We start from the raw sequence: 57,496 nt of genomic DNA, 5'->3' as shown, positions 1-57,496 counted from the left end.
GGAGATGGCAACTGTCAAAGTGTGATATACAACCTTGAACTGCTCAAAAGAGATATATCAAAAAACAAAGTGAGTCATAAACTTAACAATCCTACAGGAGGCACTGGTCAGGTAAAAGTAGGAGAAGTATGTATAGACAATCTGCAGATCAGATTTTATGGAGATAACCCCGAAATAAACCCCTTAAGCAAACAGAAAACCCAGGAAGGAATAGATTTTAGTGCTACCAATTCCGGCAATATAGTATTGAATGTAAATGTATTGGATAAAGCAGAGAAGGACAAGAAAATAGAGGCTGTTTGGGGGTATTTGGGGGATGGAAGAGTAACTATTTCAAATAAATATGTTTCTCCTGTTGGAGCCGTTGATGTGAAAAACTTACAATTTAGTGAAATGGGAATTAAATTTCTCCAAAAGCAAGAGGCTGTAATAACCCATGTCTATAATGATGCCAAAGGAGCTAATTCAAAATATTGTGATGAACACAAGACTCATAAAAATGAGATATGGTTTTGCACAGAATCGAATCATTATGTAGATGATTTGCAAGGTAAGCCAACGATAGGACTTGGACATTTAATAAAGGATCAAAAAGAGCTGGATAAATATTGTACGCAAACAATGACAATGGATGATTGTATGAAACTTTTTGAAGAGGAGGATTTACCGAAATACGAAACACCATTAAAAAATGCCATTGATGTAGAACTATCTCAATATCAATATGATGCTCTATTGAGCTTTGTATTTAATACAGGAACGAATAGATTGAGAGATAGAGAAATATTCAAAAAGTACATTAATAAGAAAGATTTGGATCCAGATAAGATAAAATATGCACTTGATAAATGGCACACGCCTTCTATTGTTATACCAAGGAGGGATGATGAAATTAATTTATTTAATAATGGGATATATACATTTAGGGGTACTGAAATCAAATAATTTTATGAAAAAACATTTGTCGTGTTATATAATACTATTTGGATTAAATAATCTTATAGCCTGTAATGGTCAAGCTAGTAAAAATCCTTTAATTGGCTCTTGGGAGGTTGTTACAAGGGATTATATTTTTCAAAAGAATCCATTAAAATATACTTTTACTGAACCAGAATCCAACGCTTATAAAGGCCAAAAAATAGTCTTTAAGGAAGATACTTTGTTAGCATTTACAACTTTTCTCTCAGAAATGTTAACCACACCTATTTTATGGGAACAAAGAAAAATAAATGTGAGCGATTTAGATGAGGAAGGAAATTTAAAAACTCTATTAAAAAAGAAAGGCACTTCTTTTTTTGAATTTACTATAAGTGAAAAAAAGACAACAAAAGATAAGTACTTTGAAAATTTTAAAGTACTCTATTTTCTTGATGGAACTATTGGTATCATTAATGATTTTTCACTTTTTTATTTAAAAAGATCCCTTCCTTTAGATCAAAAATCTATTTTAAATACCTTTTTAGAACAAGGAATTATAAAGGGGAATTATTCTGAATCTATATCAATACCAATTCTCAAAAATAAAAATTTTGTTTTTATATCCTACAAACCAAATAAGAAGGGTGAGAATTATTTTCATGTAGAATTAGATTCGGGGACTTATGCTCCCAATTGGCTAACTATATACAAAATTAAATCAGATAATAGTGACTCAACTCTCTCTCGATTCTTTAAGATTAATAAGGAATGGGTAAAAATCAGGATCTTTATTGGTGGTTCTAATGATCCGTTGAACGATGAGTGGGAGATTAGGTATAAATTTATTGATAAAGTCGCGAGTGTAAAAATATTGAAATCGACCATTTGGTCAACTCCTAATCACCCTACTAAACAATACCTCCTCAAAGGTGATGAAGTAGAGATTTTAGAAACCCAAGATGATTGGCTAAAAATCCGGTACTACGGCAGCAAAACCATCGAAGGCTGGATAAAGAAAACAGATGTAGAATAGCTTGAATAAAGCAGGTCGGAAGGCTTGCTTTTGTGTCCGCATAAATGAGTAAAGCGCAAGCAACATCGAAAATATCTTCCGGGAATAATAAACTGATAAGGGTTTGCCTGGCTTGAGCTAAATTGATTCTTGTTATTTGGTTTACAACTACAAATGAATCTTTTTCATCCGCCCAAATTTTCAGTTTGTGCCGAAATCAGGTCGTAAAAAATCCCGGAAAAACGATTCCGGGATTTTCGTTTATAATCATACAACATTCAATTCAGATTTTATTTCCTCAAATTCTGATTTACCTGCCTCACAGACCGGACAACAATAAGACTCCGGTAAATCCGCAAATCTGACCCCTGCCGGAATTTGATTTACGATATCGCCAAAACGTTCGTCATAAATGGTATAACATCTTTTACATTGATGAACCATGGGCGTATCAATAGTTTCTATACTTTTCCGGGACTGCTCCAAACGGGCTCCTTCTAACTCGACAGTCGTCTTAGCGTAGTATTTTTTGGCCAGTCTCTGCAATATCTCCGCTACATGTGCCCTGTTTATGCCTTTTTCAAAAAGAACATATTCCCGTGTATTCGGATTAAAATCCTTGGAATGATACACATCAAACACATTCACCAAAGAACCGATGATATCTCTTTTCTTGACAATTACAGAACCAAACACCTCTGATTTAGGACGGGTCTGAATAGCAAAACTCAAACCGAAAGTTCTTACATCATATTCATCAAACTCCCTGATGATAGTTTTTTTGAGATTCAGGCCTTCGTCAGTCAGATCTTCCACCTGCCAGTTTAATTCATTGGCAGCATGTCTTACATTTATGCCATGTTTTCCCAATAATCCATCCCATGTCTGGCGATCACTGTTCTCAATTCCTTTTATTACGAGTGATTTCCAGGGAGTCACACAAATCTGACCGATTTTCGTCTGCAAACAGACTTCACAAAGGTCTTGCAAAAAATCTATGGAAAAACGCTCATTTCTCCGATAAATCCCCAGCCATGTTTTTTCACCGTAACGGTTAAATCCTTCATAGTAGGGAAGCATAAATTTTGGCAGGGTAAGTTCATCTCTTAATGACTGAGAAATTATCTCACCTTTATCAATAACCGCCTGGTAAAATGCTTCTTCACTCATTTCCCCATTGCTTAGAATAATCTCCTCCATCCGCTGACAAAGTCTGGCAATTTCAAGACTATAAACGAGTACCGGAAATCTGATTATTTTATTACTTTGTTTAAAACGCACATATAAATACCAGAAATTCAGAAGGTTAGAAGCGATAAAGTTCAAGTTTCCGGTAAAAAAAGGGGTAAATGACTGATTTGAATCTGAGATATTAATTTTCAGCCTGGGTTTGAAATCAAACAGATCAAATATATCCTTATAAATTCCTTCAGACAACCAGGCTCCGGTTGGAAAAACTTCCTCCGCACAATAAGAACTGATGATATTCGGATTTTCATCAGCATTAATTTCAAATTCAATATTAGCCGCTTTTAATTTCTTCTGTAAATCAGGTAATCCGCTATTTCTTTCTGTTTCAGACTTTACCCACATCAATAATTGCTGACGGGAGCCAAAACTTACTTCCCGCACCTGCGATTGTCTTGCAGCTTCTACAATACTGCGCAAGGTTCCCGGAGAGACAATTCCCCCGGTCAGATTTATTTTTAAAGAAGCGTTTTGCATATTAGTAACATTCTGATTTCAATTTCTTAACAATTACACATCATTTATCTACTGACTTTATAGATTTTAGTCAAAAACACACAACAAATATAATTTTTCCAATATTTTACAATAATACAAAACTAATATACAGTGTTTTTCCAAGCAAAAAAATAACAAATTAGGGATAATTACTCAGATCATTTAAAAATTTGGGAGAAATCAAAATCAAAGTCAAACATTTTGAAAAATTTCCTGAAAAATCTAATTTTAGACTTAAAATTGAATTTATTTAAGAACAAAAATATAACTTTTCTAATACAAAGTCCATATTTTTTAAAGAACTTTCACTAAAACATGAAAAAAACTTAGGTAAGTGTTGCAATGAATCCACTTTTGTCCATTAAGTTTGGATCATCATTCGAGTGATAACGATCCCGTCCGAAGAACTTGTACAATTCTAAGGACACATTTTCAACAAAAACTATAATGATAATGAAAAACACTCAAATTTTAAGCGCAGGACGCAAGGCGTTCGTAGCTGGTTTAGCTCTTTCAACTGTTCTTTCTTTCAGTTCTTTAAATACATTCGCTTCTACTACTGAACCACAAACAGAGCCAGTTCAGGCGAAAATCGTTCAAGTTGGTAAGTCTTTGAACTTCAATGTTGTTGTTGACAAAGTTGCTAACCAAAAATTGACAATCCTTATTAAAGACAGCGAAAACAACGAAGTACACCGCGACTATGTGAAAGTTAGTACTGCGAAATTTGGCAGAACTTATGACCTTTCTATGTTAAGTGACGGAACTTACACTTTTGAAGTTGTTCGCAATGGTAAAGATGTAGAAACTAAGACTTTCGAAATCAAAACTAAAGTTGAAACAGTTCGCGATGTTACAGTAGCAAGTCGTCAATAGTTTAAACCCTGTTGATATAAAATGACGAATTTGTTTAACCTCCGATTTGAAGCAGTCTTTGCAATTTAAGTACAAGACTGCTTCTTATTAAAGATGAAAACTTTCTGTTTTACCTCAATTTAACTATTCTGTCTAAGGAAATCTATTTCCCGGGATTAGTCTGAAGCCTGTCAGATTTCTTTTAAGCTGTCTCTTTTACCGCTTTCTTCGATTCTTCTAAAATCGCCCTTACTTCAGGGCGGCAACTGCCACAGCCTGTTCCGGCTCCTGTCTGGTTACACAAAGCAGTAAACTCTTTACATCCTGCCTGTATTGCATTTTTCAGATTCCCCACACCCACATTGTTACAGGAACAAACCAGTTTCCCGATTACAGGTTCTGCTTTCTTGCCGCTTCTCAATAACTCAAGGCGTTTATCTGAAAGTTCTATTCCACCGGAAATCAATCCTTTAAACTCCAGAAACTCAGACTTATCACCAATCAGAATAGCACCGACCAATCTGTCTTCATGAATAATACATTTTTTATAATATCTTTTTGCTTTATCAATAAAAATGACCTCCTCATAAGCTGAGTCATTTTTAGGCACTTCAACCATTCCAAGCGAACAAAGATCCAATCCTTCCATTTTAAGAATATTCATCGAAAGACTTCCCTTATAAAAACTTGCCCAATCGCCTGCCAGGTATTTTGCTGCCACTTCAGCCTGTTGCTCAGCCGCTGCTGTAATCCCCCACATTTGCCCTCTCCATTCAGCAATTTCTCCCATGGCAAAAATATCCGGGTCAGAGGTCTGCATATAATCGTTTACAGCCACTCCCCTGTTTACTTCAAGTCCGCAGGATTTCGCCAGTTCAACATTCGGTGAGGTTCCTATGGCGAAAACAGCGATATCACAAGGTATTTTCCGGCCAGACTTCAAGCGGATTGCTTCAATCTTTTCCGTTCCGTAAAAATTCTGTACTTCATCATTGTAAAACACATCTATTCCACGGTCAACAATTTCCTGATGAAGTAAGTCGGAACCAAGCTGATCCAGCTGCCTGTTCATAAAACGGCTGATCCTTTGCACTACAGTCACTTTTACATCCAGTTCACGAAGTGAAGCCGCCAGTTCCAAACCCAACACGCCTCCTCCGACAATTAATGCCTGAGGGTTCTCTTTCTTTAAAAAAGGCATCAGGGCATCTGCATCCAGTCTGGAGCGCATGTTAAAAATTCCTGATATTTTCGGGACATAGGACGGCATAAAAGCCCTGCTCCCCATCCCTAAAATCAACCTGTCGTAAGTATGTTCTATGCCCTCAGAATCAACAACAACCTTATTTTTCCGGTCAATATTCCGTATTTCAAGACCTTTGTGAACAATGATATTGGCTTCAGAAAACTGATCTTCACGAAGTTTCACGAGTTGTTCCCAGTTCTGATGACCTGAAATATAATCCGGCAACATTACACGGTTATAAAAAGGGTATATTTCCTTCGAAAAAACATGGATTTCATCCTCCTGATTCATTTTCCGGTAAGAATTAATAAACCCTAATCCGGCTGATCCGGCTCCGACGATGATTATTTTCTCTTTAGGTTTCTCATGGGCTTTTACTTCCACAGCTGAGAATTTAAAATCCGGTTCTTTTGAACGAGGATCTACCAGGCTGTTAGTCAGGTTATTGGTTCTGCCAAAATCGCTTCCGAGAATCTTCCCGAAGTGCATAGGCATAAAACAGACACCTTGCTTGATATCAGTGGTAATCTTTGCTTTAACCCGGGCTTCCCCTCTTCTTGTAATTACGTCAACAACCTGCCCTTCAGAAATTTTCCGGGAATCTGCATCTTTGGGATGTATTTCCAGATATGGCTGATCGATATGCTGATTAAGTTTATTGACTTTCCCGGTTTTAGTCATGGTATGCCACTGATCCCGGATTCTTCCGGTAGTCAGAATCAATGGAAAGTCGGCATCCAGTTCTTCAGAATGATTGCTATCCGGAATAGCATGGATTTTGGCTCTTTTATCAGCTGTAAAAAATTGATTATCTTCAAAAAGCCTTTTAGTCCCGAAATCAGCATTATTCCTCTTAAAAGGCCATTGAACAGAGCGTTTTTCCTTTAAGATCTCATAATTAAGTGCCGTGATATCAATATTCGTTCCTTTCGTACTTTTCGAATGTTCGTCATAGACCTCTGAAGATGAATTATAATTAAAAAATTCCCCAAACCCCATTTTCTCAGCAAATCTGTTTATGATTTCTGTATCGGGCAAAGCCTCTCCCGGAGCATCAAGCATTTTGGGCAAATAAGTAATTCTTCTTTCAGAATTAGTCATTGTTCCCTCCTTTTCCAGCCATCCGGCAGCTGGTAGTACTACGTCAGCATAAGCTAAAGTATCTGAGCGCCTGGAAATATCCTGAACAACTACAAATCTGGCATTTTCCAGTCCTTTTTCTACTCTTTTTATATCAGGAAGACTAACAAGAGGATTTGTACAAACGATCCAGATTGCTTTCATACGACCATCTGCAAGGGCATCAAACATTTCTGTTGCTGTAAAACCGGATTTGTCTGAAATTTTAGTACCTCCCCAGAAAACTTCTACTTCATTACGATGTTCCGGATTTAGCAAATCTCTGTGAGCAGGAAGCATATTGGCTAATCCCCCGACTTCTCTGCCGCCCATCGCATTTGGCTGGCCGGTCAGTGAAAAAGGGCCATTCCCCTCTTTACCAATTTTTCCGGTAATTAAATGCAAATCAATCAGAGCAATGTTTTTATTCACCCCTACCACAGACTGATTTAATCCCATTGTCCACATAGAAAGAAATCCCTTCGACCAGCGAATGTATTCTGCGGCCCAGCGAATATCTGTTTCTCTTACTCCGCAAATTCTGGCTGCTTCTCTTACACTTCTTTGAAACACAATTTCTTTATAGGCTTCAAAACCGTTTGTATGATTCTCGATAAATTCATTATCAATCCATTCCCTTTCAATCAAAATCCTCCCGATTGCATTATAAAGTGTTATATCAGTTCCGGGATTAATCTGTAAATGCAGATCAGCCTGTGAGGCAGTCTGTGTTTTTCTGGGATCAACCACAATTATTTTGACATCAGGATTTGCCTGTTTATGGGCCTCAACCCTTCTCCAGATGATCGGATGGCACCAGGCAGGGTTTGCCCCCGTAACAAAAAAACAATCTGCCAGTTCAATATCATCATAACAAACCGGAACAGAATCTTCTCCCAGCGTGAGTTTATAACCAACCACGGCTGATGACATGCACAACCTCGAATTTGTATCTATATTATTAGAACCAATAAAACCTTTAATGAGCTTATTAATTACGTAATATTCTTCAGTAAGACATTGCCCGGAAACATAAAAACCAACCGAATCCGGTCCGTATTTTTCAATAAAAGTTTTAAAAATCGCTGCTGTTCTTTCCAGAGCATTATCCCAGCTTACTCTTTGAAGAGGCATCCCACGGTTGAATCTCATTTCAGGATACATCAGACGGTCTGACTTATCCATTACCGTATAATGGAGGTTCATTCCTTTGGAACAAAGCATTCCTTTACTGGACGGATGGTCCTTATCTCCCTCAAGGGCAAGTTTTCCATCCCCCAGGTCAGTTACAACCACTCCGCAACCTACTCCGCAATATGAACAGGTTGACTTAACTGAGTTGTTAGAATGACGCTTATTTTGAGAAACATTTACCATAATACCTTTTCAAATTGTGAATAAACTCTCCTTTTCTGATAAATAACAGCTCTGTTATTCTTCCTCAAACAGGGCAGATTTCTTATTAATCGCTCAGAAACTTAATATTGCGTAATACATCAAATATTGATAACAGCGGAAAAACTTATACATTCAACTAATAGTTGTATTTTTTCACAAAAAATTCCAATTTAATTTGGAAATAATTACAAGAAAACCTATATTTGATTAAGCTTATGCGTAAAAACATGTACAATTAAAATTCGAATCCAAAGATGCCGCCACATATTTTGGTATTTTAAGCCCAGGGAACCGCTATTCTCTGGGCGTTTTTTTGTAATCAGCTTCTGAAAGTTGGGTTCTCGATATTGCTGTAATAAGCGTTCCTTTTACCAAAGAAGTACAACATCTCGAACCCATCTGCCAGTCTTAATCCTCTATAGACAGCTTTTCAAATAATAAGCTCAGTAACCGGTCATGCACTCTGATATATTCAGGATCATGAGCAATTTCCTTTTTGTTACGGGGTCTTGGCAGATTAATGTCAACAATTTCTCTGATCGTTGCTTCAGGACCGTTGTTCATCACAACCACTCTGTCTGATAAGAAAATTGCCTCCTCAATATCGTGTGTCACCATTACGATGGTTTTATTACGATTATCGAGGTTCCACAACTTTAACAATTCAATATGCATCGAACCTTTGGTAAGCGCATCTAAAGCCCCGAAAGGTTCATCCAGTAAAAGAATACTTGGATTGATGGCAAAAGCTCTGGCAATTGCTACTCTTTGTTTCATTCCACCGGAAAGCTGGCCGGGCAATTTATCTTTGTGAGGCATCAGGTTTACCATCGACAAATTATTCTCTACAATATCATGCTTTTCTGCCTTGGTTTTATCTTTCAAAACAGAATCAACAGCCTCAAAAATATTCTTATATACTGATAACCAAGGCAGTAAAGAATAGTTCTGAAAAACAATTCCGCGGTCTGGACCTGGTCCTTTCACCAGGTTTTCATTGGCAATTACTTCGCCTTTAGAAGGTGAAACCATTCCTGAGATAGTATTCATCAAGGTAGATTTCCCACAACCTGAATGGCCGATCAGGGAAACTATTTCACCTTTCTTGATTTCAAGGTTAATATCTTTTATGGCGGTAAATTCCCCCTTTTTACCCTTAAATGAAACTGTTACATCATTGATTAAAATTGATGTATTTCTGGTTAATTTATGAAAATCGTTTGCCGAATCAGCAAACTGAATTGGTTTATCGATATTCTTCATATTGTTTCAAATTTGTTGTCGCTTATTTTCAAAATGAGTTTTTCAATTTCACACTTCCATCAGATTATTTGCTTTCCCATGAAAAAACCGTTTGAAGCGCATTAAAACATTTATCTAAAAGTAAACCGACGGTTCCGATGATAAGGATTGCCACAAGGATTCTTTCCAATGAAAGTCCGTTCCAGCTATCCCATACAAAAAAACCGATTCCCACGCCACCCGAAAGCATCTCTCCGGCAACAATAACCATCCAGGCCACTCCGATAGAAAGTCTCAATCCGGTGATAATGTGCGGAATAGAATAAGGCAACATAATTTTGACAACATATTTCCATTTTGAAAAGCCAAAGGCTTTTCCTACATTTTTATGATCCTGCGGAATACTTGCTACTCCGAAAGCCGTATTAATCAAAGTCGGCCACAGAGAAGTAATCGCAATGATAAAAACCGTCGCCCCCTCTGCTGCTTTAAATGCCAGCAGTCCTAATGGAAACCATGCCAGCGGTGAAACAGGACGAAGAATCTGAACAATCGGATTCAATAATCTCATTCCTATCTTCGAAGAACCCATCAGCAAACCCATCGGAATAGCAATGATACTGCCCAGGCCAAATCCAGAAAAAACTCTGCTCAAAGAGCTGAATAACTGATTTCCAATACCTTTATCATTTGGCCCTCTGTCGTAAAAAGGTTCAGAGGCTAATTCTTTAAAAATTGTCCAGGTTGATAAAGGTCCCGGAATTTCATTTTTAGTAATGATTGAAATCAAAGTCCAGAGACCTGTCAGTATAGCCATACTCGCGATAAAGTAGAGCGCGCTTACTGCTGTATTTTTTATTGATAATGATTTCATGATGTCTGATTTAAAATGTTAGAAATCAGCAGTTACCAATCAACCGGAGTAATTATTTTCAAAAGACTCCTGTTCCTGATAACTGCTTACCAAACCTACTTTTTCGTTGCTTTCAAATAGTCATCGATGTTATTCGGATCAAACGGAACATCATATGTTGTTTTGAAGGCCTTCATATCAGGCTGTATCGGAACATTCATCTCTTTTGCTACTTCTGCAAAAAGATCATCCAGAATCAGTTTTTCAGCAATTGCTTTATAGTTAGGCTCAGATTTTAAGTATCCGAATCTTACATATTGTGCCAGAAACCACATAGCATGAGACTTATGAGGTGTCGTTACCACTCCATTATTATAAAAAGTCATGTAATCATCTTTGTATTTCTGTACACCGAGTTCACAACCCAAATCATTTGAACCTAATAACCTGGCCTCAATTACCGGTAAAGCTGCATTTACATAATAAGGTTTCGTTAACCAACCTGCGGCCTTTTTACGATTTCCCATGTTATCAAGCCATCTGCAGGCTTCGATAACAGCTTTCATTACTTTTTTCAGGTCTTCTTTTTCCTCAGCTGCAAATTTAGCATTAACGACCAATGCTTTTTCAGGGTGGTGTTTCCAGATATCCTGAGAAGCAATATGTGTAAATCCGATATTCTGTGCAGCTGCTACTCCGTTCCAGGGTTCTCCAACACAAAAGCCCTCCATGTTATCCACGCGCATGTTAGCAACCATCTGCGGAGGAGGAATTGTGATAATTCCCACTGATTTTTGGTTAACTCCTGCTGCTGCAAGCCAGTTTCTCAACCAAATGTCATGCGTTCCTCCGGGAAAAGTCATGGCAAAAGTTACTTCTTTTTTCGACTGAACATTTTTAACAGCTCCAAGTACCTTATTTACTTCTTTGAATCCAACCAATCCACAAAAGTCTTTTGAAAGCGTAATTCCTTGTCCGTTATTATTCAAAACCATAGCTATCTTCATTTCTGAACCAGCTTTTCCGCCTATTCCTGTATAAACAGACAAAGGCATAGAAAATAAACAATGCGCTCCATCCAATTCTCCGTTCAATATTTTATCCCTGATATTTGCCCAGGATGCTTCTTTTGAAAGCTCTACATCTACACCATATTTGGCAAAAAGCCCCAATTCTTTGGCTGCCACAAGTGGTGCGCAGTCGGTGAGCGGTATAAACCCTAATTTTATTTTTCTTCCAGCTGGTTTATGACTGGAGAATGTTATCATTAACAGTGCAAAAATGCACAGCGTTATTCCTTTTCTAAGTATATTTTTAGTCATCATTATTTCAAAGTTTTTAAGTAATCTGCGAAATGAGTATTTGAAATTTCAACTTATTCTATCCACTCAAATCTTTGGTTTACTGCTTAATAGCTACTGGTTTTGCATAAAAGAAGTCAGGGCGGATATTAATCATCAGATACGCCCAGGCACCTGTTTTGTCATAACTTTTCGTTAAATCCTGTCCTTTTGCAATAGCAAGACTGTTTGTTCCGTTCATCAGACAATAGCCTAACTCAAGGTTCGTAAACTTATTAAGGTTATAATTGGCTATTAAATCTATTTCTGTTCCTAACTGACTGTCGATCACTGCCCCGTCTGATTTTTTCATTGGTGCATTTAAGGCGAAATTGTGGTAGTCAGCAGTTACATAGAAATCCTTTGCCGTATATTTTACTTTGAAATATGCATTGTTTAAACCTCCCGTCGGAGCTCCTGTTCCCACATAAAAATAATCCATATATCCCCAGTGGCGATGAGGTGTTCCGTAAAGCGGGTCAAAACGATTGTTTTTACCTGACGGATTCACAGCGTCATTTCCTGAAAGAACATCATAGCCAGGCCCTGCACTCCATTTTCCCTTGGTATAAGTAGCAGAAAGGGTATAATGATAAGCGTCCATATCTACTCCGTCTCTGTCTTTCCCGGTTTGTGCATAATAAGCTCCCTGAAAAGCAATTTTTCCAAAACCCGAAGTATTTCCGAGTGTATGGTTAATCATTAGACCATATGTAAAACGTCCATAGGTTTCATTTGAATCAAACCTTCTTCCATATACGTTTCCACCATTTGTAGTTGCTACAGAATCAAGATGGTATTTCCCGAAATTATCATTGAAAAACAATGCCGAGAACTTGGTCTGGTTAAATTTACGACTTATATACAGGCTGGTAAAAGTTTTATAATCCTGATTAGCACCGTTTGTGCCAGGCGGATTTAAATAAGCAGGTGCACCGGTTTTAGCACTATTATTATTAACATTTCCGGCAACTGTCAGCGGAACAATTCCCGCCGGAGTCGGCACCAGAACTCCTTTTGAGTCTTTGACATAAGTTGGCACATTTCCCGGAACATAAAATGTATTCACGGTATTGAAGGCATCTGTATTCTGGTTAAAAGCATATCCGAGATCTACCTGCCAGCCATGATGAAATGCTTTTAATAAGGCCATATCGAAACGACGTCCCTGTTGTAACCAGTCGAGGTTCCCAATTAGTCTTACGTCATCATAGATCAGCTCCTGGCGACCTATTTTCAGGGAAAGGTTATCAATCAGTTTGAATTTTACCGTAGTATCCGCTTTATTGGCAAGGGTAACTTCTGCCCAGCCTTCATGGAGCATCAAACGGTTTCCGTCATTGTTAGTAATAGAAGAAGCGTCCTGCCCCCAAACTCTCACATCCTGTACGGTAACTCCGAAAGTAAGTCTATCCCATTTATAACCGAAAATCAGACGGGTTCTTTGAGATGTAAAGGCCGCTGAACCTGAATTTTCCGGAACCAGGTTGCCTAAACCATTTCTGATTTCGGTTCTGGTTCTTAGCTGACCTGACAGAGAAAACTGAGCTTTAATAGCATTCCCCAATGACATCGCTACTAAAAATAGCAGTGTCACTTTGCATTTTTGACTTTTTCTCATTTTGTTTGTAATTGATTGTAAAATTTGAACAGAATTTTGCGGTTTGCCCGAAATGAAGCCCCCACTTCATTCGGGCTTTTTTGTTATTGATTCTACCCCCATAGTATCAATAACCTTGATTGTAATTTTGTTTTTTTGCGGTCCCTCCTTTCTTTATAAATGCTGATTACCTGATTTGTTATTATCTTTATTTATTCGTTGGAATTGAGAATATTACTTTCATTAAGCTACCTGAAGCACAGTTTCCTGTTCTTCTACTTCTTCTTTTTCAAATTTGATGAGCGACAAAGCCATTCCTATCAAGGCTACCCCCATACCGATGTACAAGAAAGCTTCAGAGTAAGTTATTGACTGAGATTTAAACAAAAAGCCCATTAACATTCCACCAAAATTTCCACCTGCTCCTACAATTCCGGAAACAAGTCCTACGGCTTTTTTATTAATAAACGGCACAATTGAATAAGTAGCTCCATTCGACATCTTCAGAAACATTGCGAAAGTCAGCATTGAGATGATGGCAAAAGTAAGTTGTCCTGCCGAAGCAAACAGAACGATCCCGAAACCTTCCAAAGTTAACAGACCTGCGAGCAGCAAACCTTTCCCTTTCAGACCATATTTACCTCCTACTTTATCCGCTACAATTCCGCCCAGTGCTCTGGCAAAAATGTTCATAAAGCCAAACAGCATTGCCCAGAATCCGGCCTGCGTTTCACTCAATTTGAAATTATCAAAGAAGTATAAAGCCGCCACCCCGTCAAAAGTGATTTCCATGCCAAAGCATCCTGCATAAGCTAAAGCCAAAGCCCAGATACGCATATCTCCGGCGGCCTCTTTAAAACTTACTTTTGGTAGTAAATCTCTTTCTCTTTTAATTTCATCATAATTTCCGGCAGGAGTATCTTTGGTAAATTTGTAGTAAAAAAAGGCCATTATCAATAGCATCACTCCCGGAACAACCATCGCCATTCTCCAGGCTTCACTTTTGGTATAACCTAATCCTACAATGGCAGCCATCAATACCGGCATAGCCAATTGAGTGATTCCGCCCCCTAAATTCCCCCAGCCTCCGGCTACGGCATTTACTGTTCCTTTGATTTTAGGAGCAAACATAGCTGAAGTGTGAAATTGAGTGATTACAAATGAAGCACCGATGATTCCAATGGCAAGACGAAATAACAGGAACGTTACATAGTCATGTGCAAAACCTACACACATTACAGGAATTGAACCAAATATCAATAAGCCTGTATAAGTTTTCCTGGGACCAATTGTATCACAGAGTCTTCCGATCAGCATACGGGCAAAAATGGTAGCAGAAACGGCAGCGATAATGGTATTACCCACCTGAGGCTTGGTTAAACCTAAATCAGCCCGGATGGCAGGCATTAATGGTGCCAGTCCAAACCAGCCAAAAAAGCAGAAAAAGAACGTTAACCAGGTAATATGAAAAGTTTTCATCTGAATTCCTTCCAAAGAAAAAATTCTCAGAGATTTAAGCGGTTGTTTTGAATTAAGTGATTTCATCGATTGTATGATTGTCCAACCCTTGTATAAAAAGGTTTGGTTAAAAATCTTTCGCCCCCACGAAAGACCTTTTTCAACAATTGTTGAAGGGAAATTTAATTTTGCGGGCAATCGGCCACCAACTTTCGGTAGTCGGCTTTTTCTAAAATTCTTTTATCTCTTGTCTAAAATCTATGTGCTCTCTATGCCTATGTGGTCACAATATGCCTCCACAAACTCAGGATGCAATCCTACAACTTCCCCTATCACGATTACAGCCGGATTGGTAATCTGATGCGCTTTAGCCTTTTCCGGCATTTCTGAAACGGTACTCAGAACGGTTCTGGCATTCTTACGGGTGCCGTTCTGAATAATTGCCATGGGTATTTCTGACTTTCCTGAAAGCGTAAAAAGCTCACAGATTTCTGCCAGTTTGCTCATTCCCATCAATACAACAATGGTGGCATTTGACCGGGCAGCCAATTGCAGATCAGCTGAAACTTCTCCTGCCTTCGTCGTTCCTGTCAGCACCCAGAAACTATCTGCAAATCCTCTTGAGGTTACCGGTATACCAATCGAAGCCGGAACACCAATTGAAGAAGTTACTCCGGATACAACTTCACAGGGAATTCCAAATGATCTGGTATATTCAATCTCTTCAAAACCTCTCCCGAAAACAAATGGATCTCCCCCCTTCAACCTTACAACATGTCCATATAAAAAAGCTTGTTCTACAATTAATTGATTGATCTCTTCCTGTTTATAAACATAAGTCCCGAGTCTTTTTCCTACATAAATCATTTTCACACCCGGCTTCGCATATTCCAGAATTTCTTCACTTGCCAGAGCATCATACATTATCACATCTGCTGATCCGATTGCTCTTAAACCTTTTATCGTAAGCAATTCCGGGTCTCCGGGTCCAGCTCCGACAAGGGTCAACCTTGGATTTGTATTATTCTGTGATATGTAAGTATAAATACTCATTTATTAGAATTGTTAAAAATCAATAATTGTTAATTATTGATTCAAAATTAAATACAAAATTTTAAAAAACAAGTATTTTTCCAAAAAATAGGTTTAATTTTAACCATATTTCAGAATAAAAAATGTTTATTTTCAAAATATTGATTATTTTTGATTCGCAATAAGTATTTACACTTAAATTAATTCTTGGAATAATTCTACTTTCGAAATAATACTCAGAATCAGGCATTTCCGGAAGCATTCAGGAATAATCAAAAAGTCGGGAACTAAGTATTTTCACAAAGGAGAAAAACAGGTTGTAGTTATTATATATATGTAGTAGTAGTAAAATTTTACCATAAAAAATCATTGTTATGAAGCCGAAAAAAATTGTCGTTGTGGGGAACGGCATGGTGGGCTACAAATTCTGCGAGAAACTCATCGCAAAAGACACAGGCAAATCGTTTGAACTGGTGGTCTTTGGAGAAGAGCCTCGTGTAGCTTATGACCGTGTTCATCTCTCTGAGTATTTTGGTCAAAAGACCATTGAAGAGCTGACTATGGCTCCGCTTTCATGGTATGCTGAAAACAATATCAGAATCCATCTTTCAGATCCTGTAATGGATATAGACAGAGATACTAAAACTGTCAGATCACATCATGGTATTGTCGAAAGTTATGACTATCTGGTATTGGCAACCGGCTCCGCTCCTTTTGTTCCTCCGATTCCGGGTGTTGAAAAAGACGGGGTTTTTGTTTACAGAACAATAGAGGATCTGGATATGATGAAGGATCATGCAAAAAAATCCAAACGTGGAGCTGTCATTGGTGGTGGTTTACTCGGACTGGAAGCTGCAAAAGCTTTGCTTGATCTTGGCATCAGAGATACGCATGTTATCGAATTTGCACCGAAATTAATGCCAAGACAAATTGATGATCTTGGTTCCAGAATTCTGGAACACAAACTCAATGAATTAGGCATTCAGATTCATTTACAGAAAAACACACAGGATATTCAGGGAGATGAACGTATCGAATCTATGCTCTTTGCTGATGGCAGCATTCTGGAAGTTGATATGCTTGTAATTTCTGCGGGAATTAAACCCAGAGATGAAGTAGCAAAGATGTCAGGTCTTGCCGTTGGTTCCAGAGGGGGAATCGTTGTCAATGATAAAATGGAAACTTCCGATCCCAGCATTTTTGCCATTGGCGAATGCGCCCTGGTTCATCATATGATTTATGGCCTGGTAGCACCAGGCTATGAAATGGCTGATGTGGTTGTAAGCAATCTGCTGGGAGGAGAAAAAGAGTTCAAGCCATTTGACATGTCAACCAAGCTGAAACTGATCGGTGTGGATGTGGCCAGCTATGGTGATCCTTTTATTACCTCTCCGAATTGTAAGACTATCGTTTATGAAGATACCCAGAAAGGTATTTATAAACGGATGAATATTTCACTGGACGGGAAAGAGCTCCTTGGAGGTATTTTAATCGGTGAAGCGGAGCAATACAACATGTTACTTCAAACGGTTAAAAATAAGACCATCCTGCCACCAAATCCAGAAGATTTGATGCTCGGGTCACGTGGTGGTTCAGAAGAAGCTGGTGCGGGCGTTATGAGCTTACCTGATGATGCCCTTATCTGTTCATGCGAAGCTGTTACGAAAGGAAACATTTGTCATGAAGTTACAGCAAATGGTATCAGTACCTTAGATGGCATTAAGAAATGTACCAAAGCCGGAACAGGTTGCGGAGGCTGTGTGCCAATGGTCAAAGACCTGATCAACGGAACCTTGAAAGAACAAGGTGTTTATGTCAGAAATATTGTCTGTGAACATTTCGATTATACCCGCCAGGAATTATTTGATCTGGTAAAAATCAATGGACATAAAACCTATAATGAGGTACTGGATTCTCTGGGGAAAGGTGATGGTTGTGAGGTCTGTAAACCCGCAGTCGCTTCAATTCTTGCCAGTTTATGGAATGAAATGATTCTTAAAAAAGGACAGGATACTATTCAGGATTCAAACGACAGATACCTTGCCAATATTCAGAAAGGCGGAACATATTCTGTAGTACCAAGAATTCCCGGCGGAGAAATTACGCCTGAAAAGTTAATAGCGATAGGAACAGTTGCCCAAAAGTATAATTTATACACAAAAATTACCGGAGGGCAGCGTATTGATATGTTTGGAGCCCATGTAGGCGATTTGCCGGATATCTGGGAAGAATTAATAGAGGCTGGCTTTGAATCAGGACATGCTTATGGAAAATCTCTCAGAACCGTAAAATCCTGTGTAGGTTCAACCTGGTGCCGGTTCGGCTTACATGATTCTGTCTCTTTTGCTATTGAAATAGAAGAACGTTACAGAGGTTTAAGGTCTCCGCATAAATTAAAAGGTGGTGTTTCAGGTTGTATCCGGGAATGCGCGGAAGCTCAAAGCAAGGATTTCGGCATTATTGCCACGGAAAAGGGCTGGAACCTTTATATATGTGGAAATGGCGGATCAAAACCTCAGCATGCAATCTTATTAGCCAGCGATATCTCTTCGGAAGACTGTATCAGATACCTTGACAGATTTCTGATGTTTTATATCAAAACTGCCGAACCTTTAACCCGTACTGCCACCTGGCTGAATAAACTTGACGGAGGCATTGCTTACTTAAAATCAGTAATAGTTTCCGACAGCCTTAGCATAGGGTCGCTTCTGGAAAAGGAAATGCAATTTATGGTTGATACGTATGCCTGTGAATGGAAGGAAGTTGTCAACAATCCCGAGCTCAGAAAACGCTTTACTCATTTTGTAAACGTTCCTCAGCAAAAAGATCCGACAATTCAGTTTGAAGGAATGAGAGAGCAAAAGAGAGCTATGGAATGGGTGAAGTAAAGAGGTGTTTACAAAGTAAAAATCAAGCATTTAATTTTTATATCGACATGAGCAATAGAACAACTGAAAAACCGATAACCTGGCATTTGGCATGCCAGGTAGAGGATATTCCGAGTGATGGAGGGGCATGTGCCCTTATCGAGGGAGAACAAATTGCGATTTATAATTTTTCCAGAAGAAAAGAATGGTATGCTACCCAAAATCTTTGCCCTCACAGACAACAGATGGCTTTGTCAAGGGGAATGATCGGTTCAGCCGGAGAAGAGCCTAAAGTAGCTTGTCCTTTCCACAAAAAAACCTTTTCGCTGAAAAGCGGAGAATGTTTGTCAGGAGATGAGTTTCACATCAGAACTTATCCGGTAAAAATTGAAGGAGATAAGGTTTTTGTAGGCATGTAGCTGATTATTAAGTTTTAAGATAAAACAGGGCCAATTCCCTGAACTTCTATTCAAAATAAAGGGAGCCCGAAAGGGTTCCCTATGTAGCTTTCCGGACAGATTTTAACATTGATTTCTAATAGCCGTAGTGCAAATGAAAACATTTCAAGAAAAAGTTTAAATAATCTGACAACCAGTTAATTAAGTATAAAGTTTGAGTAATTTTTTGAAAAATATCAGTATATTTCAGGTTATGAGACCATTGGATACCCAAGTATTTCATCGCCTGACACGTCTATACGTAATTGCGTTGACGACGGTTGCTGTGCTATCTATGTCTGGGCAGCTTCTTATTCAATTGTTTCTGAATGAATTACTCGATGATGCTCATGTTGTCAACATCGCCGGAAGACAAAGGATGTTAAGTCAGAAATTATCAAAGACTGCCGTTCTTTTATGCAGACCGGAAGTTTTTCAGGCAGATGCTGAATATTATAGTCAGGATATTATTGATATAACCAATTTATGGTCGAAAAGCCATTACGGACTTAAAAACGGCAGTCTGACAGCAGAGAAAACTATTTCTGTTAAAAACAGCCCTAAGATCGACAGTATGTTTCAACGGCTTGATCCGATTTTCGGGGTAATGTACTCAAATGCCAGGCTAATCAGCCAAACGATTCAGGCACCTTCAAAAAATAAAAACGAAGTTCTGCAAAAAGCCCTTAACCACATTCTGATTAATGAAAGAACTTATTTAAAAATGATGAACGACATTGTTTTTGAGTATGATCTTGAAGCACAAAGCCGGGTTGACCGGACAAAAAGGATTGAGTTGATACTCTTCATTCTTTTATTTACAGTATTGCTGCTGGAAGGAGTACTGATATTCAGACCAATAGCAAATTATATCAGGGTTGTAATCCGAAAACTAACTGATTCAGAAAGTCAGTTGCAACAAATCAACGAAACGCTGGTTAAAACCAATGATTCACTGGTTCAAACCAGAAAAGAGCTGGTAGCGGCTACTGAAGAAAAATATAAATTCCAGCTGGCAGAGGAGAAAGTCCGTTCTTCTTCTTTACTCGAAGGGCAGGAAGTGGAACGTAAAAGACTGGCCAGAGAGTTACACGATGGTATCGGACAAATGCTTACAGGCTTGAGACTTCATTCTGAGCATTTAAAAAGCTTTTCCTTTTCAAGTGAAAAGCAAAATAGATCATTCGAAGACCTGCAGATATTGATTGGAGAAACGATTGAGGCGACAAGAATGGTCTCGTTTAACCTTGCTCCTGCTGTTTTAAGTGATTTTGGAATTGCTCCGGCAGTCCGTATTCTTACTGAGCAGGTATCAAAAATAGCTGGCCTGCCGATTGAGTTTTCAGGTTCAAAATTGAACCGTTTACCTGAAAAAATCGAAATAGGACTTTACAGAATTACGCAGGAAGCGATACATAATGCCGTAAAATATGCAGAAGCCTCAAAAATAAAAGTACAATTGTCAGCTAAAAATGGATTTGTAACACTTGAAATTGCTGACAACGGGAAAGGGTTCGATCCATCAAAAATTAAACTGAGTGCTGAGAAAAGACTGGGAGGAAGCGGCATTAAAAATATGCAGACCAGAACAGAATTATTAAACGGAAAGTTTAAGATAGAATCCAGGGCTGGTAAAGGAACCAAACTGATTGTAGAATTACCACTGGACTAAATATTTTTTGAGCGTATTTTCATTAACAACATCCACGTCCACTTTCAGAAAAGATTGCTCACAGTGGCCGAAACTTTTAAATATATGGAAAAAATTAAAGTATTGCTTACAGATGACCATGATGTAGTTCGAAAAGGCATGAAAATGCTTTTGGAAGATGAAGAAACTATTGAAGTAGTCGGAGAGGCATCCGATGGATTAGAGGCTATAGATAAAATAGCTCAGCTCCTTCCGGATGTTGTTATTCTTGATCTTACTATGCCGAAAATGTCGGGAATTGAAGCTGCAAAGATTGTTTCGGAGAATTATCCTGATGTTAAAATATTGATTTTCTCCATGCATAACAACCGGGACTATATTGTCAGTTCAGTTGAAAACGGAGCCAATGGTTATTTATTGAAAGATACCGGGAAGGAAGAAATCATGAAAGCTCTTCATACTGTTTCAGAAGGAAGAAAATACTTTCCACCGGATATCTCAGAAGTAATTATTGATGAATTATTAGCCAAGAATCAGGCGCAGAAAACGGCAGCGAGTCCAACCGGAGGAATTTATGCTAAAATAACGCCAAAAGAACAGCAAATTCTGGATCTCATTATTCAGGGCCTGAACAGCAGGGAAATAGCTGATAAATTATTCCTGAGCATAAGAACGGTAGATAATCACAGAGCCAATATGATGAAAAAAACCAAGGCCAAAAATACAGCTGATCTGGTAAAAATGGCTATTCAGTAATAAAGCGGCTTTCCTTGAAAATTACGCAATTGATTCAGGCCGTCGGCTATCGGCAGTCAGCATTAGTTTTTTATCTATATATAATTGACTGATTTTAAACTGATTATACCAAGTTCTTTATATTAGAATTCTGGATTTTCCATAAAAAATTAAGGAAAGTAAAAACAAAATCTCCGGAAAAACTCGACTTTAGGCTTTTCCGGAAATTTTCATTACTCCTACAATTGAGAATCTGTTAATTATACCACCAACTTTGTATTGGAATTAATACCGACGGCCGAAAGCTGAGAGCCGACTGCCGAAAGCCACTTATTGTTTTCCACCATACTGTTTCATCATTTTCTCCATCAGTTTCTTTTTTTCTTCCGGAGACATATTCTGAATTTTATCAGGGTCAAAAGAAGCACCTTTCGTATATCCAGCAGGCGGTTCAAATAAACTTGCCGCATTATTTCTTTTCTCTGCTTTAACAAGCTCCATTTTCATTCCTTTTCCGGCCTTTACCAAATATTTTACAACCATTCCGTCTGCATTATTTGCTTTCAATTGCTGATACATTGATTCAGAGCCATAACTGTCATTCATCTTTGCCAATTTAGTTATCTCCTGATACCCCGGAATATCTTTGGTGGTCCACATTTCCATATTCCCTCTTTTATCAACCACTACTGAAGTATGAACACAGTTATAAGGCCCGACTTTCTCATTTCCCAATACTTTTATCTCATATTTAACGGTGCTCTCTTTTTTAGGAGTCACCTCGACAACCGTATAAGTCTTTGATTTATCGTTGAAAGTAATAATAGAATTTGGCTTTCCTTTAGACATAATGGTCACATTCATCATTTTACCAATTTTTGGCAGATTCATTTCACTTTCAGTACGCATTCCCAGAGAAGAAAAATACACTTTGTTAAGACCATCCACCATCCCTGATATTTTGTATTCGAGATACATATCCTGGGCAAAAGACAGATTTGAGATCAATAATAAAGCATAAAAAAATAATACCTTTTTCATAAAGTCAGCAGGGTTAAAATCCTATTAAAGATAATTTTAGGTTGAGTTAAAAAAAAGTCGTACCCCCGAACATTGAGGTACGACCGAAATTTAGATTTTCAAACAGGGAAACACAAGGAATTAAACCGTTAGTTATTGAACGGTCATTTCTTCAGATTTGTCTCAAATAGTTTTAAAATACGCTTATATTCATCTGTCCAGGAACTGGGTTCCACAAATCCATGATCTTCCATAGGATATACGGCAAGTTCCCAGTTTTCCTTTTTCAATTCAATCAATCGCTGAGATAACCTTACAACATCCTGAAAATGCACGTTTACATCTACCATACCATGACAAATCAATAATGGATTTTTCAAGCCTTCTGCATGATAAAGCGGAGAGCTTCTGGCATATGCCAGAGAATCAGTAAAAGGCTCATTCAGAATATTAGAAGTATAACCGTGGTTATAGGCAGCCCAATCTGTAACAGGTCGGAGTGCTGCTCCTGCTGCAAAGACATCCGGTGTAGTAAAAAGCCCCATCAGCGTAATAAACCCACCATATGAACCGCCATAAATACCGATTCTTTTAGGGTCAACTCCCTGATTTTCCACTAAATATTTAACGCCGTCCACCTGATCGCTCAAGTCTTTTCCGCCCATAAAACGATATATTCCCGTACGGCAATCACGTCCGTAACCTGCAGAAGCACGATAGTCAATATCAAGCACAGTATATCCTTTTTCCACCAAAAGGTTATGGAACATATATTCTCTGAAATACTGACTCCACCATTTATGTGCATTTTGTAAATACCCTGCTCCGTGTACAAAAATCACTGCAGGTTTCTTCCCTTTTTCCCCTTTTCCTTCATAAACTCTGGCATAAACTTCTGCTCCGTCAGAGGCTTTAAATGTAATTACTTTAGGATCAATCCATGCATAACTTTTAAATTCAGCAGAAAGAGACTGTGTTACCTGAATCGGCCTGGCGGAGACTGTATTATCCTGTACAAATAACTCCCAGGGCTTGTTTGCATATGAATACAAGTATGCCAGTTTTGTTTCATCCGGTGAAAGAGCCACCAAGTTAGCTCCGGTCATACTGGTCAATTTAACTCTTTCTCCTCCCAAAATACTCATTTTGTAATAATGCTGCTCACCGGGATGTACTTCGCTTGATGTGAAATAAAAGAATTTCTTATCCTTTGAAAGTTCAGCATCTTTCACTTCAAATTTACCTTTTGTCAATTGCTTATGCTCTCCTGTTTTTACATTAACTGTATAAATATGAGAATAACCGTCTGCTTCAGACTGGAACCAGATGATTTGGTTATCAACCCATCCGAGGTTTCCTGCACTAAACCAGCCTCCGATGCCCGGGCCGGCGATCCATGCTTCATCTCTCTGACGATCCAATTGCTTTAACTTCCCGGTCTGAACATCCAACAGCATAATCCAGCGATCCTTATTGTCTTCACTTCTTACCACCACCACAGCATTTAGTCCGTCTTCAGACCAAACCGGACCATTTACAAAAACCTTACGGCTGGCTTCCTTCTTTGTTTTTGAAGTATCTTTTTTAGCAGGATAATCTTTAGAGAAATCAGTTTTGTCAGAAATTCCCGGGATATCTTTCGTAACTATCGGATAAACAGTATCTTTTTTGATATTATAAACAAACAATTCGCTCGAAGAAAGACTCGCTCCCACCTTAGTTCTTGCCGGAAGTTCTTCTGTAAATCCTGACTCAGTCACATAATTCGGAACTATAGTAGATTTCGCTCCGGAAGTAGGTTTAAGAAGTCGGTAAGTAATGAAATTTTCATCCGGAGAAAGCTGAATATTATCCACATTTTTCTCGTCAAGGTAAACTTCTTTCGGACGCCTGGGCAAATCTGCCTTATTGATTTTATCAGCTTCTTTCTTTTTATCAGCACGTTCTTTAAGGACTTTAAAATAGGCCAGCTGATCCTGTTTAAGCCACTTTTCCTGTTCAGACAATTTTGCATCCGGTTTTTTAGTACCTGTCAGAAAATTAGTCAGCTGATTAATTTCTCCTGAATTAATTGAAAAACTAAATAAGTTATTTGCTTTAACGAACAGAATTTTTTGTTCATTTCCACTGAATGCAGCGCTGTTTTCCACTTCCAGTGTATTCGTAATTTGTCTGGTTGTCTGTGTTTTAGTATCAAGCAAAAAAATATCTCCGTTTTTCAGGTAAATTTTTAAGGTTCTGGCTTTATTATAAACGCCGTTGGCAGCAGGCAGTTGTCTTCTGATCTGAGGAGAGACCTTAAATGGCTTTTTATCAGTGAAAGTAGCAGCATAGAGAGAATCTCCTTTTGTTTTTTCAGGATTCCAGCTAAAATATATGGTTTTTGAATCTTCTCCCCAAAAGAGATTGGCTGGGGAAACACCGATCCATTTCGGATCTGCCATGATTTTATCAACGGTAAGTGGCTGTTGGGCAAAGAGAGGTTTGAGTAATAAATTAGTAAGCAGCAGTAATAATAGTTTTTTCATGTTTTGTTGATATTAAGGTAATTTTTAGAATTTATAAAACTAAATTACGAAACTATCGACAAATCAGGATGGAATGAAAGTAATTCATTATTTTCGAAGATTTCTCAGGCAAGAGGAATTATCTTTTATTTTACCTGAGACACTATTATTTCTATTTTCAGGAATAAAATACAGCGTTTCACCTGAATCATTTCCTTTACGATGAAGTCAGGATAATGATTTTATCTATAATTTTGCTTCATGACAGATATTATTGAAATTAAAAAGAAACTTCCCACTCAAATTGCGGTCTTGGGCGGAGGTAGTTGGGCAACTGCTATTATTAAGATTTTGTCAGAAAATAATGTAAAAATCAAGTGGTGGCTTCGCCGGAAAACGGATGTGGATTTTATCAAAAAATATAACCACAATCCAAGCTATCTGACCGATGCTCCTCTCAATCCGAGGAAAGTTAAAGCGTATCATAAAATGAATGATGCCCTCAACGGGGTCGAATATATTATTTTGGCTGTCCCGGCAGCTTTTGTTCCGGATGCTCTTAAAAATCTTAACCGAAGACATTTTCAGGATAAAAGAGTCGTTTCTGCCATAAAAGGCATGATTCCTAATGAGAATCTCCTGGTAACCGACTGGATAGAAAAGGAGTTTGGGGTACCTCAAACCAACCTTTGCGTAATTGCGGGTCCATGCCATGCTGAGGAGGTTGCACTTGAAAAGCAATCATATCTTACCATTGCTTCTCCGAGTAAAGCCTGTGCCGAAGATTTTGCCAGCCTGCTGAATTGCCGCTATCTACAGGCTCATGCCATTCTGGATCTGTATGGAGTAGAGTATTGTGCCGTCATTAAAAACATCATTGCCCTCGCCTGCGGTATTACACACGGACTGGGTTATGGAGATAATTTTCAGGCGGTAATGGTTTCAAATGCCATGCAGGAAATCCATCGATTTTTAGATGCTGTTTATCCTGAAACGAAAAGAGATTTACACAGTTCCGGGTATTTGGGAGACCTCCTGGTTACTGCTTATTCGCAGTTTTCAAGAAACCGTACTTTCGGTAATATGATCGGAAGAGGTTACAGCGTAAAGTCTGCCCAAATGGAAATGAATATGGTGGCAGAAGGATATTATGCTGTTAAAAGTATTCATCAGATCAATGAAAGATATGGAGTAGAAATGCCCATTATTAAGGCTGTTTACAACATTCTGTATGAAAAAGCCGCCCCAACTTCTGAGATTGGTATTTTAAAAGACTATTTAAAATAAAGAAATGCCTGAAAATCGGGAAAGGTTAACAAATCTCTCCTGATTTTCAGACATTTTTCATTATTTCGTTTTAAAGAAATTTCCTGATTTTTTCGGCCGTTTGTGCCAGCTCTTCCGACGTTACTTTCATCTTTGCTCTCGTAAAGTTAATATCCTGCATTGTGTTCAACGGGATCAGATGCACATGTGTATGAGGTACTTCCAAACCTATTACAGAAACACCGATTCTTTTACAGGGAATTGCCTGCTGAATAGCCGGAGCAATTTTCTTAGCGAAAATCATCAATCCTGAAAGCAGCTGATCATCGAGGTCAAAAATATAATCAATCTCTTTTTTAGGAATTACCAGCACATGTCCTTCCACTAATGGTGTGATATCTAAAAAGGCAAGGAAATTCTCGTCTTCAGCAATTTTATGGCTTGGAATTTCTCCGTTTACAATTTTAGTGAATATGGTTGACATACTATTTACTGTTATCTGTTTCTTCGTAAAATCAATATTTTGAGATGCTAAACGGCTATTCCACCCGCTTCAGGCGTACGTTTTCTACCGGACGAATGATCAATGGTACTTTCTCCAGTTTCACAGCGCTGCTGTCCAAACCAAACCATTTATCCTCAGAATTGGTAAACTGCTTTACAAAGAAGTACGCCTTCATAATTAAGCCTTCAACAAGAGGAAGGTCATTTTCATAAGAAAGGAATTTCTCCAGTACCACGAAACGGAAATCTCCGATTACATTCTGCTTATTAAGTGACTCATAGCGGGAAGTAAGATCCACCTCTCCTTTTTTCACCATATCCTCTACTACCTTCCGGAAATACAGGTTAATTTTCTGTTCAACCCTGAAACCGAGTTTGAAGGTAATTTTAATAATATCGTCAGGTTCAATCACATTCACTTTATATTCCATAGTATAAGGATCATCCATGGTGTCAACGTGTACAAACCAATAAATATCTGCTCTTTTAGGTCTTTTCTGAAAAATTGAATAGATAATTTTAGATTCTATTTCAGTAGATCTTGCCGCATTAGACATAAATACAATATGTGTAGCATATTTCGGAATACTCATATCCTTACTCAGCTCCTTCAGCGGTTCAATGTATTCACTCAGTTTTACGTATTCCGTCAATCGCATTTTTATGATAAATGCACGATACCAGATAACCATTAAGGTTATAATTAAACCGGCAATGAAAAGAGACACATAACCTCCGTGAACAAATTTACGCAGGTTGGCAATCAAAAATGACCCCTCAATGGCCACATAAACTGCAATGAAGATTACGATCCACCACATATCGAATTTCTTGATATGTAAATAGTAAGCCATCAGAGCTGTAGTCATTAACATGGTAAGAGTAATAGCCAAACCATAAGCCGCTTCCATGTTCGACGATTCCTTGAACCATAATACCACACCTACACAGCCCATCCACAATAAGATATTCATACTTGGCACATATAATTGTCCTTTCTGATCGGATGGATAATGCAAACGAACTTTAGGCCAGAAGTTAAGACGAATAGCTTCCGCAATCAGTGTAAATGAACCTGAGATCAAGGCCTGGCTGGCAATAATCGCCGCAGCAGTGGCGACAGCAATTCCCCAGATCAGGAACCATCCTGGCATTAGTTCGAAGATAGGTTTACGGCCGTTCAGCAATTCATTCTGATGAATTAATAACCAGGCTCCCTGTCCGAAATATTGAAGTAGTAAACAAATTTTCACAAATACCCAGCTAAATCTGATATTCCCTCTTCCGCAGTGTCCGAGATCGGAATACAAAGCCTCCGCTCCGGTGGTACAAAGAAATACCGCTCCCAATATCCAGAAACCGCTTTCTCCATTCTGGGTACTGGTTAATAACTGGTAAGCATAATAAGGTGAAATGGCTTTGAAAATAGTCCAGTTTTGAGCAATCCAGTAAACTCCGAAAAAGCCGAGCATAGAAAACCAAACCAGCATGATTGGCCCGAAGAATTTACCAACCACATTTGTTCCGAAAATCTGGAACATAAATAATCCCGTAAGAATGGCTATAATAATCGGAACGGTCTCTATGTCAGGTTTAATCATTCTTAATCCTTCAATAGCCGAAGCCACAGAGATCGGTGGTGTAATAATCCCGTCAGCAAGCAAGGCTGACCCTCCGATAATTGCAGGAACCGTAAGCCATTTGGCATGACGCCGAACTAATGCAAACAAAGCAAAAATCCCTCCTTCTCCTTTGTTATCCGCTCTTAAAATAAGGATCACATACTTGATTGTGGTTTGCAAAGTAAGCGTCCAGAAAATGCAGGACAAACCACCTAAAACAGAAACCTCATTAATAGGTGATGTGCCGACTATGGCTTGCATTACATAAAGCGGTGAGGTGCCAATATCACCATAAATAATTCCCATAGCCACTAGCAATCCAGCTAGAGTGGCTTTGTCCATATTCTTGTGCTCCATAGTGGAAGTTATTGTAATTGTTTGATTAACAGCAAATTAATCATAGTAAATTACAATTTTTACTTGTTTTAGTAATAGTTCTTAATATATTCCGGGTTAATATTTCAAAAGTCAGCAAATATAATACCTTCATTGAATTATTATAAAAAAAGGAATTTTTTTGTAAAGAGCATGTTTTGTTTTTCTGTAAACAAACTTCAATCATCCTAAAATATCTTACTTAAGTTACATTATTTTGATTCTTATATGACTACATTTTACTTTGAAGCAGGCATACTTATCTGAAGAAATCCGCACTGTACTTTGAATGCAATATTTAACAACTGATTCCTGATTCTGAAATTCCTGATAACCGGTCCAAAATCAGTTACAGAAAAACGATACCAGGTACTTTTTTCCTTTTCCGATATTAATTACTTTAATTGTTCTGTCTGTCTTGATATCTCCGGAATTGAATTATTTGTCAAAAAAACAGAGCGCTTTATTATGCAAGAGCCATGAATGCTTCCGAATTAAACGAAAGCATTTCCGATTCCTTACTTTCTTCAGGCTTTTCAACTAAAGAACGGCAGGTAATAACAAAATACAATAATTTTTTAAATTTCAGATACGTTCAGGCAAATTGAGAACAATAACGCCCGCCCGAAAGATTTATTGAATTTACTTGCAGCATTTGAGTTCAGTGAGTCTCTGAGTTCCATCTCTTCCTGTATTCCGGACAGACAGGGAACTACAAAGATATTTTTCAGAAGAAAACCTCTGGCAACACTATAATTATCCTCCACGACAAAACTTCTACGGGCTACTCCTCATAATAATATCCGAAAATGATGTCCATTTCATCCTCAGAAGTCAAGCCGAAACTCACTTTATTTTTAGTGGTGTTATTATAAGTTACAATAGAAGTGAGCCCCTCACCTTTTTTGAGTTCAATCGGTGTTTTATAATTAATCATGTTGGGATGTTCCCAATCGGTACTTTCATAAACTACCTCCCCGTCTCTTGTTCCACCTTTGATTTTTATTACAAATTTCTCCCCTAACTTATGGTTATGTGAAGTTAATGCCACAATTTTTACATCTTTTAAGAATTTGAAATCTGTAGTGATGGTAGTTCTCTGATTAGCAGGAAGATCTATTTTAGTATTGTTAAAATCGATGGTTTTTACGACATACTTAACCGAAGACTTATCAACCGTATAAAGGTTTATATAATTTTCACCGTATTTACTATCTGTCGTTTTATTGAAATAATGCGGATTCAGATCTACGGTCATTCCAGCTGGAAGCATCAATGCAGTTCCTTCCGGAAAAACATAATCAGAGTTAGTATCAGTACCTCCACCCAGAAATACATGATTTGACATAGTCAGAACCGTAGAAAGATTTAAGGTATTATCTGGGTTCCTTAAATCTCGGACCTGATCAATTGCCGGTAACTGCGTCTTGTCACGAAAATCATATAAAACCAAATGATGACTATTAGCCCTGGATTTCAACCTGATTCTGCTTACATATATATCCGACTGGTTTCCAATAGCTCTTCTTACAAATAATTCTCTCTCAAAATTAGGCTGAATAACAAACTGATCCACTTTCAATTGATAGCCTTGTTTGCCTTCAGCAGCAGGAGTAGCCAGCGCATCGAATGTTTCAGAACTGGTTACACTTGGTGTTTTGTCATTGAGGAGCGTAGTATCCACAACACTTCCTTTTTGCGGTGCGCCGGCTTCAATCCATCTTCTCACAAATTCAATCTGACCGACTGTAAGGGCTGTACCTCCCAATGGCATAGGCGATCCGTACTGTTTCCCTCCATGATGTGATGCATCCCAGTTGAGTTTGTGAAAGAAAAGGCTTTCCAGGGATTTATAGGCTTTTACTCTCAAAAATCCATCAGCCAATGCCAACTGATTTTTAGGTGCAACACCAACCAGATTCTGATAAGCAACTGATTTTTCAAGCACCAGCCCATGTTGGGCATATGTACCATCACCGGTAGAAAGGTGACATCCTGAAGTAGCACAGGTAGGTGTAAGGATTCTTTCCTGTAATAAGTCCCAGGAAGCTTTCTCTGTTGGCTGCACGACAGGCGCATCTGCTGCTTTTTTTGAGCAGGAAAGTGATATTACTCCGATTACAGAGAAAAACAGCAGGGTCTGAAGCCCTTTTTTATAAAGATTTCCCATTGATATTTTTTACAAACTCAGGCCATTGAATACCAGTCAACGATTTCATCAGGATGAACTTTCAAAACATTTGCCAAAACTAATAAAACCAATGTATGTGAGGCGGATTTTCTGGAAATATCAGCAATCTGTGAAAACAAATCAACTGATATTCTTTTATTTTCTTCAAGATAATGAAACAGTTTTTGCTCCTTCTCTCCATACGAAAATTTCACCCCTTCATCATTCTCTCTTCTCAGTATCTGTTTAATCTCCTTGCTGGCCTGAACTGAGCGATCCTGCACGCGGACATAGGCTTTAGGAAGAGGATCATTTGTCAACTGGACGTAATGAGGTTTTTTAAGACTTGGCGGAATGGTAAAAACCAGTATTTCCCTTTCATCTGAAACATGAACCCTTTCCAGTTCGTAATCTACCTTCGGAAAACAAAATTTCTCAAGAGCCCTTACCAGAACATATTCATCCTCATCAACAAATTTCAAACCCGGAATACTCTTATCATCCCCGACTCCCACCAATAATTTTCCTCCACCTGAGTTGGCAAATGCTACAATTTCACGGATAATTTTTTCAGGATGATTGGCTTTTAACTTAAATTCGAGGCTACTGCTCTCTCCCTGCCGGACCAAATTGCGGAGGGATCTTAAGTCCATAGCTGAAGTCCGGGAATGACTTTCAGCTTTTTCGAGATAGGCTTCCAAACCGTAGCTCATATGTTCAGGGAATTACAAATTCTGAAAATGAAAGTAATATGTAACCCTTTCTTTCAGTAAATCAGAATTCTAAGTTTATAAAGTGCCCGGAAAATTTAACTGATCCAAACACAGATCTAAAAAGCAATAAGAAAGAACCAAAGTATAATTCCTATTTGTTTAGAAAATAAACCGATACCCGAAACCTCGTTTCCTGTACCAATTTTCTTAAATATAACGTAAATTTTTAAGCTTTAGATATTATTTGAAAAAATATTTTCGTCAGTAAACTATTAAATCAATAGACTTTGGGTAATTTTGCATTTCAATTTAAATTCCATCTTACAGAATTTAATGTAAACTTTTGATTTTTCTCATCTTACATTTCTATTTTCTGTATCCTGGTCATATCTTATGTCAGATTTAAGTCAGTTAAAACAATCGTTGGAAGGCCTCTCCTTAGTAGATGGGTTACGATACATGGCAAATAACTATACTGAAGGTAAAGTGGTTTTCTCTTCGTCGTTCGGACAGGAAGATCAGGTTATTACCGATGCCATTTTTAAAAATGATTTAAACATCAATGTTTTTACGCTTGATACTGGAAGGCTTTTTCAGGAAACGTATGAACTGATGGATTCCACAAGGGCGAAATACAAAAAATCTTTTACTACTTTTTTCCCGAAAGCAGAAAGAGTTGAAGCACTTGTGAAAGAAAAAGGATTTCACAGCTTTTATGAATCGGTAGAAAACCGGAAAGAATGTTGTTATATCCGTAAAATCGAACCCCTGAAAAGAGCTTTAACAGGGGCGGAGGTATGGATTACCGGATTAAGGTCTGAGCAATCAGAAAACAGAGCCGATATGGAAATTGTAGAGTGGGATGAAGCCAACAAGGTAATTAAATTCAATCCGCTTATACACTGGACATATGATGAGATACTGGCTTATATCAAGGAAAACCGTGTTCCGGACAGTCCGCTTCATAGAAAAGGCTTTATTTCAATCGGATGTCTGCCTTGTACCAGAGCCATCACAGAAGGTGAAAATCCCCGGGCGGGCAGATGGTGGTGGGAAGTATCTCAAAAGGAATGTGGTTTACACTCCTGATCTGAAATCAGCCTGGCTGATTCTTTGATAACTTTGATTAAATTTTAATTGGGCGGCAGCCTGTTATACATTTTATTACCAAAAGCAATGAGTTCATTATCCGATATAACAAAATCCAAGATTTCCTCTGCGAAACATGGTATCTTCCCAAGAGAGCTGGAAGATGAAGCCATTTACATCATGCGAGAAGTAGTGGCGCAATTCGAGAAGCCTGCTCTTTTGTTTTCGGGAGGAAAAGACTCTATTACTCTTGTCAGACTGGCGCAAAAGGCTTTTTATCCCGGTAAAATTCCTTTCCCGCTTTTACATGTTGATACTGGCCATAACTTTCCTGAAACTATTGAATTCAGAGACTGGCTGGCCAAAGAAACCGGAGCGGAACTGATTGTCCGTTACGTTCAGGATTCTATCAATCAGGGAAAGGTAAAAGAGGAAACCGGAAAATATGCTTCCAGAAATGCGTTGCAAACGGTTACGCTTTTAGACGCTATTGAAGAATTCAAATTTGATGCCTGTATCGGCGGGGCACGCCGTGATGAGGAAAAAGCCCGTGCCAAAGAACGTATCTTCTCGGTAAGAGACGATTTCGGGCAATGGGATGCCAAACGCCAGCGTCCGGAATTATTCGATATGCTGAACGGAAGGATTTCCATCGGAGAAAATGTACGTGTTTTCCCGATTTCCAACTGGACTGAACTGGATGTCTGGAATTATATCAAGGAAGAGGAAATGGCTATTCCATCTATTTATTACTCTCACAAACGTCAGGTAATTGAGAGAGATGGTATGCTTTGGGCTGATTCTGAATACCTTAACAAAGAAGCTGATGAAATTCCTTTCGAAGAAACTGTTCGTTTCCGGACCGTAGGAGATATGACCTGTACCGCTGCGGTACAGTCAGAGGCAGTTGAACTTGACGATATTATTGGTGAAATCCTCTCAGCTGAAATTTCAGAACGCGGTGCCAGAATTGATGATAAACGTTCGGAAGCAGCTATGGAAAAACGTAAACAACAAGGATATTTTTAGTTTTGAATGCCGGAATGAGTGAATAACCATAAATTTTCACTCAAAATCTTTTGAAATTCTGATTCAGAAATTCAAAGTTCTATCATTCAATCATTCAAAATTGATACAATGGATATTTTAAGAATAGCAACAGCAGGTTCAGTTGATGATGGGAAAAGCACATTAATCGGCCGTTTATTATACGAAACCAATTCTATTACCCGTGATAAAATTGAGGCATTGGAAAGTGCTTCAAAACGTAAAGGTCTGGACTTTCTGGATTTATCTTTACTAACTGACGGTTTAATTGCAGAGCGTGAACAAGGTATTACAATTGATGTGGCAAACATCTATTTTTCTACCCCAAAACGCAAATACATTATTGCCGATACCCCCGGCCACTTCGAGTACACCCGTAACATGGTTACCGGTGCTTCGAATACTAAAGTATCAATGATTCTGGTAGATGCCAGAAATGGTGTACTGGAACAAACTTTCCGCCATTTCTTCATTTCTTCAATGCTTAGAATTCCTAAGGTTATTGTTTGTGTTAACAAAATGGACCTTGTCGGATATTCTCAGGAGCGTTTCAATGAAATTGTAACTGATTTCAAAAGACTGGCTGATAAAGTAAGTTTTGAAGGACAGGAAATCTCTTTTATTCCTATTTCTTCTCTGTATGGTCAGAACATCACTACTCAGTCCGAAGAAATTACCTGGTATGAAGGAAAACCTTTGTTAGAAGAACTTGAAAATATTGACATCGAATCAATGAATGTCAAATTGCCTGCCCGTTTCCCTGTTCAATTTGTAGTTCGTCCTAAAACAGAAGAATTTCATGATTACAGAGGTTATGCCGGCAAAATTTCGAGTGGTACATTCAAGACCGGAGATGAGATTACGGTTTTACCAACCGGACAAACTTCTAAAATTGCGACCATTGAAAAATTTGGTCAGAAATTACAAAGTGCCGGAGCAAAAGAATCTGTAGTAATTACTTTGGAAACTGATGTGGATGTAAGCCGCGGAAACATGTTGGTTAAAACAACCAGCCAGCTTCAGCCGTTAAAAGAAATCAAAGCAAGAATCTGCTGGATGGATTCACAGGCATTAACGTCAGGGAAAAACTATATTTTACAACATGGTATTAATGATTCAAAATCTAAGATTGTTTCATTAAACAGTAAAATTGATGTGGTAAATCAGGAAACAAGTACTGAAGTTTCTGAATTAAAACTGAATGAAATCGGTGAAGTTACCCTTAAAACTGCCAAACCGATTTTTGCTGATAAATATGAATACAATCCTTCTAACGGAGCATTCATTTTAGTGGATGAGTTTTCTCATTCTACTGTAGGTGTTGGCTTTGTTTTGTAGAAATATGCCATAAAATCATAAAAATCCCGGATTGATGAAAATCCGGGATTTTTTGTTTTTACCTCCCCGTGGTTTGTGGCACACAAAACATTTCATATGTCATTGCCGACTGCGGATCATCTGCGTACACTGTAAGTGGCATGTGTGCCACATGCCACGGGAAGTTTTTTAGGATTGCTACTGGGCGCATCCCCATGGTTTGTGGCACACAAAACACTTCATATTTCATTGCTGACTGTGGATCATGCGCATACACAGTAGTGCCACATGCCACAGGAAGTTTTTTTAGGATTGCTACTGGGCCTGAAGAACTTCTACAGGACCCATCAAACCGGAATCCAGTAATTTCCATTCCGGAAGAATTCTGACATTTGTCTTAGTAAATCTTTCACTTTCAGGCTTCTCCCGATCTCCTACCAATCGGTTTCTCCAGGAATTAGTTACTTCAATTTCCAATACATTATCTTTCCCTTTTACAATCCCGGAAACAGGAACTCTGAATGGAGGAGTCCAAACGATTCCAAGGTCTTTGCCATTTAATCTGATCTTTGCCACTCCTACATCAAGGACCTGTCCTAAATCAAGGAAAAGCAGCTTTTTTGAATCAATTTTCGGTATATCAAACGTCTTACGATAAACTGCTGTTCCTGAGTAATATTTAATTCCATCTTCAGGTCTTTGCGTCCAGCTTTCGAGTTTTTCAAATTTTGCAGTTGCAGGCCCTCCCCATTTAGTATCAAATTTCACATCCCATGTTCCATTCAACGTCATGACTTTCTGAAATTCAGTAAAATTATCAGCCTTTTTGCCATGCTCAGCAGAAGGAATTGTTTTTCTGAATACAACAAACCATGACCCGTACGGATCAAATGTCAAAGGAACAATTGTTCTGCCATTTTCCTGTCTGAATGCAGCAGCAGGGCGAATTTCTCCGGTAACAGCATTCCACAACTCAGGGAGTTTTCCGGAAATTCTGAAACTGACTTCTGCTTTTTTACCATTAAGCGTCTGATTTGAAATGAAGAAATAATCTGTATTATTCCATTTTCTGTGGATGTAGTCAAATGTTGATTCAGCAGAAGCATTAATTATCTGCAAATCAGGCTGTATACCTTCGGCACCTAAAACTTCCTTAGCCGTTGCTCCCCAGAAAACCATTCCTTTTCCTACTTTCTTTTGTCCTTTTGCAGAAATGCCTTCTCCCCACAGCTTATCAGCAATCTCTGCTCTAAGTTTCTCAGCATTCCTGAAATCAACCAAACTGGCAGTGGACAAAGTTTTTCTGCCTACAATTGTAGCTCCGTGTTCTACTAACTCAGCCACTTTTTTCAAAGCCGCCAATGATAAAACCTGATGATCCGGTAAAGCCAGAATCCTGTAAGTTGCACCATGAGGTAGGGTTATTTTACCATTGCGGAAAGTCAGAGCTAATAATTTGTCTTCATTGATAAGATCATAATCATACCCGGGAAGTGCTCCGGCAGGATCGTCATCTTTATAGCGTCCTACATTTGGGATATGGTCACCGTAATAATATAGCACATCGGCCTGACTGGTACCTTCCTGCATGAGGTAATGAATTCTGCTGAGGTATTTTATAAACCCTGTCGAATAATTCCACCAGGTAACATTCGGATTAAAATGTGTTCCGGCAAAGTATTCCTGACCCGGTATGCCCATTTCTTTAGGAGAACAGGTAAATGTATGCAAATAGATCAGATTAAGTCCGGCACAAAATTCATGATCGGCAGCAGATTTCATATTAGTCCAGATCACATCATTCCAATGAGGGCCGATCGTGGTGAAAGACTCGGCCCCTACCAGTTTTTTGCCATAAATTTTTGCCGCACTGGCTGCTTGTTTTACAAAAAAGCGATCCACAGGTTTCGACCGGTGAGGTGAAGGTGACCAGAATTCGCTCATCATAATCTCACTATGACCATAATTCTTTAAGCCATCAAAAGGCCCGGCATGAGGTCCGGCAGATTCAGGCTGAATACCTATGCCAAACTTTCTGGCTCTTTCTGCAAAAAGCCTGTAATGTTTATCAGAAATACAATCACTGATTGTTTTGCGGAAATCTGCTAAAAAACGGTTACTTATATCACGATTCCCGATGATTTTCCCTGCCAGAATCGGCATATATGGCATAGGATCATACCCTCTCCGCTGGCGAAATTCCTTTTCAAAACCTTCTGTCCAATTCAGCCCTCCCGCTTCAAAGCTGTCTGTTTGCAGATATCGCAGGGTTTTTCCTGCTTTACTTCCTATTATGGTAAGCAAAGGTTCAACATGGGTATCCCAATAACGATTAAAGTGTTTTTCACTTAAATAATCTAAAACTCTGCCCTGCCATTTCCCACTGGATGTTGAAACTTCAGCATGCGTTGTCGTATAACCCATTCTTAAAATAACCCATTCCCCTGCCGGAGCTTCCCAGTCAAGAACACCATTTTTGTATTTCTCTGTCAGATTAATTACATCATCAGGCTTTCCGTCCTCCTCATTCTCTGTAGCTGGGACATCAAAAAGTAAAGGTCTTGTTTCCGGTGCAGACCATCCGACTTCCTTAGAGGCTGTTTTATTGGATAGATCACGTATCGGGGCCCGGTTGGCAAAGTTTTTTGAAGGAAGAGCAAGAACCACAATATCTTCATAAAAATCATCGTGAATTTTAGGCAATGCTAATTTTTCAGTAATTCTTCTGCCGCCTTTCACAGAAATTTCAGAATAAACAACCTGTTTTGCTGCCTCAGCAGGTGTGACATCCGGCCCTCCGAGATTCCATCCGCTTTGAATACTCAGAGACATAACCAAACCCAGCCGGTCTGCTTCATTAATGGCATGAACATACAGATCTTTCCAGGCTGGTGAACCCCAGAGAGGACCTTCCGGTACATCGCCGTTTCCTCTTTGATTCTGCCCTCCTGCATCGAAAATACAGGCACCGCTAAAACCTTTGGCTTTCATCTCTTCCAGATCACGGGTAATTGCCTCCTTTGTAACATTTCCATTCAACCACCACCACCAGCAACGGATTCCGTATTCCTGAGAAGGATTTTTAAAAAGTTCATCAGATAATTCTTTGTCAGACTGAGGCTTTCCAGACTGCCATATCCAACTGGTCAGAAAGAAAAGGGGTACTGCCAGCAATATTATTTTCGCCAAAGAAATGAATAATGTTTTTTGATTCATTGAGGTAAGTTTTTGATTTTTTAAACAAAGAAAATCTTCTTCCGGATTTTGGATTTCAAAAGTTTTCAGCCAAAATCCGGAATATCGATTTGTCACTTTTCTTTTCTCTTATTTAGGAAGCAATTGCTGTTCTCTCAGAGGATATTGATATAAAGTTTTCAGGTCCTGATATGAAACTGAAATCACATAGCTTTTTGCGGCTTTTTCACGAATTCCATGCGGAGCCATAACCTCAGCTACCTTATTGGTTCTTAAAAGATCAAACCAGCGGTGGTTTTCAAAAGCCAGCTCAACCTGGCGCTCTTTAGCAATAGCTTTTCTGAAATCATCCTGAGAACCAATTTTCAGATTAACATCAGCATTAGAAGAGGTTTTATCAGAAAGACCTGCTCTTTTTCTGATCTGATTCAATAAAGAAAAAGCTTCACCATCCGGAGTAAATCCTGTTTCATTCAAACATTCTGCCAACATTAAAAGTACATCTGAATAACGATAAACAGGAAAGTTATCCGCCGTTTGAAAACGAACTGCATGTGGACTAAGGTATTTTTTAACATAAGGTACTACTTTCCCACTGACCGGATCAGTAAAATTCAGTCCAACAGAAACAGCCTTTCTCAAATCACCCGGTTCGTAAGCATCCAGCATATCCTGAGTAGGAATATTCCATCCTGCAGCAGCGCCGCTTCCTACAGCAAATCCGGCTACCGAACTTCCGGAATTATAAGGAGCAAAACTGTATATAAAATTGCTGTTTTCACCATTCGGACCTTCTACGTATTGTATTTCAAAAACAGATTCAGCTCCGTTCTTTTTGGTAATCGAAAAGTTGTCAGCATAATTACTCAGCAACTGATATTTATTAGATTGTACAATCGCACGAAGCTCAGTTGTAGCCGCCGCAAAATTCTTTTGAGTCATGTAAACTTCTGCAAGCAAGGTTCTGGCCGTTCCTTTTGTAACCCTGCCTTTATCAGTAGCTGCCGTATAACTCTCCGGTAATTTTTGAATAGCTGTTTTGGCATCTTCTAAAATCTGAGCATAGATTTCCGCCGAGCTTTTTCTGGCAGCTATTAAAAAGGATTCATCGGTAGATTTCACTTCTTTTAAAACCAGGGGAACATCTCCAAAAATGCGAACCAGGTTGAAATAATAAAAAGCTCTCAGAAAAGTTGCTTCTCCAATAATCTGATCTTTAGAAGCGGCATCTACTGAAGAAGCACCGATTCTGTCCAAAACAACATTCGCTCTGGAAATTCCCTGAAAGGAGTTATTAAAGAAATTGGTGGTATGTGTATTATTTGAAATCTCTCGAAATTCGTCAACTTCCTCAAAAGGAAAACCCGAACGGTCAACCGTATTATACTGATACGAAGTATTGTCGGAACGCATTTCAGCCAAAACCCAGAAAGGTCCGGTGTACAAACCCTGAAGCGGAGCATATGCCCCGTTTACCGCCTGCACGAACTGGGTTTTTGTTTTATAGAAATTCCCGGCACTTTGATTCACTTCAGGATTCAGGTTGAGATAATCCTCACCACAACCCATAAGCGTCAGGAAGGCGAAAGGCAAAAAATATAGTATTTTTTTCATCTGATTTATGATTCAGTTTTTTGTTTCCAGTGTTCAAATTCCGGTTAATCAAAAGCCGGAAGTTTAAGACAATCCTGGATTAGAATTGATTTCCCTGCGAAATTAGAATTTGATATTCGCCCCGATGTTGTAAGAAACGGGTACCGGATAACCGGTATAATTCACACCCGGAGCCAATGAGCTGTTTCCGTTGTAATTGACTTCCGGCCAGCCACCTTTATAGGAGGTGAACAATAGGGCATTCTGAGCACTCACATAAATTCTCAGACCACTGGCCCATTTTGTTTTCATATTATAGCCTAATGTAATATTTCTCACCGCAACGTAAGAGGCATCATTTACCCAAAGTGAATTAATTTCTCTGGAAAGAGCTGTATTCGCAACAGTGGTCGGAATCCGGCCATTTCCCGGATTTTCCGGCGAACGCCAACGGTCTTTCACTTCCGCTTCCACATTAAATACCCCATCGATATTGGTCGTAAATCGCTTATACAAATCGAGGATTTTTGCCCCCTGAGAGCCATTTATCAGGATTGAAAGATCAAAGTTTCTGTAACTGAACCGGTTTGTCATACCCCAGATAAAATCAGGATTCGGATTACCCATGGCTGTTTTATCATTAGCATCTATTTTCCCGTCGCCATTTACATCCTTATATTTCACTGAGCCCAGCACCTGGCCTGCCTGTTTGGGAGAAGCATCTAAATCAGCCTGGGTCTGGAAAATTCCCTGAAAAATATACCCGTAAAACTGCCCCATCGGTGCCCCTACAACTGTAATATTAGTACTTTCACTTCCGGAAATAATCTGAACTTTATTACCTAAATCAAGTACCTTATTTCGGTTGAACGAAATATTAAAATCAGTTTCCCACTTAAATTTCCCTACAGTATTTTTACTGTTTGCCGAAAACTCAAAGCCTGAATTCAGTACATTCCCAATGTTTGTAATTGCTGTACTAAAACCTGAAGCAGTAGGAATATCAATAGTCTGAAGCATACTTTCAGTATGACGCTGGTAATATTCAGCGGTAAGGTTTAGTCTCCCCTTTAAAAGAGAGGCATCAAACCCGGCATCTAACTGACGTGAACTTTCCCAGCCCAGGTTAGCATTTGCCAAAGAATTTAACTTAAATCCGTTTGAAAGCGCTCCTCCGAAAACATAGTTATCCGCGGTAATTCCGGGAATAAATGTGTAATCTCCAATCGCATTATTCCCTGCCAAACCATAACTTGCTCTAAGTTTAAGGTCTGAGAGCCACTCTGTCTTCGGAAAAAAGTCTTCATCTGAAATTCTCCAGCCCACAGACGTAGAAGGGAAGTAAGCAAATCTGTTATTCGGTCCGAAACGGGAAGAACCGTCACGACGAACAGCTGCACTCAAAAGATATTTATCCTTAAATGAATAATTCACTCTTCCTAAAAATGAAATTAATCTCCACTCTCTGACATCAGCCGAAGCGGTTAAAATTGTAGCTGCATTAATCGTTTGAACTACATCATCAGGATATTGGGAACCTCTGGTAGTAGTATTTTCATATCTTTCTCTTTGAATGGTATAACCTGCCAGAACGTTTAGATGGTGGTTATTCCATGATTTATCATAAGTGAGTGTATTTTCATTCAACCAGTTAAACAAGGTCGTAGATCCTGTACTTCCTGTGGCAAGCTGTGGTGGAGGGTTTCTGAAGGAACCTACATAAGATGGTGTAAACAAATCCCCCTTGGTTCCGGTCCAATCTACGTTAAATGTTGATTTGAAATGTAAACCTTTTGCCAGTGTAAAATCAATATAGGTATTACCTAATAAACGCATGGATGTCTGAACGTTCTTGCTATTCATCAATACACTCAAAGGGTTAGCATTGGCAAACATATCTGAAGAGGTAATGGATGGGGTATAACTCCCATCTGCCTGAAATGCCGGAGGCAGCGGACTATTCAGTAATCCTTGTGTAAGAATAGCGGTATTGAAGTGCCCTTCGGTATCAGCAATTTTCCGGTTTACATAGGAAGGATTTAAATTTGCACCGATAGTAATATTTTTACGGGGATTTCCTTCGATATTAATCCTTGCAGAAAAACGTTCGAAAGAAGTATTTTTCACTGTTCCCTGCTGATTAAAATAACCAACGGAAATCAATGAACGAAGGTTTTCAGAGCCTTTACTTACTGTCAGGTTATAACTCTGAATCGGGGCAGTCTGAGTCATTTGTTCAAACCAGTTTGTACCTGCCCCTAAACTTGCCGGATTCTGATAATCAGCCGGAATAGTAGCCGGATCAAAAGGTTTATTAGCAAATTTTGCTGCATCCTGACGGCTTTCTATTCTGAATTGAGCGAATTCCTGAGCAGTCATCATTTTAATTTTACTGCGGTCAGGGATTGTCTGAATACCTGTATAGAAATTAAATTCTATATTTGAAGCACCTGTCTTTGCCTTTTTGGTAGTAATCAAAATTACCCCGTTTGACCCTCTGGAACCATAAATAGCCGTAGAAGAAGCATCTTTCAATACTGTCATTGATTCAATATCATCCGGATTTAATGTACTCAACGGATTTGAGTTACGGTCATAACTATTGGTAACCGGAAAGCCATCAATTACATACAAAGGATCATCTCCGGCACCAATAGAGCCGGAACCTCTCACCCGCACAACTACACCGCCGCCCGGAGCTCCGGTAACCTGGTTAACCTGAACACCGGCTACCTGACCAGCCAGTTTCTGGTCAGCACTGGTTAAAGGCAAATCTTTTATATTTTTATTATTGACTGTCGCCACAGCTCCTGTTACATCTCTTCTTTCCTGATTTCCATAGCCCACAACGACCACCTCATTCAATGTTTTATCATCAGAAATCATTGTAACATTCAGATTATTACGGTTTCCGACAATAATTTCCTGTTTTGCATAACCAATCGAAGAAAATATCAATACCGCTTTTGAATCAACTACTGTAATTTTAAACTGTCCTTTGGAATCAGAAGTTGTTCCTCTCTGCGTTCCTTTGATCAATACATTGACTCCCGGAAGACTTTCTCCTTTTTCATCTGTAATTGTACCGCTGACAGATTGTTCTGCAACAGCCAGTTCCAGCAAAGTTTGTGTGGAAACGGGGCCAATCAGGGAAGAATTTTCCGAAAAATTCTTTTTCAGAATAATCTGATCTCCAATGATTTCCCAGGAGATGTTCAATGGCTTCAAAAGTTTCTCCAAAACCTCCGAAAGCTTTTCGTTATTGGCATTGATAGAAATCCTTTGATCGATAGAAATCAGTTTTGGTCGATAGGTAAACTTTACATCTGCTGCATTCTCAATATTTCTGAGAATTGACTTAATATCTTTATTGTCAATCCGTAATGTAACTTTTTTATTGAGTAAATCCTGGGCAGAAAGACCGTGTGCCAGTGAGACACCGGCAAAAATCACCGCGATAAAAACCTGAATCAGCGAGATTTTCATAAGGTACAAAAGTGTTTTTTGGAAATGTCGTTGTTTTTTCATTAATTTTAATGTTTTTGTAATGTTAAATGAGCAAAAACGATCCCTGTGCATTGGTTTCTACCAATGCGAGCTTCGAAAAGAAATAAGGGAAATTCAGGTCGGTAATGCTGGTACCATTGCCGACTTTTTTTGTGAAGATTTGTTAACTTTCAGTCATATAGTAAAAGGTTTTTTAGGGATTAAGTATAGGTAAATTATTATATTTCAATTGTATTGTTTATTCTCAATCAGCTATCAACGGCAACCTTTGCTTGAAATAATAACCTGAGCATCAACCACTTTGTATTCAGCATCAATTCCTTTACACACAATATCCAGTTTTTCGAAAAGGGTCTCGTTGGTAAGCGAAGTAGTCAGCTTACAATCACTCATAATTTCTTCGTCAAATACAATATCCACACCGTAGGCTTTTTCAATGGCATCAAAGATTTTTGCTACCGGAGCATCGTCAAAGCTATAATGCTGTAATTCATCAGCAGAAAGCAAAATGACCGGATTTTCCACTAATTTTCTCGAAAACCGCTGATCTGCCCTTTCAAAAATTACTTCCTGGTTAGGCGTAAGCACTAATCCTGATGTTTCCGGATCCTGGGTTTTTATCTGCTGATTGGCAAAAACAGAAACTCTTCCTGTTTTTACGATTACCAAAACATTTTTGTCTTCACCAAAAGCTTTTATTCTAAAACTTGTCCCCAGAACTTTGGTAACCAGTTCATTGGCAAATACCAAAAACGGCTTTTTAGGATCTTTTTTTACCTGAAAGAATGCTTCTCCGATCAGATATACTTCGCGTTTATTCTTCTCAAAAACTACCGGATAGCTTATTCTGCTATTTTTCTCCAGCGTAACTTCACTTCCGTCAGGCAATACCACTTTCATAAGCTGATCAGTATCATTATGCTTTTCCAGCAAATTCCCTTCAGATGCAGAAATCATTTTTTCATAAACTGCGATACTTTTATCCTGTTTAAACCAATGAGCATAAATCAAAGCCAGACCTGCCACTAAAAGAACAGAGGCAGCCGCAGACCATTTCCACGACCAGATTCTTTGTACCTTTTCAACATTTTGCGCAGCATCTTTTGTCTCCTGCAACTGATCCTGCAGATTCTCAAAAATTCTCTGAACCTGAGCTTCAGAAGGAAAATCCTTTTCTATCTCAGATTTCACTGCTAACAATACATTTCTGGCATTGTTTAACAGGTTCGTCTTCTCAGGATGTTGTTCTAAAAAGTTATTCCAGAATGCGTCAGAATGCATGTCAGGCTTCATAACCCACTCCTTGAATGCGGCATCTTCAATGAAATCCTGGATCTGAAAATTTCGATAGTTCATCATATTACTTTTCAAAGAGAAAATTTAATTATTTCGTCTTCAAATAGAAAGAGGCTATGTTTTTGACTTTTAACTCGCTTTGGGTAATTTTTTTTTCAAAAATTTAAAATTGTACCTAAGAGGAGCAAAATAAGAAGAGGAATAGCGATTTTGCGAAGACTAAGAAGGGCTTTCTGTACGAGATTCCTTGCAGACTGTTCATTGATAGAAAGAATAATGCCTATTTCAGAATAGTCAAATTCCTGATAATACTTCAAAACAAGTGCTTCATACTGACGGGTCGGCAGGGATTTCAGCCAGTTTTCTAATTGATCTGTTTTCCATTGGGAATTTTCTGAATCTGTCAGAACAGACTCGAAAGACGGAAGTGTCGGGAGGAGCTTTTCATCCGTATTTTCCCAATCTTCTCTAAAAAGGTAATCGGGAGTAAGTGATTTATGGATTTTTCTGCGAAGCGACCGAAAAAGATAGAATTTAACCGACCGGGCATCTCCTAATTTATCCCTCATGCGCCAGAGGTCGGTAAAAAGATCCTGAATGGTATCTTCAACAAGCTCATCGTCTGAAAGTAATTTCTTGCCATAAGCATACAAAACCCGGATATATCTTTGGTACAAAACAGTAAAAGCCATTTCATCACCTTTTTTAAAGGCTTGCCAAAGACTCAGGTCGTCTGTTTCAGGATGCGTTTTTGGAGATATTGCCACTCAGAATTATAATTTACTCAAAAATTACCTTCTTTAGAAAAGACATCGCACCTTTCAAAACTACTCCTTTTTGCCGGAGTTTTTTCTAATCATCTTTTTTCTCATATTTTTTGGGAGCCCACAAAAATCCAAATGCCTCGGCTCCTTCTCTTGTATGGATTTTGTGATGAATATAATGCGCCCTCATAATTCTTTTCATGTATTTATTCCGGGCAACATATTTAATCTTTATTCTCCGGTGTACAATGATATCATGGAAAATAAAATAGAAAATTCCGTATAAAGCTATGCCTAAACCGATCCAAAACAAAAACCATACTGATGGAATCAGGTCTCCGGTTATAATCGCTGCTGTAGATACAATGCCAAAAACCACAGAAAAAAGGTCGTTTTTCTCCAAAATGTCTTTATGATGGACATGGTGCGACTGATGCCAGTTCCACATAATTCCGTGCATGATGAACTTATGAATAAACCATGCAAAGCCTTCCATCAGAAAAAATGTGCCGAAAAACAGAAGAAATTTAATAAACATAACCAGGAAATTACTTCTCAATGCTAACTCTAATTTACGGGAATTGTTTGAAAGAGAATTTTACCGGAGACAAGTTTTAATTGTTCTTTCTCTTTTTCCGAAAAATAATGCTTTTGATAAGCACTCGTATCTATACTTCTTTCAAGAGTTTGGAAACCCTTTCCTTCAAAATTCTTATCTTTGCAGACTAATTTTTGACAAAAAGAAAATATGGACACCTGATTGTTTTTCAAGTAGAAACCCTTCAATCAAAAATCCGCAATTCAGTAATATGATTTCAACAAAATACGCTCCTCAAGAAATTGAATCCAAATGGTATCAATATTGGCTTGAAAATAAGTTTTTTGCTTCAAAGCCGGATCCTGAAAAAGAACCATATACCATTGTCATTCCACCTCCGAACGTGACAGGTGTGCTCCATATGGGACACATGCTCAACAATACGATCCAGGATGTCTTGATTCGTAAAGCACGTATGGAAGGTAAAGAGGCATGCTGGGTTCCGGGAACAGACCACGCTTCTATTGCTACAGAAGCGAAAGTGGTTGCGATGTTGAAAGAAAGAGGTATTGAGAAAAAAGACATTTCCCGAGAGGAATTTCTGGAATATGCCCATGAATGGAAAGATAAATATGGAGGCATTATTCTTGACCAGTTGAAGAAACTGGGAGCTTCCTGCGACTGGGACAGAACCCGTTTCACGATGGAGCCGTCATTGTATGACGCCGTAATCGAAACCTTTGTAAGATTATACAACAAAGGGCAGATTTATCGTGGAGTAAGGATGGTAAACTGGGATCCGCTTGGAAAAACGGCTTTATCAGATGAAGAAGTAATCGATAAAGACATTCAGGCAAAATTGTATTTCATCAGATATGAATTGGTCGGAGAAACCGGAAAATACCTGACAATTGCGACCTCAAGGCCGGAAACTATCATGGCCGATGTGGCTATCTGTGTAAATCCTACAGATGAACGTTATCTTGATTTTCATGGAAAATCAGTGAAAATTCCATTATTAGGACGTGAAATTCCGGTAATTACTGATGAATATGTTGCGGTTGATTTTGGAACCGGCTGCTTAAAAGTAACACCTGCGCATGATCTGAATGACTATGAACTGGGACTAAAACATAAATTACCGGTAATTGATATTCTGAATGATGATGGTTTCCTCAATGAAAAAGCTGTTTTATATGTAGGTCAGGATCGTTTTGCAGCCCGCAGAAATATTGTCAAGGATCTTGAAGAAGCAGGATTGCTGGAAAAAATGGAGGAATACAAATCAATTGTTAAGACTTCAGAACGTACAGGAGCAGTAATCGAGCCGAAATTATCATTGCAATGGTTTTTGAAAATGGAAGAGTTGTCGAAACCTGCGTTGGAAAACGTAATGAATGACAATATCAAGCTTTACCCTCATAAATTTAAGAATACATATCGTTCCTGGATGGAAAATGTTCATGACTGGTGTATTTCCCGTCAATTATGGTGGGGACAACAGATTCCGGCATTTTATTTACAGGATGGAACAATCATTGTAGCCAAAACCAAGCGCGAGGCACTTAGAAAAGCCCAGCATGAATTAATGCTTTTTGCTTTGACTGAAGAAGATTTAACACAGGATCCGGACGTTTTGGATACCTGGTTTTCTTCATGGTTATGGCCAATTTCAGTATTCGACGGTATCAAAAATCCTGAAAATGAGGAAATCAATTATTACTACCCAACCAATGATTTAGTTACCGGACCAGATATTTTATTCTTCTGGGTAGCCCGGATGATTATTGCAGGTTATGAATGGCGTGATGAACTGCCTTTTAAAAATGTATATCTGACAGGAATTGTTCGTGATAAACAGGGTAGAAAAATGTCAAAATCCCTGGGAAATTCTCCGGATCCTTTGGATTTGATTCAGCAATATGGTGCAGACGGTGTTCGCTCGGGCTTATTGTTCTCCGCTCCTGCCGGTAATGATTTGTTATTTGATGAGAAGTTATGCGAACAGGGACGTAACTTCTGTAACAAAGTGTGGAATGCTTTCCGCTTAGTGAAAGGCTGGACTATTTCTGAAAGTAATGAAAGAAAACCGGAAAGCGAACTGGCCATTGAATGGTTAAATTCAAAAATCAGCCAGACAATTACCGAGGTTCAGGATCATTTCAGCAAATTCCGTATTTCAGATGCTTTATTGTCACTTTACAATTTGGTTTGGGATGATTTCTGTTCAAAATACCTCGAAATCATCAAACCAGGTTTCGAGCAACCGATTGACAAGGCAACTTATGAGGCAACCATCGGGATTTTCGAGAAATTAATGTGTCTTTTACATCCTTATATGCCATTTATCACAGAAGAAATCTGGCAGGCACTTACAGATCGCACCCAGGGAGCAACAATTTGTCATGCTGAATTCCCGAAAGAAGGAGCTGTAAATATTGATGTTTTAGCAGATTTCGAAATATTGTTTGACCTGGTTTCTAAAATCCGGGAAACGCGTAATGCCAAGCAAATTTCTCCGAAAACAGAATTACCATTATCAATCAAGGCAGAAGACCAGGGACGTTACAAACAACTTGAAGGTATTATCCGTAAACTGGGAAATACTTCTGAAATAGATTTTGTTTCTTCAAATGTAGAAGGTGCTATTTCATTCGTATTGAAATCTGATGAGTTTTTTATCAATCTGGCCGGAGAGCTTGATGTTGAGGCCGAATTGGAAAACGCTAAAAAAGAGCTTGAATATAATTTAGGATTCAAAAAATCAACCGAAGCGAAACTGGCAAATGAGCGTTTTGTAGCGAACGCAAAACCGGAACTGGTTGAAAGAGAACGTCAGAAGCTAGCTGATGCTGATGCTAAAATCAAAGCTTTAGAAGAAATGATTGTAAGGTTGGGCGGAAAGTAACAATTCGCATTTATATAGCACAAGGCCTTGTTTATTGTTAGACAAGGCCTTGTGCTATAAATGGGGTGTTGTAAAGTCATTTTTAATTAGTACTTAGTTAGTTAGTTAGTTAGCTCTCATTTTTCGTTATACTCCTAAGTATATATTTAAATTTAGAACCCTTCTCCGTCAAAATGTAGCGTTGATTAGAGCTATTTGGACGGCTCTTAATAATTTGAGAAATCAATCCTTCTTTAATCAAAGGCGTCAGATAGCGTTCTGTATTGTAAGTTTGATTTGTTAAATCAATCAAAGTCATAACATCTTTTCTTCTAAGAGGATCTCCTTCCGGAAATGCAATAATAAGAGATAAAGACTTATCTTCTAATCTTTTTGCAATAGGAGCAAACTCTGAAATATTTCTATCAGTAATAGATGGGTTACTTCCTTGACTTAACAACAGCTCAAGTGCTTTATAAAGACCAGAAGACAATACTTTAGCATTAAGATTATTTTGTTGTATTTCTACCATTAAACCTCCAAAATCAAAGTTAAATTGTGGCAGCGGTAGTCCTCTGATGTTACATTCTCTGATTATTACACTTATACCCGTTCCCCAAGCCTCAATATACCCGGCCCTGAATAATACATTCGCAATCATAGGGTTGGCAGGTCTTGATGGATGATTGCCGAGGAATTGCTCTATTGTCCAATTATTCGGTAAAGTCCCCTCATTAAAAATCTGTATTTTATTCTCAAAGACTTTTATCTGAACAGGATTATGCAAACTATAATCTTTATGTGCAATGGCATTAATAATAGCTTCCCGCAAAGCTCTGACAGGATAGTCTAACTCTTCTGTACGTTTGATATCACCAAAACGGAGATTTGTTCTAAGATATTTTTTTGTTAATATCTCAATAGTTTCTTCAATCTGATAAAAAAGAGAGCCATGTATCTCATCATGAAAAGCCACCTCTAAGTGTTCATTAAAAAAACCTATTTTGATATAAGCACCACTGATAAATTTCTCAGGATTGTTATGAAATAACAGTATAGCTGCCCGGGTCAGAGATTTATTTGAAATTAAGTTTAGCTTTTCTAAAAGAATTTCATTTGAAACAACCAGCTCGGATTCACTTAATCTGGTTGTTTGAGAAGCTCCTTTTCTGAAAAAAATCAAAAGCTTTTAAGTCCAATTCCGGAAAAGAAATTGCAGAGACTTCAATTGCTTCCCATTGAAGACCACTTTTGTCTAATAAAAACTTATTTAGTGATGCTCCCTTAAGAATTTGTTTTGTACTACCCGATCTATAATGATATTCTCCTTTATAACTAATCCCGTGAGAATATACCGGAACAGTAATTTCAATATATTCAAGCGTATTTTCTGTTTTTAAATTAACATCAACAATAATACCCAATACATCTCTGATTTTATTTGGAAGATCTACCAGTAGTTTGGGGGCATTATCAATACCAATAACATTCCCTGAATCATTTTTTCCGATAATAAGCGTTCCCCCGTTTGCATTTGCATAACCAGCAAGCCACCCTAAATAATCATCCTTCCAGATTTGTTTCCATTCTACCAGTTGGATTTCTTTATTCATAACTTAAAAAAGTGTTTTATTGCTAGCACTAAAGCATTATTTCAAGGTGTCAAACGAAAATATAAAAGACTTTTTTCTCAAAGCTGAATTATCTCTCCAATTCATCTTTTCTGGCCTTAAAGTACCGGACCATTTCTCCGAAATTCATTCCCATCAGCAATCCTTCCACACTCTGACTGATGCGTTTGGTTTTGGTTTCTATCGTTTTAGCATCTTCTATCCATTTAGAAAAGTATTTCTGATGACTGGGTGGCTGTTTTTTGAAATTTTCAAGGGCTTTGGGTTCATCTTCAAGACAACTAAGAAAATCCTCTGAAAATTCAAATTCACTCTCATCTAACTCGAATGAAACTTTCACGGAAGCTCCTGCTTTCTTTCCTCCTATTCCTTTTCTGATGTTTGCATTCATAGGAATTATAAAATCCCCCTCTCCAACCGGGAGTAAAGCAACCTGCCTTATCGGAAAGTTGTCAATTGTCCCTTTTACCCGAAAAGACACTCTTGTGTCCGGCTTTATTTCATTGGCAATATCTACCGGAATATGAATATAGGTCCAGCCTGTTTTCTCTCCATTTTCACCGAATCGCAAAAGTATTGTGGTAAACGAAGTCATAGTTGTTATAATTTTCAATTTAAAAATAGGGAACAATTTCATCATTTGCCTAAATTCCCGTACAAAAACCTGTTTAAATTAATCCAGGTCTTGCAAATCCTTCTTTTTGAAGCTAGTTTTAAAAATACAACCAACAAGCCAGCTACCTTTTTATGAAAAAAACTTTACTTTTTGCCAGTCTTCTGATCTCCGTTTCCGGATTTGCCCAAAAAAAGAAAAACGCCGCTATTCCACAGGACACAGATAAACAAACGGTGATTTCAAATATCGACAAGCGTTTTGATGAATACGCAGGAATTTCCAAACAAATCTGGAATTTCGCAGAGTTAGGGTATTTGGAAGAAAAAAGCTCTGCGCTCTTACAGGAGCAGCTAAAAAAAGAAGGATTCACCGTTCAGGCAGGTGTAGCCGGAATTCCAACCGCATTCGTGGCAACTTACGGTGAAGGAAAGCCTGTAATCGGTATTTTGGGGGAGTATGATGCTTTACCGGGACTTGCTCAGGAAGTGGCTCCGGAAATTAAACCTATTCCAAATCAGAAAGGCGGACATGGTTGCGGGCATAACTTATTTGGAACAGCTTCCGTAGCAGCGGCAGTTGAGGTAAAAAACTGGCTTAAATCTTCCGGTCAGAAAGGTACCGTCAAAATTTACGGCTGTCCGGCGGAAGAAGGTGGTTCAGGAAAAGTGTATATGGTAAGAGAAGGCCTGTTCAACGACGTTGACGTGGTGCTGCACTGGCATCCGGGCTCACTGAATTCGGCCGATGCGGGAACATCCTTAGCCAATAAAAATGGAAAATTCAGATTCAAAGGTATTGCTGCACATGCTTCTGCCTCTCCGGAAAGAGGACGTTCTGCACTGGATGGCGTTGAAGCGATGGATAATATGGTGAATATGATGCGTGAACATATCCCTTCAGATACAAGAATACATTATGTAATTACAAAGGGTGGTGAAGCCCCAAATGTAGTGCCCGCCTTCGCTGAAGTTTATTATTATGCCCGTAATAAAGACCGTGACATTCTGCAAAGTGTCTGGAAAAGAATTGAAAATGCTGCTCAGGGAGCTGCTTTAGGTACCGGAACAAAAGTAGAATGGGAAGTGCTTGGAGGAGTTTATAACCTTTTACCAAATATTACACTTGCCGAAATAATGCACAATAACCTGGTAAAAGCAGGGGGTGTTATCTACAATGATGAAGAGAAGGCTTTCGCTGAAAAAATAAGTCAGACTTTGGGTGAACAAAAGGTTCCTCTCGAAAATGCTGCTAAAGTCAAAGATTTCCGAGATGCTTCCGAAACTGCAACAAGTGGCGGCTCCACTGATGTCGGGGATGTAAGCTGGACCGTTCCTACAGTAGGATTAAGTACCGCAACATGGGTTCCCGGTTCTGCTGCACATAGCTGGCAATCTACTGCTGCAAGTGGAATGACAATTGGTCAGAAAGGAATGATTGTTGCAGCCAAAACACTCGCCTGCACTGCTATTGACTTATACAAAAACCAATCTTTAATAGAAAAAGCCCGCGCTGAATGGCTCGAAAAAAGAGGGGCAAATTTTAAATATGAGGCGCTCCTGGGTGACAGAAAACCTGCTTTAGATTATAGAAAATAGATTTACTCATAAAAATCGGCTGTCCCTTTTAACAGGAACAGCCGATTTTCTATTTCTCAAAAACCATGATTTATAATCAGAATCTGACTCCCATTTCTAATTGAATAATATTGTTTTTAGTAATCAGGTCATCAAAAGCTCTTTGGTTATTAATTTCAACAAGTCCTCTCTGGTATTGGATTCCAAAAAATACAGCATCCATTCCTCTTCCTAAATTATATTCTAATCCGAGCCCTAAAACAAGGTTCGCATCTCCAAATCCAAAAACATTCTGATTGGAAGGGAGTCTTTGCTGAAACTGGTAGATGGCATTTGTATATTTATCCAGAGGCTTTTCAGCAACTTTAATATCAACCATTCCTCCGCACTGGATATACATTTTTGTTCTGTCAAACAATTCGTCAGTATAAAGCTTAAGTGTTAACGGAACTTGCAGATACTGAAGGTTATAACTGGCATCTCCCGACTGCTCTGCTTTCGGAACCGGGGAAGCACTGAAGATTTCATCATTGTAAAAACGACTCGGGACGCTGTAATGAACACTTTTTACGGTATAAAGCAATCCTGTTGAAAAAGCATATTTTTCTGCAAAAAAGAAATCCGCAGTTGGCCCGAGACTAACCCTCATATCCAGACCTCCGCTATCAAAGCCATTAAAACGTCTGCCGGCTTCCACGTAATTGGAAACAATTGTCGGGGCAAATCTGAAGCCCATTCTTATTCTGCTTCCAAAACCGTATCCTCCATCATAGTCTCCTGAGTATCTTTGTGCAAAAGTCGGGAAACTCAAAATCATAAAAAGAATCAACACAACGTTTTTATTCATAATTTTGTACGTTTTTCCTTGCAGTACAGCTCTTTCGTAAATTCGAAAACATCCGGAGCTTACTGGTAAATATTTTTGAAATGATAATCCGTTTGTTAAAATTAGCATTCTTCCTGCTTATCGGTATAAGTTTTTATAGTTGCAGAGAACAGAAAGACCCTGAAGAAGAAATTCAGAAGGTCAATGTAAAAGTTGACATTGAGAGACTTGAACAAAAACTTTTCGCTTGTAAAACGAAAGAAAGTCTGCTTAATTTTCTTACTGATAACAAACTTGTTGCGGAAAGATACTTTCAGACTCCTCCGGAGGGCTTCAATGAACTTGCTGACAAACTTCTTCTTTTGGTAAATAATGAGGGATTGCAGGCCTTTTATAAACAATCTCAATTGAAAGCTTTTTTTGGAAACGGGAACCTTGAAAATGATTTTCATGAGGCATTTCAGCATTTAAAGTATTATTATCCGGAGTTTAAAGAACCCAAAATTTACACCATTTTTTCGGGATTTGGAGGAGTAGGCGCATTTCCCGCTACACATCTGTATGTTTCAGATTCTGTAATTGTGATCGGATTGGACTATTTTATGGGGAAAAATGCCAAATTTCTTCCTCCCGAAGTTTTCTCCTATCAGCTCAGAAGACTGAATCCGCAAACCGTTGTCCCTCAGGCCATTTTGCTTTTATCTGCTAATTATAATGCAACCAATCCAAATGATAAAACGTTGTTATCAGAGATGGTCTGGTATGGGAAAAGTTATGTTTTCGGGCAGACGATGTTACCTTCTAAATCTGATAGTTTATTTATCGGCTATACGGCTGAACAATTGAATGAGAGTTATGCTTTTCAACAGGACATTTGGGCTCATTTTATAGACAATAAGCTGTTATACAATACGCAGGAACCAATAAAAGGGAAATATATCGGAGAAAGACCTGCCACACCTGAAATAGGTTCCCGCTGCCCCGGCTCAATTGGTCGCTGGCTTGGTTACCGGATTGTCAGCAAATATTTTGAAGAAGATGAAAAACTCACTATTCAGGAGCTTATGAAAAATCCGAATGCCCAGAAAATATTCGAAGCTTCGAAATACAAAGGGCTTCCTGATGCAGAATAACTGAAAGTTTATATATTTCCACTAACCAATTTAGTACCCAAAAATTAAAAAAGAGCATAAGAAATCCGAAAAACAAGATTTAAATGATTTCAGAAATTATGTAGCTTTTATCATAAAACTATAAAATATAAATGGCAAAGCGTAGAGACAGTTTTGGTGCCGGAGTTTCAGAAGAAGACAAAAAGAAAGTCAATAAAGAAGGACTGAAAAATGCCCTTAGAATTTTCAGATTTGTAGCACCTTACAAGGGAACATTTATTATTGGGATGTTTTTCCTGATTTTTTCAAATCTTACCACAATGACTTTTCCTTTACTGATTGGCGAAATGACCAAAGTTATTGAAGGAAAATCTAAATACCAGATTAATGAAGTAACGATTTTCTTCTTTGGAGTGCTGATTGTTCAGGCAGTTCTTTCCTTTTTCAGAATCTATACTTTCTCTCAGGTTTCAGAAAAAGCGATGAGAGATGTCAGAAAATCACTTTACAGTAAAATCATCACTTTACCGGTTTTCTTTTTTGAGAAACGCCGCGTCGGAGAATTGATGAGCAGAATAACTTCTGATGTAACTCAATTACAGGATGTGCTTTCTGTTACACTGGCAGAGTTTTTCAGACAGGTTTTTACCCTTGTAGGCGGGATTGCTTTTATTTCCTACATTTCCTGGAAACTTACCTTATTTATGCTCGGAACGTTTCCGTTTCTGGTAATTGCGGCAATGGTTTTTGGCAAATTTATCAGGAAAGTTTCCAAAAAGGCGCAGGATGAACTGGCTAATACCAATGTGGTGGTCGAAGAAACATTACAATCTATCAATGTAGTAAAAGCATTCACCAATGAGCATCTGGAAATAAACCGATACAGCCTGTCTTTGCAAAAAGTAGTAAATAATGCCTTAAAAGCAGCTACTTTTCGGGGAGGATTTGTTTCATTTATCATTTTTGCTCTTTTCGGAGGTATCGTCGGTGTGGTATGGTTTGGTGCGCAGCTTGTAGCAAGCGGCGATTTAATTCTGGCAGAATTACTTACTTTCATTTTCTATACTGCTTTTATCGGAGGTTCTGTCGGAGGTTTAGGAGATATTTATGCACAACTTCAAAAGACGATCGGGGCATCTGAAAGAATCACGGAAATTCTGGATGAAGTATCAGAAATCAACCCTGATAAATCTTCCGAAATCTTTACTCCTGTAAAAGGAAATATTATCTACGAAAACGTAGCGTTCACCTACCCTTCCAGACCAGATATGCAGATTCTGAAAAATGTCTCTCTGGAAGTGAAATCTGGAGAAAAGATTGCTTTGGTTGGTTATTCAGGAGCCGGAAAATCAACAATTGTTCAACTATTGATGCGCTATTACGAGTTGAACGCGGGTACTATCAAAATCGACGGAAAAAATATCAATGCTTACGATTTAACAGATTTGCGAAAAAATATTGCAGTTGTACCTCAGGAAGTTATGCTTTTCGGAGGCACGATTTATGAGAATATCTCTTACGGAAAACCGGACGCCACAGAAGCTGAAGTTTTTGAAGCAGCACGTAAAGCCAATGCTTTGCAATTTATTGATTCTTTCCCTGAAAAGTTTCAGACACTTGTTGGAGAGAGAGGAGTTAAATTATCCGGCGGACAACGCCAGCGAATTGCAATTGCCCGTGCTATTTTGAAAAACCCTGCCATTCTGATTCTTGATGAAGCTACAAGTGCCTTAGATTCTGAGTCTGAAAAACTGGTTCAGGAAGCGCTGGACGGCTTAATGCAGAATAGAACCACAATTATTATTGCCCATAGACTTGCCACTATCAGAAACGTTGATACAATTTATGTTCTTCGTGACGGGGAGGTAATTGAGACAGGTTCACACGATGAGCTTCTTTTGCTTGACGATGGAATTTATAGTAACTTAGTAAAGTTGCAATATGAAACTACTTCCACTGAACAGGTTTCTGTAAACAGTGAAGATTAATTTAATATGCTTTTAAGATGAATCAGTCCATAAAATCAACTTTAAAGGAATACAGACTTCGTCAAACTGATTGCAGAGAAGAAGTCCTGGATATATTCATGAGTAAAGATTATGCTCTTGCCCATTCGGATGTTGAAAATCAGATGTCCGAAAAGTTTGACAGAGTAACGCTTTATCGTACACTTAAGACTTTTGTTGACAAAGGTCTTATTCATAAAGTTCTTGATGACGAAGGTGGGGTAAAATATGCTATTTGCAAAGATTCCTGCCATAACGAAACACACCAGCATCATCATGACCATGTCCATTTCAAGTGTAATATCTGTGGTCTGACTAATTGCCTTGAAGATGTTCATATTCCAGCACTTAGTTTACCTGAAGGTTACAAACGCCAGGAAACTAATTTACTGGTTCAGGGGGTTTGTCCTAAGTGCAACCACATAGACACATAGGGCGCATAGGTTTGTAGCCACACAGACGCACAGAGTACATAGAGTTTGTTTATTTTCAGCATCTTACAATAGACATAAGCATTTTATTTTTAATATCTTATAAAGAAAAACCAGAAATAAGAAACGAGGTCCGGAAAAATCCGGACCTCGTTCATTTATCATAACCTTAAAACTATTTTCTATTCAACAACTACTCTTTTAACTGTTCCATCTTCTCCCTGGACTACTGTCACAAACAAAGTACCTTTCGCATTTTTCTTCACTTCAATTTGTCCCAGGTATTCACCTTGAAAATCTTTGATTTTTTCGGTTCCCACTTCTTTACCAGTCACGTCTGTAATCGTAATCGTAACATCTCCTTTTTCAGGCGTAACGAAT

General features: G+C 38.5%; 41 protein-coding genes (1 of these 41 running past the window's edge). 16 read left to right on the top strand and 25 right to left on the bottom strand.

Going from position 1 to position 57,496, the window contains the following annotated elements:
• A partial coding sequence (locus tag BM179_RS20950) for a lysozyme (RefSeq protein ID WP_218159266.1) occupies positions 1–945 on the top strand: 945 nt, incomplete at its 5' end.
• Positions 946–949: 4 nt separating this feature from the next.
• Positions 950–1,951 carry an SH3 domain-containing protein gene (locus BM179_RS20945; RefSeq protein WP_143095287.1) on the top strand — a complete coding sequence of 334 codons (1,002 nt, stop codon included), beginning with the start codon at positions 950–952 and terminating at the stop codon, positions 1,949–1,951.
• Between the two features lie 246 nt (positions 1,952–2,197).
• On the opposite strand, the gene BM179_RS20940 is transcribed toward BM179_RS20945, so the two are convergent.
• Positions 2,198–3,655, bottom strand: coding sequence for a rubredoxin (locus tag BM179_RS20940; RefSeq protein ID WP_092019118.1), 1,458 nt, complete (start codon positions 3,653–3,655; stop codon positions 2,198–2,200).
• 474 nt (positions 3,656–4,129) lie between these two features.
• On the opposite strand from BM179_RS20940, the gene BM179_RS20935 reads away from it, so the two are divergent.
• Entirely contained in the window at positions 4,130–4,552 is a 423-nt protein-coding gene (locus BM179_RS20935) for a hypothetical protein (RefSeq protein ID WP_143095286.1), read from the top strand.
• Positions 4,553–4,733: 181 nt separating this feature from the next.
• Here the strand turns inward: BM179_RS20935 and BM179_RS20930 are convergent, their stop codons facing one another.
• The 7 genes from BM179_RS20930 to cobA all read right to left on the bottom strand — a co-directional run bounded on the left by BM179_RS20930 (position 4,734) and on the right by cobA (position 15,840).
• Positions 4,734–8,273 (bottom strand): nitrate reductase, encoded by a 3,540-nt coding sequence (locus BM179_RS20930; protein ID WP_092019116.1) that lies wholly within the window; start codon positions 8,271–8,273, stop codon positions 4,734–4,736.
• Positions 8,274–8,702: 429 nt separating this feature from the next.
• Positions 8,703–9,557, bottom strand: coding sequence for an ABC transporter ATP-binding protein (locus tag BM179_RS20925; RefSeq protein WP_092019115.1), 855 nt, complete (start codon positions 9,555–9,557; stop codon positions 8,703–8,705).
• 64 nt (positions 9,558–9,621) lie between these two features.
• The gene (ntrB, locus tag BM179_RS20920) at positions 9,622–10,410 is read right to left on the bottom strand and encodes a nitrate ABC transporter permease (protein WP_092019114.1); all 789 of its coding nucleotides are present in this window, start codon (positions 10,408–10,410) and stop codon (positions 9,622–9,624) included.
• A gap of 95 nt (positions 10,411–10,505) precedes the next feature.
• Positions 10,506–11,714, bottom strand: a complete 1,209-nt coding sequence (locus BM179_RS20915) for a CmpA/NrtA family ABC transporter substrate-binding protein (protein WP_092019113.1) — start codon at positions 11,712–11,714, stop codon at positions 10,506–10,508.
• 76 nt (positions 11,715–11,790) lie between these two features.
• Positions 11,791–13,350, bottom strand: coding sequence for an alginate export family protein (locus BM179_RS20910; protein ID WP_177219474.1), 1,560 nt, complete (start codon positions 13,348–13,350; stop codon positions 11,791–11,793).
• A gap of 222 nt (positions 13,351–13,572) precedes the next feature.
• The gene (locus BM179_RS20905; RefSeq protein WP_092019111.1) at positions 13,573–14,874 is read right to left on the bottom strand and encodes an MFS transporter; all 1,302 of its coding nucleotides are present in this window, start codon (positions 14,872–14,874) and stop codon (positions 13,573–13,575) included.
• Positions 14,875–15,045: 171 nt separating this feature from the next.
• Positions 15,046–15,840, bottom strand: coding sequence for a uroporphyrinogen-III C-methyltransferase (gene cobA / locus BM179_RS20900; RefSeq protein ID WP_092019110.1), 795 nt, complete (start codon positions 15,838–15,840; stop codon positions 15,046–15,048).
• 353 nt (positions 15,841–16,193) lie between these two features.
• Between cobA and nirB the strand changes: the two genes are divergently transcribed.
• From nirB to BM179_RS20875, 4 genes are all read left to right on the top strand, one after another.
• Positions 16,194–18,707 carry a nitrite reductase large subunit NirB gene (nirB, locus tag BM179_RS20890; protein WP_092019108.1) on the top strand — a complete coding sequence of 838 codons (2,514 nt, stop codon included), beginning with the start codon at positions 16,194–16,196 and terminating at the stop codon, positions 18,705–18,707.
• Between the two features lie 47 nt (positions 18,708–18,754).
• Positions 18,755–19,105, top strand: a complete 351-nt coding sequence (gene nirD / locus BM179_RS20885) for a nitrite reductase small subunit NirD (protein ID WP_092019136.1) — start codon at positions 18,755–18,757, stop codon at positions 19,103–19,105.
• Positions 19,106–19,310: 205 nt separating this feature from the next.
• Positions 19,311–20,795 carry an ATP-binding protein gene (locus tag BM179_RS20880; RefSeq protein ID WP_229633002.1) on the top strand — a complete coding sequence of 495 codons (1,485 nt, stop codon included), beginning with the start codon at positions 19,311–19,313 and terminating at the stop codon, positions 20,793–20,795.
• Between the two features lie 84 nt (positions 20,796–20,879).
• Complete coding sequence (locus tag BM179_RS20875) at positions 20,880–21,530, top strand: response regulator transcription factor (protein ID WP_092019106.1); 651 nt, start codon at positions 20,880–20,882, stop codon at positions 21,528–21,530.
• A gap of 309 nt (positions 21,531–21,839) precedes the next feature.
• Here the strand turns inward: BM179_RS20875 and BM179_RS20870 are convergent, their stop codons facing one another.
• Positions 21,840–22,550: a DUF4412 domain-containing protein gene (locus BM179_RS20870; RefSeq protein ID WP_092019105.1), complete on the bottom strand. Its 711-nt coding sequence runs from the start codon at positions 22,548–22,550 to the stop codon at positions 21,840–21,842.
• 143 nt (positions 22,551–22,693) lie between these two features.
• A complete protein-coding gene (locus tag BM179_RS20865) occupies positions 22,694–25,057 on the bottom strand; it encodes a S9 family peptidase (RefSeq protein ID WP_092019104.1) in 2,364 nt (787 codons plus the stop codon).
• A 240-nt stretch (positions 25,058–25,297) separates the two neighbouring features.
• On the opposite strand from BM179_RS20865, the gene BM179_RS20860 reads away from it, so the two are divergent.
• Positions 25,298–26,323 (top strand): NAD(P)H-dependent glycerol-3-phosphate dehydrogenase, encoded by a 1,026-nt coding sequence (locus BM179_RS20860; RefSeq protein ID WP_092019103.1) that lies wholly within the window; start codon positions 25,298–25,300, stop codon positions 26,321–26,323.
• A gap of 70 nt (positions 26,324–26,393) precedes the next feature.
• Here BM179_RS20860 and BM179_RS20855 read toward each other — a convergent pair whose 3' ends face one another.
• The 4 genes from BM179_RS20855 to BM179_RS20840 form a co-directional block, all read right to left on the bottom strand.
• On the bottom strand, positions 26,394–26,786 hold the full coding sequence (locus BM179_RS20855) for an HIT family protein (RefSeq protein WP_092019102.1): 393 nt from the start codon (positions 26,784–26,786) through the stop codon (positions 26,394–26,396).
• A 55-nt stretch (positions 26,787–26,841) separates the two neighbouring features.
• The gene (locus BM179_RS20850) at positions 26,842–28,785 is read right to left on the bottom strand and encodes a KUP/HAK/KT family potassium transporter (protein WP_092019101.1); all 1,944 of its coding nucleotides are present in this window, start codon (positions 28,783–28,785) and stop codon (positions 26,842–26,844) included.
• Between the two features lie 802 nt (positions 28,786–29,587).
• Complete coding sequence (locus tag BM179_RS20845) at positions 29,588–30,973, bottom strand: monooxygenase (RefSeq protein WP_092019100.1); 1,386 nt, start codon at positions 30,971–30,973, stop codon at positions 29,588–29,590.
• A gap of 17 nt (positions 30,974–30,990) precedes the next feature.
• Positions 30,991–31,686 carry an AlbA family DNA-binding domain-containing protein gene (locus BM179_RS20840; protein ID WP_229633001.1) on the bottom strand — a complete coding sequence of 232 codons (696 nt, stop codon included), beginning with the start codon at positions 31,684–31,686 and terminating at the stop codon, positions 30,991–30,993.
• Between the two features lie 393 nt (positions 31,687–32,079).
• Between BM179_RS20840 and BM179_RS20835 the strand changes: the two genes are divergently transcribed.
• The 3 genes from BM179_RS20835 to BM179_RS20825 all read left to right on the top strand — a co-directional run bounded on the left by BM179_RS20835 (position 32,080) and on the right by BM179_RS20825 (position 35,160).
• A complete protein-coding gene (locus BM179_RS20835; protein WP_092019099.1) occupies positions 32,080–32,775 on the top strand; it encodes a phosphoadenylyl-sulfate reductase in 696 nt (231 codons plus the stop codon).
• 180 nt (positions 32,776–32,955) lie between these two features.
• Positions 32,956–33,804, top strand: coding sequence for a sulfate adenylyltransferase subunit CysD (gene cysD, locus BM179_RS20830; protein WP_229633005.1), 849 nt, complete (start codon positions 32,956–32,958; stop codon positions 33,802–33,804).
• A 108-nt stretch (positions 33,805–33,912) separates the two neighbouring features.
• Entirely contained in the window at positions 33,913–35,160 is a 1,248-nt protein-coding gene (locus BM179_RS20825; protein WP_092019097.1) for a sulfate adenylyltransferase subunit 1, read from the top strand.
• Positions 35,161–35,454: 294 nt separating this feature from the next.
• On the opposite strand, the gene BM179_RS20820 is transcribed toward BM179_RS20825, so the two are convergent.
• The 6 genes from BM179_RS20820 to BM179_RS20795 all read right to left on the bottom strand — a co-directional run bounded on the left by BM179_RS20820 (position 35,455) and on the right by BM179_RS20795 (position 46,032).
• On the bottom strand, positions 35,455–38,355 hold the full coding sequence (locus tag BM179_RS20820) for a glycosyl hydrolase (protein ID WP_092019134.1): 2,901 nt from the start codon (positions 38,353–38,355) through the stop codon (positions 35,455–35,457).
• Between the two features lie 108 nt (positions 38,356–38,463).
• On the bottom strand, positions 38,464–39,948 hold the full coding sequence (locus BM179_RS20815) for a RagB/SusD family nutrient uptake outer membrane protein (RefSeq protein ID WP_092019096.1): 1,485 nt from the start codon (positions 39,946–39,948) through the stop codon (positions 38,464–38,466).
• 102 nt (positions 39,949–40,050) lie between these two features.
• Positions 40,051–43,455, bottom strand: a complete 3,405-nt coding sequence (locus BM179_RS20810) for a TonB-dependent receptor (RefSeq protein WP_177219473.1) — start codon at positions 43,453–43,455, stop codon at positions 40,051–40,053.
• A 234-nt stretch (positions 43,456–43,689) separates the two neighbouring features.
• Positions 43,690–44,793, bottom strand: a complete 1,104-nt coding sequence (locus BM179_RS20805; protein ID WP_092019094.1) for a FecR family protein — start codon at positions 44,791–44,793, stop codon at positions 43,690–43,692.
• 92 nt (positions 44,794–44,885) lie between these two features.
• Complete coding sequence (locus BM179_RS20800) at positions 44,886–45,497, bottom strand: RNA polymerase sigma factor (RefSeq protein WP_229633000.1); 612 nt, start codon at positions 45,495–45,497, stop codon at positions 44,886–44,888.
• A gap of 85 nt (positions 45,498–45,582) precedes the next feature.
• Positions 45,583–46,032 carry a sterol desaturase family protein gene (locus BM179_RS20795; protein ID WP_229632999.1) on the bottom strand — a complete coding sequence of 150 codons (450 nt, stop codon included), beginning with the start codon at positions 46,030–46,032 and terminating at the stop codon, positions 45,583–45,585.
• 271 nt (positions 46,033–46,303) lie between these two features.
• Here BM179_RS20795 and BM179_RS20790 point away from each other — a divergent pair, with 271 nt between their 5' ends.
• Positions 46,304–48,940 (top strand): valine--tRNA ligase, encoded by a 2,637-nt coding sequence (locus BM179_RS20790; RefSeq protein WP_092019131.1) that lies wholly within the window; start codon positions 46,304–46,306, stop codon positions 48,938–48,940.
• Between the two features lie 109 nt (positions 48,941–49,049).
• On the opposite strand, the gene BM179_RS20785 is transcribed toward BM179_RS20790, so the two are convergent.
• From BM179_RS20785 to BM179_RS20775, 3 genes are all read right to left on the bottom strand, one after another.
• Entirely contained in the window at positions 49,050–50,102 is a 1,053-nt protein-coding gene (locus tag BM179_RS20785; protein ID WP_092019093.1) for an ATP-binding protein, read from the bottom strand.
• Positions 50,056–50,532, bottom strand: coding sequence for an AlbA family DNA-binding domain-containing protein (locus BM179_RS20780; RefSeq protein ID WP_092019092.1), 477 nt, complete (start codon positions 50,530–50,532; stop codon positions 50,056–50,058). Before BM179_RS20780 ends, BM179_RS20785 begins: the two co-directional genes overlap by 47 nt.
• 88 nt (positions 50,533–50,620) lie before the next feature.
• Positions 50,621–51,145 (bottom strand): YdeI/OmpD-associated family protein, encoded by a 525-nt coding sequence (locus BM179_RS20775; RefSeq protein ID WP_092019130.1) that lies wholly within the window; start codon positions 51,143–51,145, stop codon positions 50,621–50,623.
• 152 nt (positions 51,146–51,297) lie between these two features.
• Here BM179_RS20775 and BM179_RS20770 point away from each other — a divergent pair, with 152 nt between their 5' ends.
• Entirely contained in the window at positions 51,298–52,761 is a 1,464-nt protein-coding gene (locus BM179_RS20770) for an amidohydrolase (protein ID WP_092019091.1), read from the top strand.
• Positions 52,762–52,837: 76 nt separating this feature from the next.
• Here BM179_RS20770 and BM179_RS20765 read toward each other — a convergent pair whose 3' ends face one another.
• A complete protein-coding gene (locus tag BM179_RS20765; RefSeq protein ID WP_177219472.1) occupies positions 52,838–53,587 on the bottom strand; it encodes an outer membrane beta-barrel protein in 750 nt (249 codons plus the stop codon).
• Positions 53,588–53,679: 92 nt separating this feature from the next.
• On the opposite strand from BM179_RS20765, the gene gldB reads away from it, so the two are divergent.
• The 3 genes from gldB to BM179_RS20745 all read left to right on the top strand — a co-directional run bounded on the left by gldB (position 53,680) and on the right by BM179_RS20745 (position 57,118).
• Positions 53,680–54,699: a gliding motility lipoprotein GldB gene (gene gldB / locus BM179_RS20755; protein WP_177219471.1), complete on the top strand. Its 1,020-nt coding sequence runs from the start codon at positions 53,680–53,682 to the stop codon at positions 54,697–54,699.
• A gap of 131 nt (positions 54,700–54,830) precedes the next feature.
• Positions 54,831–56,666 (top strand): ABC transporter ATP-binding protein, encoded by a 1,836-nt coding sequence (locus tag BM179_RS20750; RefSeq protein WP_092019087.1) that lies wholly within the window; start codon positions 54,831–54,833, stop codon positions 56,664–56,666.
• 17 nt (positions 56,667–56,683) lie between these two features.
• The gene (locus tag BM179_RS20745; protein ID WP_092019086.1) at positions 56,684–57,118 is read left to right on the top strand and encodes a Fur family transcriptional regulator; all 435 of its coding nucleotides are present in this window, start codon (positions 56,684–56,686) and stop codon (positions 57,116–57,118) included.
• Positions 57,119–57,297: 179 nt separating this feature from the next.
• On the opposite strand, the gene BM179_RS20740 is transcribed toward BM179_RS20745, so the two are convergent.
• Positions 57,298–57,496 carry the 3' portion of a T9SS type A sorting domain-containing protein gene (locus tag BM179_RS20740; protein ID WP_092019085.1) on the bottom strand. It continues 746 nt past the right edge of the window, so the window shows 199 of its 945 coding nt (coding positions 747–945); its start codon lies off the right edge, out of view; the stop codon is at positions 57,298–57,300.

The organism is Pseudarcicella hirudinis, assembly GCF_900115665.1.
In the GTDB taxonomy this organism is placed as follows: domain Bacteria; phylum Bacteroidota; class Bacteroidia; order Cytophagales; family Spirosomataceae; genus Pseudarcicella; species Pseudarcicella hirudinis.
This window is presented reverse-complemented; position numbering and strand designations above follow the sequence as displayed.

Bases quoted from the DNA above. Each gene is read 5' to 3' on its own strand.
- BM179_RS20945 (WP_143095287.1), top strand. From the start codon at position 950: ATGAAAAAACATTTGTCGTGTTATATAATACTATTTGGATTAAATAAT.
- BM179_RS20940 (WP_092019118.1), bottom strand. From the start codon at position 3,655: ATGCAAAACGCTTCTTTAAAAATAAATCTGACCGGGGGAATTGTCTCT.
- BM179_RS20935 (WP_143095286.1), top strand. From the start codon at position 4,130: ATGAAAAACACTCAAATTTTAAGCGCAGGACGCAAGGCGTTCGTAGCT.
- BM179_RS20930 (WP_092019116.1), bottom strand. From the start codon at position 8,273: ATGGTAAATGTTTCTCAAAATAAGCGTCATTCTAACAACTCAGTTAAG.
- BM179_RS20925 (WP_092019115.1), bottom strand. From the start codon at position 9,557: ATGAAGAATATCGATAAACCAATTCAGTTTGCTGATTCGGCAAACGAT.
- ntrB (WP_092019114.1), bottom strand. From the start codon at position 10,410: ATGAAATCATTATCAATAAAAAATACAGCAGTAAGCGCGCTCTACTTT.
- BM179_RS20915 (WP_092019113.1), bottom strand. From the start codon at position 11,714: ATGATGACTAAAAATATACTTAGAAAAGGAATAACGCTGTGCATTTTT.
- BM179_RS20910 (WP_177219474.1), bottom strand. From the start codon at position 13,350: ATGAGAAAAAGTCAAAAATGCAAAGTGACACTGCTATTTTTAGTAGCG.
- BM179_RS20905 (WP_092019111.1), bottom strand. From the start codon at position 14,874: ATGAAATCACTTAATTCAAAACAACCGCTTAAATCTCTGAGAATTTTT.
- cobA (WP_092019110.1), bottom strand. From the start codon at position 15,840: ATGAGTATTTATACTTACATATCACAGAATAATACAAATCCAAGGTTG.
- nirB (WP_092019108.1), top strand. From the start codon at position 16,194: ATGAAGCCGAAAAAAATTGTCGTTGTGGGGAACGGCATGGTGGGCTAC.
- nirD (WP_092019136.1), top strand. From the start codon at position 18,755: ATGAGCAATAGAACAACTGAAAAACCGATAACCTGGCATTTGGCATGC.
- BM179_RS20875 (WP_092019106.1), top strand. From the start codon at position 20,880: ATGGAAAAAATTAAAGTATTGCTTACAGATGACCATGATGTAGTTCGA.
- BM179_RS20870 (WP_092019105.1), bottom strand. From the start codon at position 22,550: ATGAAAAAGGTATTATTTTTTTATGCTTTATTATTGATCTCAAATCTG.
- BM179_RS20865 (WP_092019104.1), bottom strand. From the start codon at position 25,057: ATGAAAAAACTATTATTACTGCTGCTTACTAATTTATTACTCAAACCT.
- BM179_RS20860 (WP_092019103.1), top strand. From the start codon at position 25,298: ATGACAGATATTATTGAAATTAAAAAGAAACTTCCCACTCAAATTGCG.
- BM179_RS20855 (WP_092019102.1), bottom strand. From the start codon at position 26,786: ATGTCAACCATATTCACTAAAATTGTAAACGGAGAAATTCCAAGCCAT.
- BM179_RS20850 (WP_092019101.1), bottom strand. From the start codon at position 28,785: ATGGAGCACAAGAATATGGACAAAGCCACTCTAGCTGGATTGCTAGTG.
- BM179_RS20845 (WP_092019100.1), bottom strand. From the start codon at position 30,973: ATGGGAAATCTTTATAAAAAAGGGCTTCAGACCCTGCTGTTTTTCTCT.
- BM179_RS20840 (WP_229633001.1), bottom strand. From the start codon at position 31,686: ATGAGCTACGGTTTGGAAGCCTATCTCGAAAAAGCTGAAAGTCATTCC.
- BM179_RS20835 (WP_092019099.1), top strand. From the start codon at position 32,080: ATGTCAGATTTAAGTCAGTTAAAACAATCGTTGGAAGGCCTCTCCTTA.
- cysD (WP_229633005.1), top strand. From the start codon at position 32,956: ATGCGAGAAGTAGTGGCGCAATTCGAGAAGCCTGCTCTTTTGTTTTCG.
- BM179_RS20825 (WP_092019097.1), top strand. From the start codon at position 33,913: ATGGATATTTTAAGAATAGCAACAGCAGGTTCAGTTGATGATGGGAAA.
- BM179_RS20820 (WP_092019134.1), bottom strand. From the start codon at position 38,355: ATGAATCAAAAAACATTATTCATTTCTTTGGCGAAAATAATATTGCTG.
- BM179_RS20815 (WP_092019096.1), bottom strand. From the start codon at position 39,948: ATGAAAAAAATACTATATTTTTTGCCTTTCGCCTTCCTGACGCTTATG.
- BM179_RS20810 (WP_177219473.1), bottom strand. From the start codon at position 43,455: ATGAAAAAACAACGACATTTCCAAAAAACACTTTTGTACCTTATGAAA.
- BM179_RS20805 (WP_092019094.1), bottom strand. From the start codon at position 44,793: ATGATGAACTATCGAAATTTTCAGATCCAGGATTTCATTGAAGATGCC.
- BM179_RS20795 (WP_229632999.1), bottom strand. From the start codon at position 46,032: ATGTTTATTAAATTTCTTCTGTTTTTCGGCACATTTTTTCTGATGGAA.
- BM179_RS20790 (WP_092019131.1), top strand. From the start codon at position 46,304: ATGATTTCAACAAAATACGCTCCTCAAGAAATTGAATCCAAATGGTAT.
- BM179_RS20780 (WP_092019092.1), bottom strand. From the start codon at position 50,532: ATGAATAAAGAAATCCAACTGGTAGAATGGAAACAAATCTGGAAGGAT.
- BM179_RS20775 (WP_092019130.1), bottom strand. From the start codon at position 51,145: ATGACTTCGTTTACCACAATACTTTTGCGATTCGGTGAAAATGGAGAG.
- BM179_RS20770 (WP_092019091.1), top strand. From the start codon at position 51,298: ATGAAAAAAACTTTACTTTTTGCCAGTCTTCTGATCTCCGTTTCCGGA.
- BM179_RS20765 (WP_177219472.1), bottom strand. From the start codon at position 53,587: ATGAATAAAAACGTTGTGTTGATTCTTTTTATGATTTTGAGTTTCCCG.
- BM179_RS20750 (WP_092019087.1), top strand. From the start codon at position 54,831: ATGGCAAAGCGTAGAGACAGTTTTGGTGCCGGAGTTTCAGAAGAAGAC.
- BM179_RS20745 (WP_092019086.1), top strand. From the start codon at position 56,684: ATGAATCAGTCCATAAAATCAACTTTAAAGGAATACAGACTTCGTCAA.